General features: G+C 73.4%; 17 protein-coding genes and 2 pseudogenes (1 of these 19 running past the window's edge). 6 read left to right on the top strand and 13 right to left on the bottom strand.

Translation table 11 applies throughout. The features are described 5' to 3' along the window. The 7 genes from EST54_RS12640 to EST54_RS12605 form a co-directional block, all read right to left on the bottom strand. Positions 1 to 2,203, bottom strand: partial view of a non-ribosomal peptide synthetase gene (locus EST54_RS12640; RefSeq protein WP_129247690.1) — the 5' portion only. Its footprint begins 854 nt before the window's first position; 2,203 of the gene's 3,057 nt are visible here — the first part of the coding sequence; its start codon is at positions 2,201 to 2,203; the stop codon falls past the left edge of the window. Positions 2,204 to 2,304: 101 nt separating this feature from the next. Beyond that, the gene (locus EST54_RS12635; RefSeq protein ID WP_129247689.1) at positions 2,305 to 3,348 is read right to left on the bottom strand and encodes an NAD-dependent epimerase/dehydratase family protein; all 1,044 of its coding nucleotides are present in this window, start codon (positions 3,346 to 3,348) and stop codon (positions 2,305 to 2,307) included. After that, the gene (locus tag EST54_RS12630) at positions 3,345 to 5,387 is read right to left on the bottom strand and encodes a fatty acid CoA ligase family protein (RefSeq protein ID WP_129247688.1); all 2,043 of its coding nucleotides are present in this window, start codon (positions 5,385 to 5,387) and stop codon (positions 3,345 to 3,347) included. Before EST54_RS12630 ends, EST54_RS12635 begins: the two co-directional genes overlap by 4 nt. A 10-nt stretch (positions 5,388 to 5,397) precedes the next feature. Beyond that, the gene (locus EST54_RS12625) at positions 5,398 to 6,327 is read right to left on the bottom strand and encodes a beta-ketoacyl-[acyl-carrier-protein] synthase family protein (RefSeq protein ID WP_129247687.1); all 930 of its coding nucleotides are present in this window, start codon (positions 6,325 to 6,327) and stop codon (positions 5,398 to 5,400) included. Between the two features lie 3 nt (positions 6,328 to 6,330). Beyond that, the gene (locus tag EST54_RS12620; RefSeq protein ID WP_239013627.1) at positions 6,331 to 7,386 is read right to left on the bottom strand and encodes a 3-oxoacyl-ACP synthase III family protein; all 1,056 of its coding nucleotides are present in this window, start codon (positions 7,384 to 7,386) and stop codon (positions 6,331 to 6,333) included. 470 nt (positions 7,387 to 7,856) lie between these two features. Beyond that, complete coding sequence (locus EST54_RS12615; RefSeq protein ID WP_161989279.1) at positions 7,857 to 8,618, bottom strand: thioesterase II family protein; 762 nt, start codon at positions 8,616 to 8,618, stop codon at positions 7,857 to 7,859. 304 nt (positions 8,619 to 8,922) lie between these two features. Further along, positions 8,923 to 9,483, bottom strand: a complete 561-nt coding sequence (locus tag EST54_RS12605; RefSeq protein ID WP_129247685.1) for a putative immunity protein — start codon at positions 9,481 to 9,483, stop codon at positions 8,923 to 8,925. A gap of 22 nt (positions 9,484 to 9,505) precedes the next feature. Here EST54_RS12605 and EST54_RS34845 point away from each other — a divergent pair. From EST54_RS34845 to EST54_RS12585, 5 genes and pseudogenes are all read left to right on the top strand, one after another. Next, a pseudogene (locus tag EST54_RS34845) lies at positions 9,506 to 9,640 on the top strand (IS5/IS1182 family transposase); the annotation flags it as partial. A gap of 344 nt (positions 9,641 to 9,984) precedes the next feature. Then, complete coding sequence (locus tag EST54_RS12595) at positions 9,985 to 11,226, top strand: hemopexin repeat-containing protein (RefSeq protein ID WP_174857433.1); 1,242 nt, start codon at positions 9,985 to 9,987, stop codon at positions 11,224 to 11,226. A gap of 177 nt (positions 11,227 to 11,403) precedes the next feature. Beyond that, a pseudogene (locus EST54_RS35370) lies at positions 11,404 to 11,505 on the top strand (IS5/IS1182 family transposase); the annotation flags it as partial. Continuing rightward, positions 11,486 to 12,718 (top strand): FAD-dependent oxidoreductase, encoded by a 1,233-nt coding sequence (locus tag EST54_RS12590; protein ID WP_244942505.1) that lies wholly within the window; start codon positions 11,486 to 11,488, stop codon positions 12,716 to 12,718. The pseudogene EST54_RS35370 and the gene EST54_RS12590, both read left to right, overlap by 20 nt. Positions 12,719 to 13,093: 375 nt before the next feature. After that, on the top strand, positions 13,094 to 13,564 hold the full coding sequence (locus EST54_RS12585; RefSeq protein ID WP_129247683.1) for a pyridoxamine 5'-phosphate oxidase family protein: 471 nt from the start codon (positions 13,094 to 13,096) through the stop codon (positions 13,562 to 13,564). Positions 13,565 to 13,722: 158 nt separating this feature from the next. Here the strand turns inward: EST54_RS12585 and EST54_RS12580 are convergent, their stop codons facing one another. Together EST54_RS12580 and EST54_RS12575 are read right to left on the bottom strand one after the other, a co-directional pair. Then, positions 13,723 to 14,661 carry an amidohydrolase family protein gene (locus tag EST54_RS12580; protein WP_129247708.1) on the bottom strand — a complete coding sequence of 313 codons (939 nt, stop codon included), beginning with the start codon at positions 14,659 to 14,661 and terminating at the stop codon, positions 13,723 to 13,725. A gap of 235 nt (positions 14,662 to 14,896) precedes the next feature. Further along, positions 14,897 to 16,531 (bottom strand): FAD-dependent oxidoreductase, encoded by a 1,635-nt coding sequence (locus EST54_RS12575; protein ID WP_129247682.1) that lies wholly within the window; start codon positions 16,529 to 16,531, stop codon positions 14,897 to 14,899. A 360-nt stretch (positions 16,532 to 16,891) separates the two neighbouring features. On the opposite strand from EST54_RS12575, the gene EST54_RS12570 reads away from it, so the two are divergent. Next, a complete protein-coding gene (locus EST54_RS12570; protein WP_129247681.1) occupies positions 16,892 to 18,145 on the top strand; it encodes a cytochrome P450 family protein in 1,254 nt (417 codons plus the stop codon). A gap of 116 nt (positions 18,146 to 18,261) precedes the next feature. Here EST54_RS12570 and EST54_RS12565 read toward each other — a convergent pair whose 3' ends face one another. The 4 genes from EST54_RS12565 to EST54_RS12550 all read right to left on the bottom strand — a co-directional run. Continuing rightward, the gene (locus EST54_RS12565) at positions 18,262 to 18,774 is read right to left on the bottom strand and encodes a GNAT family N-acetyltransferase (RefSeq protein WP_129247680.1); all 513 of its coding nucleotides are present in this window, start codon (positions 18,772 to 18,774) and stop codon (positions 18,262 to 18,264) included. Positions 18,775 to 19,549: 775 nt separating this feature from the next. Beyond that, a complete protein-coding gene (locus EST54_RS12560; protein ID WP_006606783.1) occupies positions 19,550 to 19,768 on the bottom strand; it encodes an MbtH family NRPS accessory protein in 219 nt (72 codons plus the stop codon). Between the two features lie 233 nt (positions 19,769 to 20,001). Then, positions 20,002 to 40,083 (bottom strand): non-ribosomal peptide synthase/polyketide synthase, encoded by a 20,082-nt coding sequence (locus EST54_RS12555; RefSeq protein WP_129247679.1) that lies wholly within the window; start codon positions 40,081 to 40,083, stop codon positions 20,002 to 20,004. Between the two features lie 11 nt (positions 40,084 to 40,094). Further along, a partial coding sequence (locus tag EST54_RS12550) for a non-ribosomal peptide synthetase (RefSeq protein ID WP_135796889.1) occupies positions 40,095 to 57,671 on the bottom strand: 17,577 nt, incomplete at its 5' end.

Raw genomic sequence — 57,671 nt, 5'->3', positions numbered from 1 at the left:
GGTACGCCTCGGTGTTGTCCACCGGGAGGCCGATCGGCACGGCCGGGAGGTCCCCGTCGCGCTCGGGGTCGAAGGTGTGCACGATGCAGCCGATGGTCGCCTCGGTGGGGCCGTACTCGTTGACGATCCGGCAGTCCGGGCCGAACATCCGCTGCGCCCGCGCGGCCACCGGGCCGCGCAGCTGCTCGCCGCCCACCACGAGCACCCGGAAGGACCGCGGCTCGATGTCGAGTGTGGTGATCAAGTCGAGGTGGGCGGGGGTGAGTTTGAGGGCGTTGGCGCCCGAGCGGGTCAGCAGGTCGCGCAGCGTGCGGTGGTCCGGCTCGTCCGGGACCAGGGCGATGCTGCCCCCGGCGGCCAGCGGCGCGAAGAGCGTGGTGCCGGTGAGGTCGAAGGCCAAGGACGTGAACAACGCGAAGCGGGTGGCGGCATCGATCCGGTACCGGTCGGTGGCCCAGTGCGTGTAGTTGACCAGCGCCCGGTGCTCGACCACGACGCCTTTCGGGCGGCCCGTCGAGCCGGAGGTGTAGATGACGTACGCGGCGTCGTCCGGTCCCGCGGTCCCGGGGTGCGGCGGCGCACCGCTCACCGGCAGCTCGTCGAGGACGATCGCGGGGCAGTCCGGTCCCGGCAGCGCCCGGTACGCGCCGCCGGTCAGGCAGTGGGAGGCGCCGGAGTCGGCCAGGACCGCGGCGATCCGGGCCGGCGGATGCGCCGGGTCGAGCGGCAGGTACGCGGCGCCTGCCTTGAGTACGCCCCACAGGCCCGCCACGGCCTGTGCGCTGCGGTCGGCGAGCAGCCCCACGACCGCGCCGCGCCCCACGCCCCGGTCGCGTAACTCCGCGGCCACCACGTCGGAGTGGCGGTCCAACTCCCCGTACGTCACCGTGCCGTGCGGCCCGGTGAGCGCCACCGCGTCAGGGGCTCGGTCCACCTGCTGCCGCAGCAGCGCGGTCAGCGTCAGCGGAGGAACGGAACGCCGCGGGCCCACGGCCACCGGGCGGCGCCGTGCGCGGGGGGACAGTGCTTCGCACACCGCGTCCAGCAGCGCCGCCGCCCGGGCGTCCGCGCGGGGGCCGCCGGGGTGGGACATGGCCAGTTCGGTACGGCCCGCGCACTCCACGGCGGTGAACGACAGCGGGACGAACGGCGCCTGGACCGGCAGCGAGTACACGGTGCGGGCCGCGAAGCCCGGGGCGGACACCTCTTCCGGGCCGATGCGTCCGAGGGTGGTGACCAGGGCCGAGCAGGGGTAGCGGCCGGCCGCCGCGGTCGCCGTGTGCGCGGCCGCCAGCAGTGCGGCGAGCGGACCGAGCGGCAGCCGGGCCGCCGACTCCTCCTCACCGCCGGCCAGTTCGCGCCGCTCGGCCAGGGCCCGCAGCAGCTGCGCGTGCCACTGTTCCCAGGGGTCGCCCGCCCTGCCGTCGAGGAAGACGGGGAGGCTGAGATTGGCGGTGGAGCGCAACTGCGGGCGGTGCCGCCGGAGGTCCACCGGCACCATCACCCGGGTGGGACCCGGGGCGAGGTCCGCGAGGGCGGCGGCGGTCTTCGCGACCAGGCCGGGGTGGCTGCCGTGCAGGGTCCGCCGCTGCCAGCGCGGGGCCCGGCCGTGGCGGACGCCCGCGAGCGGGGACCGCCACCGCGGGGCGACCGGCTCACGGTGGGCGCCGCCGAGGGCGTCGAGCAGGGCGAGGTCGTACAGCGGGGACGGGGCCCCGACGGGTGCCTCGCCGCGCAGCGCCCGGAACACGTCCGCCGTCCAGGCGAGCGCGCCCCTCGCGTCCATGACCGCGTGGTGCACGCGGAAGACCAGCGTGGTGGTGGCGCCCTCGGTGCGGACGGCCACTTCACAGCCGCGGCCCTCGCCGGGGGCGAGCGGGGCCCGCAGCGCCGCACCGAGCCGGTCCACGGTCCGTACCGCGGGGGGCCGCCCGGTGTCCGTCCAGAGGCGGCCGCGGCGGCGCAGGCGTGCCCCGGGGCAGGCGTCGGACGCCACGTCGACCGCCCGGCGCAGCGCGTCGGGAGCGATCGTTCCGGTGCCCTCGACCACGATCTGGACGGCGAACGGCGGGGCGAGCCGGCCGCCGGCCAGGTAGAGCCATTCGGTGGGTGAGACGGGCCGCTCGAAGCGGCGGCTTTCGGGCCGGCGGCCCGGTGCGGGCACGGGCTGCCGGCCGGTGCGGGCCTGCTGGACGTGGGTCATGACGTTCCGTTTCGTTGTGCTCGGCTGCCGCGGACGGGCCGGGCGGCGGTCCGTACGCGGGAACCGGGAGCCGGGGAGCCGGGTACGGTGCCGCTCCCGGCTCACCGGACGGCGCGTACGAAGGCCTCGACGCCGCCGGCCGACTCGACCCAGGCGGTCAGCTGCCGCAGCCCCGTATCCTGGTCCGTGTCCGCGGTGTAGCCGAAGTCCCGTGCCGCGGCGCTCGTGTCATAGGTCGTGGAGCGGGTGAGCAGGGCGACGGTGTACCGGCTCAGCGGTGGGGCCACCCGTGCCCGCAGCGGGGGGAGTTGCCAGAGGCGGTCGACGGCCCCCGCCAGGGCGTCCCTGACCAGCGGTGGGAGCGGGCGGGTGGGCGGCGACGCGCCGAACAGCCCCGCCAGACGGGCCAGGAAGGCCCACAGGTCCGTCCGCTCCCGGTCCGCGATGAAGTAGGCCTTGCCGCCGACCCGTTCTGCCGGGGCGGCGGCCGCCCGCAGGCACGCGGTCACCGCGTTGTCGCAGTGGCACAGGGACACCTCGACGCGCTTGCCCGCGGCGAGGTCGGGCAGCCGGCCCGCCCGCATCGCGCCGACCAGGCGGGGCAGGAAGCCGGAGTGGTCGCGCGGCCCCCAGATGCCGCGCGGACGCAGCGCGACCGTGGAGAAGTCCGGCCCGTCCGCGGCCAGTACCCGCCGTTCCGCCGCGGCCTTGGTCTCGGAGTACAGATTGAGGAACCGGTCGGGGTACGGAACGCTCTCGTCGATGTCGAACCGGTCGCCGTCCCTGACCGGCATCAGCGCGCTGGGACTGCTGACGAACACGAAGCGGCGGGCACCGGCCCGGCGCGCGGCGTCCAGCAGCTGCTCGGTACCGGTCACATTGGCCTGCCAGAACTGGGCGCGGGTGCCGAAGTCCACCACCCGCGCCGCGCTGTGGTGCACGACGTCCACGCCCGCCACGGCGCGGCGCAGGGACTCGGCGTCCTCCAACGCGCCGTGGACCAGCTCGACGCCCTCCAGGGCCCGCAGCCGGGTGAGGTCGCTGGTGCCGCGGACGAGGGCCCGTACGTGATGGCCCTCGGCCAGGCAGCGGTCCACGAGGTGTCCGCCGAGGAATCCGGACGCACCGGTCACCAGGACCTTCATGCCGTCCCCTCCCCCGTGACCGTGCCCGTTTCCGTGTCCGTGCTCCGGTGTGCGGGGGCGCCCGGGGGCAGCGTCCGCCACCAGGTCGCCCCGTAGAGCATGGTGAGGCCCACCGTCGCCGCGGTGCCCCGGCCGGCGGCCCGTCCGCGCGGCAGCGCCGTCGGAATCTGGGCGGCGTGCACCACGACGCTCAGAAAGACATCGGTCCACCACAGGGCCGTCAACACCGGGGAGTGGAACGGCCGTACGGCGCCGAGCAGCAGGTACGCCCACCCCGCCAGCGGGATCGCACGCAGGGCCGTCCGCCGCCGCCGTGCCCCGCGGCCCAGCCGCCGGCCGGCCCAGCGGGCCAGCCGTTCGCGGCCGATCTTCGCGTTGTGCCGGGGGTCGACGGGGAAGGCCGGGTGCCGGAGGAAGTCCTGCACGTGCCGGGTCTGCGGGTGTCCGGCGGCCAGCTGCCGCAGTTCGGTGACGAGGGTGCGCCACTGCGCGCGGCCGGTCCCCGGCTCGGTCTCCACGCAGAGCACCGGCCGTTGTACGCCCGCCGCTCCGACGCCGACCAGCGCGGTGCGCCGGACGAGCGGGTGGGCGTTGAACACGCCCTCGCAGCGGACGGTGTGCAGGTCGCCCTCGGCGGTGGTGACCCGCTGGGTGCGACGCCCGGCGAACCACAGCCGGCCCGCGCCGTCCAGGCTGCCCAGGTCACCGGTGCGGTGCCAGAGCCGGTCCGGGCCGCCGTCCGCCGGGTGTTCCTGGATCTTGTGCTGGGCGTCCGCCGCCGGGGCCGCGTGGTAGCGGCGGCTGACCGTGTCCCCGGCCACGGCGATCTCGCCGACCTCGCCCGGCGGGACGGTGAGCGCGGGCTCCCAGTACGGCAACGGCCCGTCGGTGGTCCGCACGATCCGGACGTCGACCCCGGGCACCGGCCGGCCCACACAGGTGCCTTCGCCCCGTGCCGCGCGCGCCGCCGTTTCCCCCAGGACCTCGGCGGACTCCAGGGAGGAGATCGGCAGGGCCTCGGTGGCGCCGTACGTCGTATGGATCTCGGCCGCCTCGTCCAGCACGTCGCGCAGCACGGCGACGACGTCCGCCGGCACCGGAGCACCACCGGAGACGACGCAGCGCAGCGCCGGGAGTGCGGTGGGCTGCCGGCGGAGGTGCTCGCCGAGCACCCGCAGCAACGCCGGGGAGGCGAACATCGTGTTCACCTCGAACCGGGCCAACGCCGCCACCACCGGGCCGGGTTCGGCGCCGGCCACCCTGGCGGGGGCCACCGGGGCCACCACCAGGGTGGAGCCGAAGACCAGATCGAGGATGCCGTAGAGCGGCAGGGTGACCAGCGAGACCTCCTCGCGGCTGCGCCGGTGTGCGGATGCGATGCCGCGGGCCGTCGCGGCGGCCATCCGGTGTGTGTACTCCACGCCCTTGGCCGGACCGGTGCTGCCGGTGGTGAACCCGATCATCAGCAGGTCGTCGCCGCCGGCCGGCCGGCTCTCCGGGGCCCCCGCGGTGGCCGCGTCGTCCGCCGAAGGGGCCGGGCGGCGCAGCCCGTCGAGGGTGTGGCCGCCCCAGAACCACCGGCGGCCCACGGTCACCCGGATCCGGGCGCTCGCGAAGGTGCGGCGGCTGAGCACGCGGACGGCGTGCGCGGCCGGCGGCCCGATGAACGCCTCGGCGCCCACGGCGCGGTAGCAGTGCAGCATCCGCCGCACGCCCATGCCGGGGTCGACCACGACGGGCACGGCACCGACCCGGAACAGCGCGAACGCGAGCGCGAACAGGTCCGGCCCCGGAGGCGCCATCAGGACGGTTTTGGTGCCCCGCCCGATACCGCTGCGCAGGAAGCCGGCCGCCAGGGCCTCGACCTGCTCCTGGAGTGCGCCGTAGGTGAGCGTGCGGTACCGGATTCCGCCGCCGGCCTCCGTGCCGTCCGGGTGGATGATCGCGGGCTTGTCGGGAAAGGCCCGGGCGTGGTGTTCCAGGTGCCCGGCGAGGTTCGGCTGCACGCCTTCCTGACGCTCCGTCAGAGCAGTACGCATGGCGCCGCCCTCACCTTCCCGTCAGGCGGTAGCTCGCGCACGCGGCGCTCGGCCCGGCGCCCACGGTGACGAAGAGCAACTCTTCATAGGCGTGCGGCAGTCCGCCGTCGAGGGCCGTCAGATAGCCGAGGACCGGGGCGGCAGTGTGCGGTTCGCCGGACCGCTCCGGGTCGCTTCCCGGAAGGCCGGCGGCCAGGACGGAGGCGGGGTCGAGGCCCAGCCGCCCGGCGAGCAGCGTCGCGAAGTCGGGGGTGGGGCGGGAGCAGACGACCATCGTGCGCTCCGGGTCCAGGCCGTGCTCCTCGGTGTACTCCGCCACGGTGGCGGCGGCGAGGTCGAGCAGCTTCCCGGCCCGGTCCGCGTCCTGCTCGACGGTGATCAGCTGCCGGCCCCCGGCCCCCATCGCGGCCGTGTCCAGGTAGCCGGAGGTGCCGGTCGGCCCCGGGCCGCTCCGTAGGTGCACCGGCCCGAATCCGGCACCGGGGTCGGTGGAGCGCTCCAGCAACAGCGCCCCGCCCAGGTCCTCGTACGGGTACGCCGGGTCGTCGGCGGCCCGCCCGCCGGGGTGGACGTCCGCCGCGGTCACCAGCACCCGGTCGGTGCTGCCGGTGTCCAGCAGGGCCTGCGCCACCTGTACGGCGTTCAGCACGCCGCAGGCGCCGTTCATCAGGTCGAAGGAGAAGCCGGCGCTCGGCACGGCGTCGGCGAGATAGTCCAGGTTGATGCCCGCTTCCTTCTGCACCATGGCCGCGAGGGCGGGTTCGAAGGTGTTGGACTCGCGGTAGACGCCGACGTTGATGAGCACCCCGACGGAGTCCGGTGACAGCCCGGTCCCGGTCAGACAGTCATGGGCGGCCCGCCCGGCGAGCTGCACCGTGGTGGCAATGGCGTCGGCGGGACGCGGCAGGGCGAGGGAAGCAGCGGCGATCACGGCACCCATGGCTCACACCCCCATCGTGGAGATCGTTGCGGACAGGGCCCCGGCGACCACGCCCGAGGCGGCGGGCACCAGCAGGAATTTGCCGCCCGGCCGGGCCGTCCCGGCCTTCAAGTGCTCGCGCAACACCAGGAAGTGGGAGGTGGTGGCGGTATTGCCGAACCGCTCGACCACCGACAGCGACCGCGGCATCCCGGTACCGAACACCTCCTCCCCGGTCCGGTTCACGAACTCGACGAAGCGGGTGCCCACCTGGTGCTGCACGATGTAGTCGAACTCCTCGTCGGCGAAGGTGCGGCCCTGTTTCGCCAGTACATCCCCGTGAAAGGTGGGCCAGAGCCGGAGCCGGTCCCTCTTGTGCATCTGCTTGTTGTCCGTGTAGAGGGCGATGCCCTCGGTCCGGTCGCTGGGCATGCCCAGGCACAGGTGCGAGTACTCCGCGCAGGTCATCATCTCCACGTAGTGGATGCGGTCGGCCTCGTCCACGGACTCGTCGAGGATGACGGCCGCCGCCGAGTCGCCCACCGAGAGCGAGGCGAACTGCGGATCGTAGGAGTCGGTGATCTCGGCGGCCGCGGTCCGGGCCACCTTGGTGGCCTGCTCGCCGCTGACCACCAGGCCGTTCCTCGCCACGCCGGCCCGGATGAGCCGGTCCAGCAGATACACACCGGTGAGCATCCCGGCGCAGGCGTTGGACACATCGAAGTGGATCGCGCTCCGCGCACCCAGCTCGGCGGCCAGCTGCCGGGCGAAGGAGGGCTCGAAGGCGAAGCGGTCGCCGTCCTGGAAGCGGGTGATGGACGCGGAGATCACCACGTCCAGATCGGCCGCCTCGTAACGGGAATTGCCCAGGCAGTCCCGGGCCGCCCGCAGCGCCAGACCGTAGGAGTCCTCGCCCGCCTCCGGCCGGGGGTCATGGACCCTCCGCTCCGCCACCCCCGTGATCCGTTGCAGGTCGAATTCCTGCGTTCCGGACACCTGGGCCACCAACTCCGCAGTCGTCTGCACGGTGGGCGGCAGATAGGCGCCGAGCGCCTCTAAGCGACTGCTCCTGCTGGTCATCGTCCTCACTCCTTTTCCTTGCCCCGCTCGTGGGTACCGACGGCAGAGCCGGCACGCCCCACCCGAGGCCGCACGGCGGGATGTTCGTCCCGCGCCTCCACCGGGGCAGCGCGCAGCAGGGTGCGGACCGTCGAACGGCCCGCACCGGCCGGTGGCGCGGCGATTCCCCATGGAGGCCCCTGCCAGGGGTCATGACCCCGTTCACGGCAGGAAGACTGCTGATTTCCTACGGAGGCGGCGACAGCGGCGCACCCCGCGATGCCGCGTCCGGAGGCGGACCGTCCGGTCCTGCCTCTCTGGAGCGGCGTTGATACTTACCGTATCCCGTGATCTGACCGCATGACCTGACATGGCGCATGATGATGATCACTGAGGGCAGTGGGAGATCCTCCGGAACCAAAACCCCGCGGCGAACGACGTGCGTGCGTCGCCGCTCGCCGCGGGCCGTTTCACGGGCTCCGGGTACGTGGTCAGCGCGGTGGTGACAGGAAGGCCGAGACGAGCTCGGTCACGGCGGCGGCCTGGGCGTCCACGAAGAAGTGGCCGCCGTGGACCGGGTGAAGGGCGAACGACGCGGTCGTCCGGTCGGCCCAGCCTGCCATGTGGTCCGCGGAGGCGCGGTCGTCCTCGGTGCCCGCGAGCGCGAGGATCGGCACGTCGAGCGGCGGCTCACCGCGGTGGCGGTACGACTCCACGATCGCGAAGTCCGCACGGAGGGCCGGCATCAGCAGGCTCATCAGTTCCGGCTGGGCGAGCACCGCTTCGGGCGTACCGCCCAGGTCGCGCAGGGCCTCGGTGAACTCGTCCGCGGGCAGCTCGCTGACCTGCCGGAACCGCCACGGCAGGTCCGGTGCCTGGCGGCCGGACACCACGAGGCCCTGCGGCATGGGCAGTCCGCGTCGCCGGATCTCCAGACACAGTTCGTAGGCGACCGTCGCCCCGAGGCTGTGACCGAAGAGCACGTACGGCCGGTGAAGTAACCCGGGGAGCGCGTCCGTGAGCGGATGCAGCAGTGACGGCAGATCTCGGCAGGGTTCCTCGCCGTAGCGGCGGCCGCGGCCCGGCGGCGTCATGGCGAGCACCTCGACCGACGGTCCGAGCAACTCCCCCCAGCGACGGTAGGTCTGGGGTCCCCCGCCGGCATACGGGAGGCAGAGCAACGTCCGCTCGGCGAGCGGCGCGGGCTCCCCGGTCCACCAGGGAGCGGCCAGGGAACGGGTGATGCCGAACATCGCGTGTCCTCGTTTCCACGACGGCAGGCCGGTCAGCCGCACAGACTCAGCGGCCGCATGTCGGTCCATACCCTTCCACGTGCGCCACACAGTCGTCCTTGGCCCCCTGGAACCCGGGGTCGGTCCATCTTCCCCGGGGGGCCTCTCCGCCGACCTGACGAACCGTCAGCTGCACGTCGCAGGCCCACGGAGATCGGAGAGACACCCCGCAGGACTCCGGGAGCTGAGCCGCCCGAAGAGCGCTACCTTACGGGCCCTTGGCCAGTCCCAGCCCCACTCCAACGGCCGGCATCCAGCGGTCGGATCACGGAACATCCGGTGTCGACGTGTGGCTCTCACGAAGGCCGGCGTCCAGTATGCGGATCAACTCCCCCACACGTCCGCCGCCGGCCGGTGCCGGCGGGAAGCGTTCGAGCACGTCAATGACGATCGGTGTCGCACGATGCGCGGCCCGCTCAAGATGTTCGGCACCCACGTTCCGGTCGTCGCCCGCGACGAGTTCGGCCGCTCTGGCCGCGTACGCGCCTGCTCCGAGAATGTGCTTGACCTGGGTGGCCTTGGCCAGCGGATGCAGGTACGCGGCGCCTGCAGCGGACATCGCCGCCAAGGCTGCCTCGCGCGCAGCCGCGGTTTCCGGACCCTTGGCTGCCTTGAGTGCCGCCCACGCTGTGTCGCGCAGAGATTTGCCGCGCTCACCACCCCGGGCGAACTCCCACGCGGCACCGATAGCATCCCGAGGTCGCGAGTCGTCCGGCTGATCGGCCTCGAATACCGCGAGCACCACCTCCGCGCACGCCGCAGCGAACGCGGTGACCTCACGAAGGTCCTGCTTGCTCAGAACGATCTCGCGCGCTGTCTCTGTCATGGCTCCATCTTCGACCACCGCGCGGGACAGGTCCTGGCTTTCCGGCTACCGCAGACTCGGCCCCCGCTACGCACGCCGACCCAGCAACTACCTGGCACTTCTCGGCCACGCCGCCGCACTCTGCCGCTACCAGCGACTCGACCGCCTCACCACATAGGACACCGTCTCAGTGAGGCCGGCCGACCGGCCCTGTCCGGCTCGTGGTCCGCCCAGCCCAGTCTCGTGGTCAGCACGGTCCATATCGTGGAAATCCGTAGTGTTTACCGCTTTCCGTAGCGATGAGCGTCCTTGTATGGCATAAATTGCCGAACCCCGATGCGTTGACTCTTTCGGCGGGGTCATCAGTTCAGCAAGGAGTCCGAATAAGACTCCCCGCACGGGCTGATTCCACAGATCGGCATCAGGGGGGGGCGATGAGCGCGAAATCGCAGGGCCGCTGCGACTCCATGACATTCCCCAGGGTGCCAGGCAAAGGCATGAGGAATGACGAAAGGAACACGCATGCGCCCATTCAAGAGACGCATCAGGAGCATAATGCTCGTGCTTGCCGCTCTTCCGATCGCTGCCGGCTCAATAGTGGGAACAGCAGGCACTGCCGTTTCGGTCAATGGTTTCCAGCCTGCTCATACGCTCACAAGTGAGGAGGTAAGTGAGATGGCCGACCTGGCGGCCGGCCACTCATACCCCAAGCACGTCCACGATCAGAATGAGTGCCAGAACTTCCTCGGGCGCCAGTGCAACTTCGCCGAGTGGCGGGACATGATACGAGACACCATCACACATCCCACCGACTCCTACGCTCGCCGCTACGGCGGAGACGTCTACTGGCGCACCACCGGCGACAGCCAGCTCCAAGGCATGATCGTGATCCTCAACCCCGCCAATCCGGACAGATCCACCGCATTCCTGACGACGTATGCCTACTACCAAAACGACGCCACCCGAAGCGGATTGGCCACAGGCGCGGCGGCAGTATGCGGCATATCCGGCCCGGGAGGCAAAAAGCGCAGCACGGACCAGTCCCCGGCCAGTTCTGCCAGTTCCTGCCCGGGGATCGACGCCTCGTTCCGGTCGAGCCGAAAGGACGAGGTATACCTCTTCAGGGGTAACCAGTATGCCCTGGTGAAGTCCGCTCCGGGCACCACCGACGACAAAATCATCAACGGCCCCAAGGCCATCGCAGAAGGCTGGCCGTCCCTCAAGGGAACCGTATTCGAGAACGGAATCGACGCCGCGGTCCAGTCACCCGCCAACACGGAAGAGGTATATCTCTTCAAGGGCGACCAGTACGCCCTGGTGAACTATACTCCGGGTACCACTGGTGACAAGATCATCAACGGCCCCAAGGCGATCACAGAAGGCTGGCCCTCTCTTAAGGGGACTGTATTCGAGAAGGGCATCGACGCCGCGTTGCGGTCGAGTCGAAAGGACGAGGTATATCTCTTCAAGGGCGACCAGTACGCCCTGGTGAAGTCCGCCCCGGGCACCACCGACGACAAAATCATCAACGGCCCCAAGGCCATCACGGAAGGCTGGCCGTCCCTCAAGGGAACCGTATTCGAGAACGGAATCGACGCCGCAGTCCAGTCACCCGCCAACACGGAAGAGGTATACCTCTTCACGGAGGACCAGTATGTACTGGTGAACTATGCGCCCGGTACCACCGATGACAAGATCATCAACGGTCCGAAACTCATCGCGGAAGGCTGGCCATCCCTGAAGGGAACCGTATTCGCAAGCTAACCGGGAAACGATGACAAGAGCTCATGACGTGATCACGTGGTTGGGTTCTTCAGTCGTCGTCAGCAGATGAGTCCGCAGCGATTCGCCGGCCGGGCCCCCTTTTTGCGGGCCCCGGCCGGCGAATCCACTTCCTGGCCTGACCAGCATCATCTGCACCCTCACCTGCCACCGCGGGCCGGCCACGCGGACAAGGCTTGTGACATCCCCCTGCGGCGATGGCTCTGGGTCCGGCGCATCGGGGTCCGCCTCGCTCGCAAGGGTGTCGAGTCCAGCGAACGGCACCGCCTTAATTCATTGGTTTCTCTTCATGTGGCTGTGCTTTCTTGGCTGCGTGCCGGACCGGTTCGGCAACTCATCCATCCAGCTTCCGAGAGACAGCTTCATGCACTCCACTCACCACCCCCGCATCGCCGTCGTCGGCGCCGGCCTCGGGGGCCTTGTCTGCGCCCGCGTCCTGCAACTCCACGGCCGGCCGGTCACTGTCTTCGAACGTGAGGCGTCCACCGGTGCGCGCCCCCAGGGCGGCAGCCTCGACATCCACGCCGGCACCGGTCAGGTGGCGCTGCGTGCGGCGGAGTTACTCGACCGGTTCCGCGCCTTGGCCCGTCCTGAGGGCCAGGAGTGGCGCCTGCTCGACCCTGCCACCGCCGCCGTTCTGCCCTTCGAGGGACCCGGCCACGATACCGACAGCCCCGAAATCGACCGCGGTCAACTGCGTGGCCTGCTCCTGGATTCCCTTGCCGAGGGCACCGTCCGGTGGGACCACGCCGTGACCGGTGTCGAGCCGCTCGGCGACGGCACCTGGCGGCTCCTTTTCGACGACGGCAGCACCGAGGAGGCCGACCTCGTGGTCGGTGCCGACGGTGCCTGGTCGCGCCTCCGCTCAACCCTGTCGGACGCCAGGCCCGGCTACAACGGTGTCACCTTCGTCGAAGCCGGTTTCGACGACTGCGACGCCCGCCATCCAGCCCTTGCCGGCCTCGTCGGTCACGGCACCATGCTGGCGAGCGCCGGTAGCAGGGCACTGCTGGCCCAGCGCAACAGCAATGGCCACATCCGCGTCTACCTCGCCTTTCGCGCCCCGCAGGATTGGCACGTGGCCGCCGAGGTGGCGCTCGATGACACGGCGGCCGTCCGCGCACACCTGCTGACGATGTTCGAGGGATGGGACGAGCGGCTGCTCGCTCTCGTACGAGACCACGACGGCGGATTCGTCAACCGGCCCGTGTTCGTGCTGCCGGCCCCCCACGCCTGGGAACACGTCCCTGGCATCACGCTGCTGGGCGACGCCGCGCATCTGATGCCCCCCGTAGGGCTCGGTGCGAACCTCGCCATGCTCGATGGCGCGGACCTCGCCCACGCCCTCATCACCGAATCCACCCTCGACGACGCCGTACGCGCCTATGAAAGCCTCATGCTGCCCCGCTCCGCCCAGGCCGCCCGGGAATGCGCCGAAGCGCTCGACGGCCTCCTCCCCCCGGAAGGTTCCTGAGCAAGCGCCAAGGCCACTGCCACTGCCACTGCCAACGCCTGCGTCGGGTGGCTCAGCTCGTGTCGGACGCCGGCTCACAACTCACCGAACAGATTGGCTCTTAGAAGCCAACCACATTCCGGTCAGTGGAGTTGTCAGTCGAGCAGAGTATCTATTCGGGCAATCGCGAGGGCGGTGCATGATGGCAGGACCTCCTGGTAGCTCGGTGATGCGAGTGCGAGCAGGCGTCAGGCGTGTATCGAAAGTCCCGTCCGGCACGCCCGCCGCTGCGTGTCGGGTTGAGTGAGACGCCCCAGTACGAGGGCCGGTCCTCCGTCTTGCGACCTAGTTCCGCGGCGGGATGTGACTGAGTGACTCGCGCCGTAGCCTCCCCACATGACGGCAGTTGACTCTCAGCCCAGCGGACCCCGTAGCCCGGAGCAGCGCAAGCGCGAGGCGCTGGAACGGCTCGTGCGGGACAACGACGTATGGGTCGCCACGGCCGACGCCACCGGCGAGCCGTGCCTCGTTCCGCTGGCCTTCTGGTGGGATGGCGAGGCGGTGTGGCTCTCCACCCGCGACACCAACCCGACCGGGCGCAACCTGTGCGCCTCGGGTCGGGCCCGGCTCAGCTTCGGCCACACCCGGGACGTGGTCCTGGTCCACGGCACCGCACGCATGCTGACCCGCGAGGAGCTTCCGACCGAGGTGGGCGACGCCTTCGCCGCCAAGGACGGCTGGGACCCTCGCGAGGACCACCCCTCGTACGTCTTCTTCCATGTCACCCCGCAGATCCTGCAGGCGTGGGGAACGGTTCCCGAGATGCCCGGGCGGACCCTGATGCGCGATGGGAAGTGGCTGGTCTAACAAGGCTTCGCAGATCGGTCACCGGGGTTGTCAGTTCGAACGAGGTTCCTGACCGGGTGATCGCGGCAGCTTCGACGCGGTCCGCGACGTGGTCGACAACGGGGTGAAGTGGGCGAACCTGCCCAGGGACTTCCCACCGTTTCGGCGTGGAAGCCTTCTCAGAGTCGCGCCAGAGCCGGCATGAGGTGCAGCGCGTTGTCCCGGTTGATGCCGCGCCGCTGGCTGTCGGAGAGGGCCGGGTCCCGGTCGAGGGCCGGAGCCACGACATCGGTGATGATCTCGGCCGATGTGGGGGGCCAGTCGGTCCCGTAGAGGATCCGGCCGGGATCGACGGTGGAGATCAGCGTGGGGGTGGCGGAGGGGGACATCGGCGCCGCGGTGTCGTAGTAGAAGCGATGCAGGTAATCGCGGACGCGCGCGGGCTCGATTTTCGGGGTGAGCATGTGCGTGAAGAGTTCCAGGCGCGTGGCCATGTAGGGCAGGAATCCACCGCCGTGGGGGAGGATGAACGAGAGATTCGGGTACCGGTCCAGGGTCCCCTGGAGAATCAGGTTGATGGCAGCGCGCGTGGTGTCCAGCAGGAAGTCGCACATGAAGGGCGGCAGCCCCGGCATGACCGGGCCTGAGGGGATCTCCATGGGATGGGTGCTGACGACTGCTGATCGTTCGTTGAGTTCCGCGAGCAGCGATTCATGTGCCGCGTCACCGAGATATTCGCCGCCCATGCTGGTGCGGGTGCTCACGCCGACGGCACCGTAATCGTCAAGTCCCTTGCGCATGGACCAACGTGACGTCTCCAGGTCGTCAAGGAAGACCGGAGTGAAGAAGGCGAAGCGCCGGGGGTGGGCTTGTGCGAGATCGGACATCGCCTGCAGAGAGATGTGCAGGCCTTCCTTACGCTGCTGGGGGTCCTGAGCGGGGCTGCCCGGCATGGCAGCGGTCAGAATGCTGGTGCTGATCCCCGCCTTGCTCATGACGTCAAGCGTGGTGTCCTCGTCCCAACGAGTCCACCAGGGCAGCTTTTCACGCCGCGTCAGGCCTTTGCTTTCGGCCCAGTCGATCCAGGCCGGGGCGGTGAAGTGATGGTGTACGTCCACGCGACCGTTCTCGGTGGTCTGGTCCCCCCGGGCGGTCTTCGCTGCCCGTCGCTTGTCAGTGCCGGGAGACTTGCTGGGGTGCTGCTCGGGTGATGTCACGTGGATCTCCCTGCTTGCTCTGACGGCGGGCTGTCGGCGGAGGGGGCTATTTCTTGGGAAGAGGCCTTCTCTTGGGGAGGGGTCTTCTCTTGGGGCGGGGCTTTTTTCTCTGGGCGAGGCTTGCTGGAGCGATGGGTTACGGGCGGTGCAAGAGCTTTCTGAGCACGTCCGTCAAGACCTTGTGCGGGTCCCCGGCGTCTCCGTTGCCCGACTTCCATGCCACGAAGCCGTCGGGGCGTACCAATACCGCACCGTCGTCCTGCGTTCCGTGCAGTTGCGCCCAGTCCACTCCGGGTTCCGGGAGCAGGTCACACTCGGGCGTATTGCCGATGAGGTAGGCGGCGAGAGGTACGTCCAACTCTTCTGCTACGGCGCGAGCCGCCTCCCGCCAGGCTTTGCCCGCGGGACCGCTGAGGACGGTGCAGGACGTCTCGTACAGATCCAGGGTGGACATCCTCTTGCCGTCTCGCTCGACCCACAGGTGGGGAGCCCGGCTGCCGGGTGCGCCGCCCAATTCGAATTGGCGGGGAACGACGTCACCGTCCGGATCGCCGCCCAGGATTGCGTCCGAGGCATAGCGGTAGCACAACGCGACGGTGAGCAGGTCGGCCGGATCGTTGTTGCGGGAAGCGGCGGCGGTGTATCCGGGGTGCTGTTCCTCCACCGCCTGCTGTGAGGCGCGGAGGGTGGTTGCCAGGGCGACCGACCTCCGTTCCTCCTGATACGTGTCCAGCAGCGGGCGGCCGGCCCAGCCGCGCAGAACGGCGGTGATTTTCCAGGCCAGGTTGTGCGCGTCCTGGATCCCGGTGTTCGAGCCGAAGGCACCCGTCGGCGGCATTTCGTGTGCCGAGTCGCCGGCCAGGAAGACCCGGTCCCGGCCGTAACTGTCGGCGACTCTGTTGGCCGCGTGCCAAGGGGCCTTGCCCGTGATCTCCACATCGATGTCGGGGTCACCGGCTGCCGCGCGGATGTGCGCGGTGAGGCGCATGTCGGTGAAGGCGTCCAGCGTCTCGCCGCGGTCGTATGCCCAGGGGACGTGGAAGACCCACTGCTCATCGTTGTCCACCGGCAGCAAGGCTCCCTCGCCGTCGGGATTGGTGATGTAGCAGACGACGAACCGGCGGTCACCCACGACGTTCTTGAGGTTTTTGCTGCGGAACGTGACGCTGACGTTGTGGAACAGGGTTCCCGGGCCGGAGTGCCCGATGTCCATGCTCTTGCGGACCGGGCTCCTGGGGCCGTCGGCGGCGATGAGGTATTCCGCATGCACCGCTCGTGATTCGCCGGTTTCCCGGTTGCGCAATTCGGCATGGACGCCACGGTCATCCTGTGTGTACGAGATGAGTTCCGTACCGAAACGCACATCGCCGCCCAGCTCGCGGGCGTACTTCAACAGCACCGGCTCCAGGTCGTTCTGGCTGCACAAACACCAACCGGACGGGGTGATGCTGGACAGTGAGGAATCCGGATCGATACGCGGGATGATCCATCGCTGCTCGTCGCTGGAGAGCCTTTCCGTCTGCAGCACCCCGTCGTTCCCCGAGAGCGCGGAGGCCGCCTCGCGAATGGCCGGCTCGACACCTGCGGTGCGGAACAGCTCCATGGTGCGGATATTGTTTCCGCGGCCCCGCGGGTGCATGGACGTCTCGGCGTGCCGCTCCACCAGGAGGTGTTTCACCCCCAGGCGACCGAGGAACACCGAGGCGGATAGACCGACCAAGGATCCACCTGCAATGAGTACCGGCACGGATTCTGCAGCGCTGTCACTCATGTCTGTTCCTCTTGTCGGCGTCCTGAAGGCCAGGGCTGATGGGTGCGGAAAGGCAGGGCTGATGGGTGCGGATCCTGGGAACAACTCTCGACCGTGAGCCTTCCGATGCGCGAGTCCTGTTGCTCCGATCGGGAGGCGGGAGTGGCGGGGCCGGTTTCTTCCCGCGCGAGGCCGGATATGACGCCCTTCCGGAGGCAATAGCGGCCCCCGAATGGGCTAGTGCGGAAGTTTCGCGCTTACCGGCCCCGGGAAGTTTTCGATCGGCCCTCCGCATTCATTTCAGCCCCGAAGGCAGGGCTCCCCCTTGCAGCATTCATCTCGGCTGCACTTCCAGCGGCAGCCCTCACTTCAGGATGTGCCGTGACAGACGTATATGAGTCTTCAGACCCCGCAGCTGCCGCCTCCGCATGCACCCCGGAATTCCGCACGAACCCGCACCCCGTCTATGCCCAGTTGCGGAAAGACTCTCCGGTCTGCCCCCTGCTCCCGCCGCACGGCGTGGAGACGTACCTGATCACCCGGTACGACGACGCGCGGACCGCGCTGGCCGATCCCCGGTTCAGCAAGGACATGTACGGGGCCATGGACGCCTACCAGCGGATCTTCGGCGACTCCTCGGTGGCGCTGGACGACAACATGCTGTTCTCCGATCCGCCCAAGCACACGCGGCTCCGCCGGGTCGTCAACGGCGCTCTCACCCCGCGCCGTGTGGAGGCCCTTCGCCCGCGGGTCCAGGAGGTCGCGGACGGACTGCTCGACCGGTGCTCGACCCGCGAACCGGTGGACCTGCTGCCCTCCTTCGCCTTCCCGCTTCCGCTCAATGTGATCTGTGAGCTGCTCGGCGTCCCGGAGGACGAACGCGAGCAGGCCCACACGTGGTCCGTCACGGTGGCCAAAACGGGATTCGGGCCCGAGGCGAAAAAGGCGCTCGAAGAAGCCGAGGGGAATCTGCGCAACTATCTGGTGGATCTCATCGCGCGCAAGCGGCGCAACCCGGGCGAGGACCTGATGAGTGCGCTGATCACGGCTCAGGACCAGGACGGCGCGCTGACCGACAGCGAATTGGTCTCGACCGCCTGGGTCCTGCTCTTCGCCGGCCACAAGACCACGGCCTATCTGATCGGGAACGCCGTCTACCATCTGCTCACCCATCAAGACCAGCTCCGCACGGTGAAGCAGGATCCGGCCCTTTTCCCGCAGGCCATCGAGGAATTGCTGCGGTACGAAGGGTCCGTCGAGAACTCGACGTTCCGCTATGCCACCGAAGACGTCAAGATCCGCGACGTCCTCATCCCGAAGGGCGCGCTCGTACAGATCGCCATCGCGTCCGCGAACCGGGATCCGGAGGCATTCGATGATCCGGACCGGCTCAATCTGATGCGCGAAGGCGTCCAGAGCACCCACATCGCGTTCGGACACGGTCCGCACTATTGCGTCGGGGCCCCGTTGGCCCGGCTTGAGATGCAGATCGCTCTCACCACGCTGTTCCGCAGGTATCCCGACGTCGCCATGGCCGTACCGCCGGAGGACGTGCGTTGGCTCACCGTGCCCTTCCCGGCGTTCCGTGGCCTGGTCGAACTGCCGGTGTCCCTGGAGCCCGGCGGGACGCGCTGACGTCCGCGCGGCGCCGGGAGCTGGGTGGGCGGGCTGCTCGCAACGGCCGTGCAGCCCGCCGAAGCGGCCGGTGGGCGCTCGCAGCAGCCCGGCCGGGTGGTCCAGCGGACCGGGCGTCAGGCGCGGACCCCGATCGGTACCACGACCATCTTCGTCACCGTGCCGTCGTCCCCCACGACATCGCGGATGTGCTGGGAGCCCAATTTGCCGGCCATGCCCAGGCAGGGAGTGTTTTCGGCGCCCACCATGCCGTAGACCTCGGTGAGCTTCAACGTGTCGGCGGCGTAGTGCAGCAGTCCTTGCACGAGTTCGGTTCCCAGGCCCTTGCCCCAGTGTTCCCGGACGAGCGCGGCGACGACCTCGTAGCCGTCGACGTTGCCCGTCTTCTTGAGCTCCGCGTGGCCCACGTACGCGCCGCCTGACCACACGGCCCATATGTCGAACAGGTTCTTCGGGTAGACGTCGGTGAGGATGGACCGGAATATCGCTCGGATGTCTTTCTCCGGTGATCTTTCCTGGCCCATCCAGCGGCAGACGACTTCATCTCTGAGCAGGGCCACGAAGGCGTCCTCGTCCTCGGGACGGTAGGGCGAGAACACCAGTCGGTCGGTGTGCAGGGTAGGGGTCATTTCAGCGTCCTTCTCGTTCGTGAGAACCGGAGATCTCGGTGGCGTGAGAAACGATGCCGGGCCGAGGGAAGCCGGCAGAAGATCAGGGACGTGCACCGTTCCCGGGCGGCCACACGAGCCGTTCACCAGGGACGAACGTGGCTGTGCGAATCCTTCGCCGGCCGGCGGGAGAATTGCTCCGCGCGATCACCGCGGCCCCCTCACCCCGTCAACGTCCTGAATTCAGCACTCAGGCACGTGCCCTGCGCGTGATGCACCCCCTGGTATAGCGCAAGGAGCCATCTTTCGTCACTACTTGGCACCTAAGCGGAATGACCGTCAATTTGGACGTACGTCAGCATCAGTAGCGGATGCCTGAAGGGGGAGGTATTCCGCGGAACGTGCCGCTCATTTTTTGGCAACGAGAAGTGTGTGGGAGGGGAGATGTGATACGGGGAACGGGGCGCCGCGCTGCGTCCTCGTGCGGGGGGGGAGGGGACGCGGCGAGCGGGAAGTGAAGTCCGCGGCGGTTGTGGGGACTTCGGGAGGGGCGCTGCCGGGCGAGCGGCGGTCGCCGGTGGGTCGGCGTGCGGCCGCGGGCGCGATGCGGTGCTCGGCGCGTACTCGACGAGGCACGCGGCGCGTACTCGACGAGGCTCTCGACGCGGACTCGATGCGCCGCGCGGCGCGGGGCCCGGCGCGGCAGCGGTCGGCGTCGCGGGGCAGGGGCGCGGGGCGCATGGAGGGCCAAGGGAACGCGCGGGGCGCGGCGGGCTGCCGCGCCCCGCGGGGCGGTTCAGGAGCCGGCGTTCTCCATGCGCTCGCGCAGGCTGCGCGGCCGCATGTCGGTCCAGACCTCGTCGACGTACGCGGCGCACTCGTCCTGCGTGCCCTCCTTGCCCACGGCCTGCCATCCGGCGGGGATCTCCAGGTCGGCCAGCCACAGCGAGTACTGGTCCTCGTCGTTGCGCAGCACCTGGTAGCGGGCGTTCTCGTCCATGTCGTGCTCTCCCATTGTTGGTTGCTTCACTGAATCGTTGGTTGCATCACTGGGCGGTGCATCGTGCGGCTGCGCGGGCCGGGGCGGCCGGGAGGTCCGGTCCGGTTCGCCGGGCGGGCAGTCGACGACGTTCAGGGGGTCTCCGGCAGCCGGTGCGCGGAGGTGGGGGCGGTGGACCGCCGTGGTGGGCGTGGTGCGTACCGTCGAGGCCCGCCGCGCGAGGGGTGACCCGGCCGGTCTCCCCCGGCTCACACGCTGTCCCGGGCGTGCTGGGCGATCCGGCGCAGCGCTTCGACGAAGTCCTCGGCGACCGCCCGTACCGTCGCTTCCTCGTGTACGTCGGGGCGGTAGTGCCAGGTGAAGGCGAGCCGGCCGGCCTGCACCGCGCCGACCGCCTCCAGCAGATGGGAGCCGCCGTCGCGCGGGTCGTGGTCCTGACCGAAGGAGCCGTGCTCGGCGCGGACGAGTCCACCGCCGGATCCGCCCGGCCGGGCGTCCCACTGGCCCAGGTAGTTGAACACGACCTGCCCGCGGCCGGTGCGCTCCAGACGCGCGCGCACCTCGGCGGGGCCGTGGGTGCGCAGGGCGCCGAAGCCGAGGCCGTTGCCGGGCACGGCGCGCAGCTGCCGCCGGACGGATTTGACCAGGGCGCGCCAGTCCCGCGACGGGCCGAGGTCCGCGGGGTCGGGCACCTGGAGGCCGACCGGGTAGACGGTGGTGAACCAGCCGACCGTACGGGAGAGGTCGACGCCGTCCAGGATGTCCTCGCGGCCGTGTCCTTCCAGGTCCACGCAGACCCGGTCGCGGCCGGTCCAGCGCGCCAGCGCCAGGGCGAGCGCGGCCAGCAGGACGTCGTTGATGCGGGTGCGGTAGGCGGTGGGGGCCGCGCGCAGCAGCGCCGTGGTGTCCGTCTCGTCCAGCGTCACGGTCACCGTGCGGGCCGGCCGGGCGGACGCGGCACCGTCGTGGTCGACCGGTAGCGGGGCGGGGGCCACGGCGTCCTCCCAGTAGGGGAGTTCGTGGTCCAGCCCCCCTTCGGCGACGTGCGCGGCCAGTCCGCGTGCCCAGTCCCGGAAGGCGGTGGTCCGCTCGCTCAGGGTCACCGGCCCTCCCTGTGCGGCCTGCTGGTAGGCGGTCTCCAGGTCGTCCAGGATGATGCGCCAGGACACGCCGTCGATGACCAGGTGGTGGGCCACCAGGAAGAGGAAGGCGGGGCGGTCCGTGCCACCGGTGAACAGCGCGGCCTTCAGCAGCGGGCCCTGGCCGATGTCGAAGCCCGAGTGGAGGTCGTCGGCGGCCTTCTCCATGGCCGCGTCGGCCTCGTCGGGCGGCAGACCGGTCAGGTCGTGCCGGGTCAGCACGTGCGGGTCGGGGGACGGCGGCGGGTTGTGCTGGCGCCGGCGGCCGCCGTCCTCGGTGAACCGCATGCGCAGCGCGTCGTGGTGGGTCAGGAGCGCGGCCAGGGCGGTCTCCAGAGCCGTGGGGTCGGGCTCGCCGGCCAGTTCGAGCAGCGCCGACTGGTTGAAGTGGTGCGGGTTGGCCCGGGGGGTGGCGAAGAACCAGTCCTGGATGGGGGTGAGCGGCAGGTCGCCGGTCACCGGGCCGCTGTCGGACCGGTCCGGTCCGGTGGTGACGACGCCGGCCAGTGCGGCCACCGTCTGGTGGGTGAACAGGTCCTTGGTGGCGAGGTGCAGTCCGGCCTGGCGCAGGCGGGAGACCACCTGCATGCTGAGGATCGAATCGCCGCCGAGGTCGAAGAAGTTGTCCTCGGCCCCCACCGTGTCGAGCCCGAGGACGTCGGCCCAGATCCGGGCGATCCGGCGTTCGGTGTCGGTGCGCGGCGCGACATGGATGGCGGGGGCGGCGGACGCCGGTTCGGGGTCGGGGAGGGCGCGACGGTCGGTCTTGCCGTTGGGGGTCAGCGGCAGTTCGGCCAGCGGGACGAACACCGACGGCACCATGTGCGGCGGGAGGCTGGCGGCCAGGAAGTCGCGCAGTGCCGGGACGGGCAGCGGCTCCGCGGCCCCGCCGGCCGGGACGACGTAGGCGACCAGGCGGCCGGGGCCGGCGTCCGCGCGGCCGGCCGGGCCGGTGGCGCGGACGGCGACCACGGCGTCGCGTACCTGCGGGCTGCGCCGCAGCGCGCTCTCGATCTCGCCGGGCTCGATGCGGAAGCCGCGCACCTTGACCTGGTCGTCGGCGCGTCCGGCGTAGTGCAGTTCGCCGTCGGCGCCCCACCGCACCAGGTCGCCGGTGCGGTACATCCGGCTGCCCGGGGCGGCGAACGGGTCGGCGACGAAGCGGGCCGCGGTCAGTCCCGGGCGGGCCAGGTAGCCGCGGGCGAGCCCGGCACCGGCCACGTACAGCTCGCCGGTGACACCGACCGGTACGGGTCGCAGGGCGGCATCCAGGACGTAGGCCCGGGTGTTGTCGACGGGGCGGCCGATGGGCGGCGCGCCCGCCTCCGGGACCAGCGGATCGGTCCAGGTGGCGACCACGGTGGCCTCGGTGGGGCCATAGGAGTTGATCATGCGGCGGCCCGGCGCCCAGCGCGCCACAAGATCGGCGGGGCACGCCTCGGCGCCGACGATCAGGGTGCGCAGGTCCGGCAGGGCGTCCGCCGCCTCGGGCGGCACGGTGGCCAGCGCCGCGGGCGGGATCAGGGTGTGGGTGATCCGCCGCTCGGCGAGCACCTGGGCGAGGCGTTCGCCGAGCAGCGGCCCCTCCTCCCCCGCGATCAGTGTCGCCCCCGCGAGCAGGGAGATGCTCAGCTCCAGGAAGGAGGCGTCGAAGCTGGGCGAGGCGAACTGGAGGACCCGGTCGCCGGGTTGGACGCCGTAGCGGGCCGCGGCGGCCGCGGCGAAACCGGCCAGTCCGGCGTGCGTGACGACCACCGCCTTGGGGGTGCCGGTCGAGCCGGAGGTGTAGATGACGTAGGCGGGGTGGCCGGTCCGCAACGGGGCGAGGCGGTCCTGGTCGGTGGGTGCGGAGGCCGGACCGTCCGCGCACCAGATGGCCTCCGGGTCGTCGAGGATCACGGTTGCCGCGGAGTCGCGCACCATGAACTCCCGCCGCTCGGCCGGGTAAGCCGGGTCGACGGGCAGGAACGCGCCGCCGGCCTTCGCCACGGCCAGTTGTGCCACGGCCATCTCCGCCGAGCGGGGCAGTGCCAGGGCCACCAGGCGCTCGGGGCCGACGCCTTGGGCAATGAGCTGGTGTGCCAGCCGGTTGGCCGCGCTCTCCAGCCCGGCGAAGGTCAGCACGCGTGCGCCCTGCACGAGCGCCACCGCGCCGGGTGTCCGGTCCGCCTGCCGCTGGAAGAGCTCGGGCAGGGTGGCCGGGGGTACCGGGCGGACGGCGCCCTGCCGGTCGGTGAGCATCCGTCGCAGTGCGTCGGCGGGTGCCAGGGGCAGGGCGCCGAGCGGGCGGTGCGGGTCGTCGGCGATGCCGGTCAGCAGGGTGGTGAGCTGGTCGGCCATCCTGCGGGCGGTGGCGGTGTCGAAGAGGTCGGTGTTGTAGGTCAGCAGGCCGTGCAGGGCGCCGGAGTCCGTCTCGGCGAACTCCAGGGTGAGGTCGAAGGCGGCGTCGTCGCGGTCCGCTTCGATGTCGCTCACCTGGAGGCCGGGCAGGTCCATCGCCTCGCCGGGCGCGTTCTGGAGCACCACCATGGCCTGGAAGAGCGGGGTGCGGCTGGTGTCCCGGGCCGGCTGGACCTCGTCCACCACCTGCTCGAACGGCACGTCCTGGTGCGCGAAGGCGTCCAGCACGGTGTCGCGGACGCCCGCCAGGAACGCGGGGAAGTCCTGTGCCGGGTCGACCGTCGACCGCAGGACCAGGGTGTTGACGAAGAAGCCGATCAGCCGCTGGGTCTCGGCGCGGTCGCGGCCCGAGGTCACGGTGCCGACCGCGATGTCCTGCTGGCCGGACAGCCGCGCGAAGAGGGCCTGGGCCGCGGCGACCAGCGTCATGAACAGGGTGGTCCGCCGGGTCCGGCCGAACTCCTTCAGGCGGTGGGCCGTCTCCGGCGGCAGGACGATCCCCTCGGTCGCGCCGCTCCTGGTCTGCACGGGCGGGCGCGGCCGGTCGGCGGGCAGCTGGAGCGGCTCGACTCCGGTCAACCGCTCCTTCCAGTAACGGAGTTGGTCTTCGGCGGCCCGGCCGGTGCGTGCCGTCCGCTGCCGGTGCGCGACATCGGCGTACTGCACCGGCAGCGGAGGCAGCTCGGGCGTCGTGTCGTGCAGCGCGGCCCGGTAGAGGTGCGAGAGGTCGCCGGTGAGCACCCCCGTGGACCAGCCGTCCGTGATGATGTGATGGAGCGTCAGGGTCAGTACGTGGTGGTCGTCCGCGAGCCGGACCAGTCCGGCGCGCAGCAAGGGGCCGCTGCGCAGGTCGAAGGGGCGGGTGCGCTCCTCGGCCAGCAGCCGGTCCAGCGCGGCCGTGCGGTCGGCGGCGGGCAGGGACGACAGGTCGCGCAGCGGCAGCAGGACCTCCCGGGGCTCGTGGACGATCTGGACGCCCTGGCCGTCCACGCTGTCGAAGGTGGTCCGCAGCGTCTCGTGCCGGGCCGCCAGCGCCGTCAGGGCCGCGGCGAGCGCGGCGGTGTCGAGCCGGCCGCGCAGCCGCAGGGCGAGCGGGGTGATGTACTCGGTGCTCTCCGGCGTGAACGCGTCGAGGAACCAGAGGCGTTGCTGGGCGAAGGACAGTGGCAGCGGGGCGTCCCGGTCCACCGGGGTACGGGCGCCGTCCTCCTCGGCGGGCTCCTCCCCCGCCGTGAGCAGCGCGGCGAGGGCGGCCGGGGTCGGGTGGGTGAACACGGCCCGCGGGGTCAGCTCGGTGCCGAACGCCTCGGCCAGCCGGGAGGCGAGCCGGATGCTGAGGATCGAGTCGCCGCCCAGCGCGAAGAAGTCGTCCGCGACCCCGACCCGTGCCACGCCGAGCACCTCGGCCCAGACCTGAACCGTGCGGTGTTCGGCCTCGGTGCGCGGGGCGACCGGCTCCGGCCGGTCCGTCCCGGCGGCCGGCTCGGGCAGCGCCGCGCGGTCCACCTTGCCGTTGCCGCTCAGCGGCAGCGCGGCCAGCGGCACGAACGCCGCCGGGACGAGGTAGTCGGGCAGGGTGCCGCGGGCGTACCCGCGCAGCTCCTCGGTGTCGAGCCCGTCGTGGCCGACCACATAGGCGACCAGGTGCTTGGTTCCGGGCCGGTGCTCGCGGGCCACGACGGCCACGTCCACGACGCCCGGGTGGGCGGCCAGTGCCGCCTCCACCTCGCCGGGCTCGACGCGGAAGCCCCGGATCTTGACCTGGTCGTCGGCGCGGCCGAGGAACTCCACGGTGCCGTCGGGCCGCCGGCGGGCGAGGTCCCCGGTGCGGTACATCCGTGCGCCGGGCGGCCCGGACGGATCCGCGACGAAGCGCTCCGCGGTGGCTCCGGGGCGGCCGAGGTAGCCGCGGGCCACCCCCTCGCCGGCCAGGCAGAGTTCACCCGCGGTGCCCGGCGGCACCGGGCGCATCCGGGCGTCGAGGACGTGGACGCGCATGTCGTCCAGCGGGTGGCCGATCGGCACCGTGGCGGGGACCGCGGCGGCGTCGGTCATCGCGAAGGACGTCGCGAAGGTCGTGGTCTCGGTCGGGCCGTAGCCGTCCACGACGGTCAGGTCCGGGCAGGCGGACAGCGCACGGCGCACGGCGGCGGCCGGCACCACGTCGCCGCCGGTCCACACCTGGCGCAGCCCCGCGAAGCAGTCCGGCGCGTCCTGGGACAGCAGCCGGAACAGCCCGGCCGTCAGCCACAGCGCCGTCAGCTCTCCTCCGGCGGCCAGTCGCCGCAGCAGGGCCACGTCCACCGGGCCGGGCGGTGCGACCACGATCCGGCCGCCGTTCAGCAGCGGCGCCCAGACCTCGAAGGTGGCGGCGTCGAACGCCACCGGCGAGTGCAGCAGCACCCGGGCGACGTCGGGGCCGGCGAACCGGCTGTCGGTGGCGAGCGCCGCCACGTCCCGGTGGCGCACCCCGACGGCCTTCGGGATGCCGGTCGACCCGGAGGTGAACATCACGTACGCCAGCCGGTCCGGGTCGGCGGGCGGCAGCGTCCGCTCCCCGGCCGGGGTGGCGGTCCGCGCGGCGGTGACCTCCCCGGCGGTCAGCCGGGTTGTCACTCCCGCCTGGTCGAGCAGCATCCGGCGGCGTTCCTCGGGGGCCCGGCCGTCCACGGGCAGATAGGCGCCGCCCGCCTTGAGCACCGCCAGCTGGGCGACCACGAGCGCGGCCGAGCGTTCCATGAGCAGGGCGACCCGGTCCTCGGGGGCCAGGCCGTCGGCCAGCAGCCGGTGGGCCACCCGGTTCGACCAGTCGGCAAGTTGACGGTAGGTCAGCTCGGTGCCGTCGGCGTCGGTGAGCGCGGGCGCGTCCGGGGTGCGGCGCACCTGTGCGGCGAACCGGTCCACCGGCGAGCCGGCCGGGACGTGCCGCGCGGGGGTGTTCCACCGGCGCAGTACCGCGCGGTCGGCGTCGGTGAGCAGGCCGAGGTCGTCCAGGCGCCGGTCGGCGCCGTCGGCGACCGCGGTCAGCAGGGTCTCCAGGCGGTCCGCGGCCCGCTCCACCGTCTCCCGGTCGAACAGCGTCCCGTCGTAGGCGAGGTCGAAGCCGAGACGGTCGTCGAGGTAGGCGCGCAGGCACAGCGGGAAGGTGGTGGCGTCCTCGGCGCGCACGTCCTGGATGCGGATGCCCGCACCGGTGGCGGCGGCCTCGTCGAACGGGTAGTTCTCGAAGACCACCATGCTGTCGAACAGCGCCTCGCCCGCGGGGAGTTCGCTGAGGGACTGGATGCGGGCGAGCGAGACGAAGTCGAAGCGCCGGGAGTCGCTCTGCTGCTCCTGGAGGCCGCGCAGCCAGGGCAGCACGCCCTGGGTCCCGTCGACCACGGCACGCGTCGGGACGGTGTTGATGAACATGCCGACCATGGCCTCCACCCCCGGCAGTTCGGCCGGGCGGCCGGAGACCGTGGTGCCGAACACCACGTCCTGGCGGCCGCTGTAGCGGGCCAGCAGCAGCGCCCAGGCGCCCTGGACCACGGTGTTGACGGTCAGTCCGCTCCGCCGGGCCGTGCTGCGCAGCCGCTCGGAGACCTCGGGGGTGAGGTCCAGGTGCACCAGGGCGCCCGAGCGGGCACGGTGCGCCTCGACGGGCTGCCGGTCGTAGGGCAGCGGGGTGCGGGCGGTGAACCCGGCGAGGGTGTCCGTCCAGTGCCGCTCGGCCTCCTCCTCGTCCTGCTCGGCCAGCCAGTGCAGGAAGTCCCGGAACGGGCGGCGGGCCGGGGGCCGGACGGTACGGCCCTCGACGGTCGCCGCGTACTGCGCGCACACGTCGGCGAAGAGCGCGCCGGTGCTCCAGCCGTCGAGCATCAGGTGGTGCGAGGACCACACCAGCACGATCTCGTCGCCGGGCAGCGCCGCCACCGCGATCCGGCTCAGCGGTGCCCGGGTCACGTCCAGGCCGGCCGCCCGGTCCGCGGCGAGCAGCTCCGTCAGCGCGCGCTCGCGTGCGTCGGGAGCCAGGGTCCGCCAGTCGTGGTGGACGACGGGCAGGACGGCGTGGCGGTGCACGACCTGCACCGGGTGGGGCAGGCCCTGCCAGTGGACGCTGCTGCGCAGCGCCGGGGTGCGGTCGGCGACGGTCTGCCAGGCCGCGGCGAACGCCTGCGGGTCGGCGACCCCGGCGATCCGCAGGGTCATCTGGTCGAAGTAGGCGCCCGCCTCGTCGACCAGCCCGTGGAAGAGCATGCCGGCCTGCAGCGGGGTGAGCCGGTGGATGTCGGCGACATGGTGTCCGTCGCCCGCGACCAGGTCCACCTGGTGCTGGTCGAGCCCGGCGAGCGGGAAGTCGGACGGCGTGCGGCCGCCGGTGTCCGGCCGGGCGCAGTGCGCGACGATCTCGCCCAGCGCCGCGGCGGTGTCCTCGGCGAGGCGGCGCACGGTGGACTCGTCGTAGCGCGCGGGCGAGTAGGTCCAGCCGAGTTCGAGCCTGCCGTCCTGGACGACGCCCGTCACGTCGAGCAGGTAGGTGCGCTCCTCGTCGGGGTCGGTGTCCGCGCCGGCCGGCGGCAGGGCGGCGCGGTAGAGTCCGCCGCCGCCGTCCGGCTCGGTACCGGACGCAACGTCCCACTGGCCGTGGTAGTTGAAGCCGATCCGCGGCGCCGGCGCGTCGTGCAGCGGGCCCGGCCCGGCGAGGTGGCGCAGCGCGCAGTAGCTCAGACCGCGCAGCGGGACGGCGCGCAGCTGCTCCTTGACGGACCGTACGGTCTCGCGCCAGTCCGCGTCGGGGGCGACGGTCAGGGCGAGCGGGAATTCGGCGGTGAACCAGCCGACGGTGCGCGACAGGTCCAGGTCGTCGAAGAGGTCCTCGCGGCCGTGTCCCTCGACGCCGAGGAGCACGGTGTCCTGTCCGCTCCAGCGGGCCAGGGTACGGCCGAGGGCGCTGAGCAGGACGTCGTTGACCTGGGTGCGGTAGACGTCGGGGACCTGGCGCAGCAGGGCCTCGGTCTCGGCGCGGCCCAGGCGGACGGTGAGGGTGGCGGCCTCGCCGTGGGTGTTGCTGCCCTCCCGGTCGGTGGGGAGGCCGGCGGGGGCCGCACAGGTGCGGGTCCAGTACGCCAGGTCGCCGTCGAGGGCGCCGGAGCGGGTGTGCTGCTCCAGGCGGGCCGCCCAGTGACCGTAGCCGCTGCTCGCCGGGGGCAGACCGGCCGGCCGGCCGGCGGCGGCGTTGCGGCAGGCGGTCTCCAGGTCGCCGAGCAGGATGCGCCAGGACACCCCGTCGATCACCAAGTGGTGGACGGTGAGCAGGAGTTGGGCGGGGCGGTCGGGTCCGCGGTCGAAGTACAGGACCCGTACGACCCGGCCCTCGGTGGGGTCGAGGGCGGTCTGCGCGGCGGTGGCCGCGCGCTGGACGGCTGCCTCCTGGGCCGGCTCGTCGAGTCCGGTCAGGTCGTGGCGGGTGAAGACCTCGCCGGGGGCGGTGGGCAGCACGTCCTGGTGCCAGGCGCCGTCGGTGCGGCGGAAGCGGGTGCGCAGCGCCTCGTGGTGGGCGACCAGGGCATCGGCCGCCTGCCGCAGCGCCTCTTCCGTGCCGTCCGGGGCCAGTTCCAGCCGGTGGGTCATGGAAAAGCGCAGCGCGTCGCCGGGCCGTCGCCCGTCGAGGTACCAGTGCTGGATGGGGGTGAGCGGGGCCGGTCCGGCCGGGGCCGGGCCGGCGTCGGCGGGCGGCGGGGTCACGGCGTCGGTGCACAGGGCGAGTTCCGCGATCGTCTGGTGGCGGAAGACGTCCTTGGAGGTGAGGGCGAGCCCGGCGCGGCGGGCCCGGGAGACGATCTGGATGCTGAGGATCGAGTCGCCGCCGAGGGCGAAGAAGTTGTCCTCGACGCCGACGCGGGGGACGCCGAGCACCTCCGCCCAGATGCCCGCGAGGCAGGTCTCGGTGTCGTTGCGCGGGGCCACGTGGCGCGTCGCGGTGTCCGGCTGGGCCGGGGGCGCGGGCAGGGCGCGCCGGTCGGTCTTGCCGCTGCTGGTCCGCGGCACCCGCTCCAGCGCGACGAACGCCGCGGGGACCATGTAGTCCGGCAGCGTGCGGCGCAGTCGGACCCGCAGTTCCTCGGCCGGGGGTGTCCGCTCCCCGGCGGGGACCACGTAGGCCACCAGCCGCGCCCGGCCGTCGTGTTCCCGCGCCACCACCACGGTGTCCGCGACCTCGGGGTGGTCCAGGAGGGCCGCCTCGATCTCACCGGGCTCGATGCGGTGGCCGCGGATCTTGACCTGTTCGTCGGTGCGCCCCAGGAACTCCAGCAACCCCTGCGCGTCGTGGCGGGCGCGGTCGCCGGTGCGGTACATGCGGGTGCCGGGCGGGCCGAACGGGTCGGCGACGAAGCGCCCGGCGGTGAGCCCGGGCCGCCCCCGGTAGCCGCGGGCGACCTGGGCACCGGCCAGATACAGCTCGCCCGGTACCCCGGCCGGCACCGGCTGCAGCCGCCCGTCGAGCACATAGGCGCGCAGGTTGCGGCCCGGCCGGCCGATGACGGGCCGCTCGGCGTGGTCGGTGAAGCGGCCGTAGACGGCGTCGACGGTGCACTCGGTGGGGCCGTAGACGTTGTACGCGGTGAGGCCGTCGGTCTCCCGCAGCTCCCGCCACAGCGGCGTGCCGATGGCCTCGCCGCCCACCATGACGAGGCGCGGACGGTGGCCCTCGCCGGTGAACAGTCCGGCGGCCATCAGCTCGTGCAGGAAGGTCGGTGTCACATCGATGCCGTCCAGGCGGTGTGCGGCGATCTGCGCGACGAACGCGGCCGGGTCCAGGCGTACCTCGTCGTCGACGAGGTGGACCTGCTGGCCCAGCGCCAGCAGCAGCGGGCCTTCCCACGAGGTGTCGAAGGAGAAGGCGGCGCTGAGCGCGAAGCGCAGCTGGCTTCCTTCGGTGGCGTGCGGTGCGACGAGCCCGGCCAGATGGTCGTGGCAGAGGTTGACCAGCTGGCGGTGTTCGACGGCGACGCCCTTGGGCCTGCCGGTGGAGCCGGAGGTGTAGTTGACGTAGGCGGTGTGGGCGCCGCACAGCGGCGCGATCCGGTCGGCGTCGGTGGGGTTGTGGGTGGGCAGCCCGTCCAGCGGGGCGTCGCGCAGCGTGCCGGGGGTCACGACGGTCTGCGGCGCGGCGTCCGCGAGCAGGAACGCGAGGCGGTCCTCGGGCAGTTCGGGGTCGAGGGAGAGCTGGGTGCCGCCCGCCTTGAGGACGGCGAGGAGCGCCACCACCATGTCCGAGGTGCGCGGCAGCCGGACGGCGATCACACGCTCCGGGCCGGCGCCGAGGCCGATGAGGTGGTGGGCCAGCCGGTTGGCTCGGGTGTTCAGGGTGGCGAAGTCGAGGGTGGCGTCCCGGGCCACCAGGGCGGTGGCGTGCGGGGTGCGGGCGGCCTGGGCCTCGAACAGCTCGGTGAAGGTGGTGTCCGGTACGGGCAGCACCTCGCCCTGCCACTCCTCCAGTACCTGCCGGCGCTCCGGGGCGGACAGCAGCGGCAGTTCGCCCACCGTCCGTCCGGGGTCGTCCGCGACCGCCTCCAGCAGCAGCCGCAGCCGGCCGGTCATCCGCTGGACGGTGTCCGCGTCGAAGAGGTCGGTGTCGTACTCCACGAACGCGGTGAGGCCGCCGTCCCGCTCGACGAAGTCGAAGCCGAGGTCGAAGGAGGCGTGGCGGACCGGCGGCTGGACGGCCTCGACGTCGAGGCCGTCCAGCCGCGGGGCCTCGCCGCCCAGGTTGTGCAGCGCGACCATGACCTGGAACAGGGGGGTGCGGCTGGTGTCCCGCTCCGGCTGGAGGACGTCCACGAGCCGTTCGAAGGGCACGTCCTGGTGGGCGAAGGCGTCCAGCACGGTGCTGCGCACGTCCTTCAGCAGGGCGCTGAACGGGCGGTCCGCGGGTACCCGGCCGCGCAGCACCAGGGTGTTCACGAACATCCCGACCAGGTGCTCCAGTTCGGGGCGTTCGCGTCCGGAGGCCACGGTGCCGACCGCGATGTCCTCCTGGCCGGCCCAGCGGGCGAGGAGGACCTGGCAGGCCGCGAGCAGCGTCATGTAGAGGGTGGCGTCGGCGCGGCGGCCGGTCTCCCGCAGCCGCTCGGTCAACTCGGCGGGCAGCGCGAACTCCAGCAGCGCGCCGTTCTTGGTGCGGACGGCGGGCCGCGGCCGGTCGGTCGGCAGCTCCAGCGGGGCAACACCGTCCAACTGGGTTTTCCAGTAGGCGAGTTGCTCCTCCGCTTGGTCGGTCCGGGCGCGCTGCCAGACCGCGTAGTCGGCGTACTGGACGGGCAGCGGGGGCAGGTCCGGGCGGCGGTCGTGCCGGGCCGCCGCGTACAGCTCGCCCAGGTCCCGGCCGAGCACCGCGGTGGACCAGCCGTCGGTGACGATGTGGTGCATGGCCAGGGTCAGTACGTGCTCGTCGGCGGCGAGGCGGATCAGCCGGGTGCGCAGCAGCGGCCCGGTGGCCAGGTCGAAGGGGGTGCTGCCGTCGCGTGCCAGCAGGTCGTCGAGCGCGCGGTCGCGAGCCTGCGGCGGGAGGGCCGACAGGTCGTGCAGCGGCAGGTCCACCGGAGCGGGGGCGTGTACCTGCTGGTGGGCGTGGCCGTCCTGTTCGGCGAAGGTGGTGCGCAGCGATTCGTGCCGGGCCACCAGGGCGTCCAGGGCGGTGCGCAGCGCGGCCTCGTCGAGGTGGCCGCCCAGGCGCAGTACGAAGAAGGTCAGGTACTCGGTGCTGTCCGGCTCGAAGCGGTCCAGGAACCACAGGCGCTGCTGGGCGAAGGACAGCGGCACCGCGGCGGCGCGGTCGGCCGCCGGTATCGCGTCGGCCGGCACCGGGCGGTCCGCGGTACTCGCGGACGCCGCCGGGCCGGGCAGGGCGGCGGCCAGCGCGGACACCGTCGGCCGGGTGAACAGCAGCCGGGGCGAGACCTCGGCGCCGAGGGCGGCGCGCAGCCGGGAGGTGACGCGGATGGCGAGGATCGAGTCGCCGCCCAGCGCGAAGAAGTTGTCCTCCGCGCCCACGTCCCCGGCGTCCAGCACCTCGGCCCACACCCGGGCGACGAGGCGCTCGGCCTCGGTGCGCGGGGCGGTGCGGTCCGCGCCGGCGGCGTAGCCGTCCGGGCCGGGGGCGGGCAGCGCCCGGCGGTCGAGCTTGCCGTTGACGGTCAGCGGCAGCGCGTCCAGGGCGACATAGGCGGCGGGCACCATGTGCGCGGGCAGGGTGTGCGCCAGGTGGGCACGGAGTGCGGCCGCGGGCGGCGGGGCGTCCTGGCCCGCGCCCACGACGTGGGCGACCAGCCGCCGCACGCCGGGAGTGTCCTCGCGGACGTCCACCACGGCCGCACCGATGCCGGGGTGGGAGTGCAACGCGGCCTCGATCTCGCCGAGTTCGATGCGGAACCCGCGGATCTTGACCTGCTGGTCGGCGCGGCCGAGGTACTCCAGGGTGCCGTCGGGCCGCCACCGGGCCCGGTCGCCGGTGCGGTACATCCGGGTGCCGGGCGGGCCGAAGGGGTTGGCGACGAACCGCGCGGCGGTCAGGCCGGGGCGGTGCAGATAGCCGCGGGCCAGGCCCTCCCCCGCGACGTACAGCTCGCCGACGGCGCCGTGCGGCACCGGGGCGAGGTCGCCGTCGAGGACATGGACGCGCAGGTCGGGCAGGCCGGAGCCGATGGCGCTGGCGGTGGCGCCGGTCACGGTGGCGCGGTCGAGCGGGGCGTAGGAGACGTGCACGGTGGTCTCGGTGATCCCGTACATGTTGACCAGGGCGGGTGCGGTGTCGGGGTGCCGCTCGTACCAGTCGGTCAGCCGTGCCAGGTCCAGTGCCTCGCCGCCGAAGATCACCTTTCGCAGGCGCAGGCGGGCGCCGAGGTCGGGGTGTTCGGCGTCCGCGCGCATCAGGGGGTAGAACGCGGACGGCGTCTGATTGAGCACCGTGACCCGTTCGTCCGCCAGCAGGCGCAGGAACTCCTCGGGGGCCCGGGCGGTGTCGTGCGGGACGACGACGAGGCGGCCGCCGTGCAGCAGCGCGCCCCAGATCTCCCAGACGGAGAAGTCGAAGGCGTAGGAGTGGAAGAGCGTCCACACGTCGTGCTCGTCGAAGCCGAACCAGTGGCGGGTGCGGGAGAACAGCCGCACCACGTTGGCGTGCGGGACGACCACGCCCTTGGGCAGGCCGGTGGAGCCCGAGGTGTAGATGACGTAGGCGGGCGACTCCGGGAGCGGGCGGCGGGTCTTTTCCGGGCCGGTGGCGGGGCGTGCGGCCAGGTCGTCGCGGACCGCGGGCTCGTCGAGCAGCAGCCGGGGGACGTCCGTACCGGGGAGCCGACCGGCGACGGCGGCGGTGGTCACCAGCAGGGCCGGGGTGGCGTCGGTGAGCAGCCGGTCGACGCGGCCGCCGGGCAGCTCGGGGTCGACGGGGAGGTAGGCGGCGCCGGTCTTCAGCACCGCCACGATCGCCACGATCAGATCCGCCGAGCGGGGCAGGGCGAGCGCCACGAAGCGCTCGGGGCCAGCACCGTACTCGGCCAGCCGGTGGGCCAGCCGGCCCGCCCGCGCGTCGAGTTCGGCGTACGAGAGAGTGACGCCGGCGCAGGTCACGGCGGCGGCGTCGGGGGTACGGGCGGCCTGCGACGCGAAGAGGTCCACCAGGGTCGCCTCGGGGCGGCCGTGCTCGGTGCCGTTCCAGTCGACCAGCATCCGGCGGCGTTCCTCGGCCGTCGTCCACGCCAGCTCGCGCAGCGGGCGGTCCACGTCGGTGGCGATCTCCGCGAGCAGCAGGCACAGCCGGTCGGCGAGCGCGCGGACGGTGGCGGGGTCGAAGAGGTCGGGGTCGTAGGCGAGGTCGAAGCCGAGGCGGTCGCTGTGGTGGGCGCGCAGCACCAGGGGGAAGTTGGTCGCGTCCCGGGAGGTGACCTGCGCGAGGCGCACCCCGGCGCCGGAGGTCCGGGCCTCGTCGAAGGGGTAGTTCTCGAAGGCGACCATGCTGTCGAACAGCGCGGTGCCGGCCGGTACGTCGCTGAACGAGGCGAGCTGCGCCAGCGAGACGGCCTCGAAGCGGCGGGACTCGGACTGGGCGTCCTGGAGCTCTTGCAGCCAGCCGGCGGCGGTGCGGTGCCCGTCGACCCGTACCCGGGTGGGCAGCGTGTTGATGAACATCCCCACCATCGACTCGACGCCGTGCAGGGTGTCCGGCCGGCCGGACACGGTGGTGCCGAACACCACGTCCGGCTCGCCGCTGTAGCGGGCCAGCAGCAGTGCCCAGGCGCCCTGCACCACGGTGTTGAGGGTCAGTCCGCCGCGCCGGGCGGTGCGCAGCAGTTCCGCGGAGCGCTCGACGGGCAGGCTCACCGTCAGCACCTCGGCGGAGCGGGCCCGGTGGGCCTCGCGGGGCGGGCGGTCGCAGGGCAGCGGGGTCGGGGTGGCGAAGCCGGCGAGGACGGCGCGCCAGTGTTCCTCGGCCGCGCGGTCGTCCCGGCCGGACAGCCAGCGGACGTAGTCGCCGAAGGGACGGCGGGCGGGCGGCGCCGGTTCGCGGCCGGCGACGAGCCCGGCGTACTCCTCGCAGACCTCGGTCAGCACCTGGGCCAGGCTCCAGCCGTCCAGGATCAGGTGGTGCGAGGTCCACAGCAGCCGCAGCGCTCCGCCGGGCAGCTGGATCAGGGTGAGCCGCATCAGCGGTGGGGTGCCGAGGTCCAGGCCGCGCGCCAGGTCCTCGGCCTGGAGCCGGGCGAGTCGGTCCGTGCGCCACTCCTCGTCCCGTGCGCGCCAGTCGAGGTGTGCGACGGGCACGGTCGCCCGGCGGTGCACGAGTTGGAGCGGTACGGGCACGCCCTCCCAGACGACCGAGGTGCGCAGCACCGGCGTCCGGTCGGTCACCCGCTGCCAGGCCCGGGCGAACGCCCGCGGGTCGGCCACCCCGTCCAGCAGCAGGGTGGCCTGGTCGAGGTACACGTCGTCCGCGCCGCCCACCAGGCGGTGGAAGAGCATGCCTTCCTGGAGCGGGGTCAGCGGATAGATGTCCTCGACGGCGCGCCCGTCCCCGGCCAGCCGGTCCACGCCGGCCTGATCGAGGCGGGCCAGCGGGAAGTCGGAGGGGGTGCGGCCGCCGGCGTCCGGCCGGGCGCAGTGGGCGACGAGGGCGGTCAGCGCCTGGACCGTGCCGTCCGCCAGGTTCCGGACGGTGCGCTCGTCGTGCACCTGGTCGCTGTAGTGCCAGGTGATCTCCAGGACGCCGTCGGCCACCACGGCCGAGATGTCCAGCAGGTGGTCGAGGACCTCCCCGGCGGCCAGGTCGCGGCCGGGAGCCTCGCCGGCGGGGGTGAAGTCGCCGTCGTGCGCGCTCTCCCACTGGCCGTGGTAGTTGAAGCAGACCTGGGGCAGCGGCAGTGCGCGCAGGGCGCCGGCGGCCGGGTCGGGTGAGCCCAGGCGGGCGAGCGCCTCGTAGCCGAGGCCGCGCCTTGGGACGGCACGCAGCCGTTCCTTGACCGCCTTGAGCGTGGCGCCCCAGTCCGGCGCGTGCGGCGAACCGGCCAGGGTGAGCGTCACGGGGTACTGGGTGGTGAACCAGCCGACCGTACGGGACAGGTCGGCACCGTCGCCGGCCACCTCGGCAGGGTCGCCGACGGCCGCACCGCTGTCGTGGAGGTCCTCGCGGCCGTGCCCCTCCAGGGCCACCGTCACCCGGTCCGTGCCCGCCCAGTCGGCGAGCACCCGGCCGACCGCGCTGAGCAGCACGTCGTTGACCTGGGTCCGGTACACGCCGGGCACCCGGCGCAGCAGGGCCTCGGTGGTGTCGCGGTCGAGGCGCGCGCGGACGGTGCGGGCGGACCCGGCGAGCGGGGTGCCGGGGCGGTCGACCGGCAGCGGGGTGCGCGCCGCACCGCTCTCGGTGCGCCAGTACGCCAGGTCCTCGTCCAGGCCGCCGTCCCGTACGTGGCGGGACAGTGCGGTGGCCCAGGTGGTGAACGGCGTGGTGGCGGGCTCCAGTTGGACCGGCTCGCCGGCGGCGGCCTGGTGGTAGGCGCGCTCCAGGTCGGCGAGGAGGATGCGCCAGGAGACGCTGTCCACGGCGAGGTGATGGGCCGTCAGGAAGAGTTGTGACCGGTCGCCGGGGTCCGGCGGGAACAGGACGGCGCGCAGCAGCGTCCCGGTGGCCGGGTCGAGGGCCGCGCGGGCGGCGTCGGCCGCCTCGGTCCGCGCGGCCTCCCGTGCGGTGGCGGTGGTCCCGGACGGGGTGTGCCGGGTCAGCAGGCCGGGGGCGACAGGGGCCCCGGGGTGCTGGCGCCAGGTGTCGCCGGTGCGGACGAAGCGGGTGCGCAGCGCCGGATGGTGGGCGGCCACGGCGTGCAGGGCCCGCTCCAGGGCGTCCTGGTCGAGGTCGCGGGGCAGGTCCAGCAGCATCGACATGGTGAAGTGCCGCAGCGGTCCGTGGGTCGCGAAGAACCACTCCTGGATGGGGGTGAGCGGGGCCGGGCCGGCCTCGTCCGGCTGCCGGGGCGCGGGGGCCGGGGCGCCGCGCAGGTCCACGGCGGCGGCCAGTTCGGCGACGGTCTGGTGCTGGAAGACGTCCCGGGAGGTGAGGTGCAGGCCGGCGGCGCGGGCCCGGGAGACCGCCTGGATGCTGAGGATCGAGTCGCCGCCCAGCTCGAAGAAGTTGTCGTCGGCGCCCACCTGCGCGACGCCGAGCACCGCGGACCAGATCCCGGCCAGCGTCCGCTCGGCAGGGGTGCGCGGCGCCACGAACTCCCGCTCGCGCGCGGCCGCGTCGAGGTCGGGGGCGGGCAGCGCGCGGCGGTCCAGCTTGCCGCTGCTGTTCAGCGGCAGGACGTCGAGGACGACGAAGGCGGCGGGCACCAGGGGGCCGGGCAGGGTGCGCTGGAGAGCGGCTCGCAGCTCGGCGGCGGCGGGCGGCCCGGCCTCGGCGGCGGGGGTCACGTAGGCGGCGATCCGGGCGTGGCCGCGCACGTCGTCGACGGCGACGACGGCCGCCTCGGCGACTGCCGGCAGCGCCCGCAGGGCCGCCTCGATCTCGCCGGGTTCGATGCGGTGGCCGCGGATCTTGACCTGGTCGTCGGCGCGGCCGAGGTAGTCGAGCCGTCCGTCGGCCGTCCAGCGGGCGAGGTCGCCGGTGCGGTACATCCGGCTGCCGGGGGGACCGAACGGGTCCGCCACGAACCGGGCGGCGGTCAGTCCGGGGCGGTGCAGATAGCCGCGCGCGACCTGGTCCCCCGCCAGGTAGAGCTCGCCGCCGACGCCGGGCGGCACCGGCTGGAGCCGGTGGTCGAGGACATGGGCGCGGACGTTGGCCAGCGGCCGCCCCACCACGGGCCGCCCGGTGCCGTCGATGCGGCAGGCCAGCGCGTCGACGGTGCACTCGGTGGGGCCGTAGAAGTTGTACGCGGCGACGTCGGGCAGCGCGGACAGCTCCCGCCACAGGTCCGGGCCGACCGCCTCGCCGCCCAGCATCAGCAGCCGGGGGTGGTGGCGGGGGTCGGTGAGCAGTCCGGCGGGCAGCAGCTGGCGCAGGTAGGAGGGGGTCAGGTCGAGGAAGTCGATGCGGTGGGCGACGGCGTACTCGACCAGCGCGGCCGGGTCGAGCCGGGTCGCCTCGTCGACCAGGTGCAGCGGGTGGCCGTCGGCCATCAGCAGCACGCCCTCCAGCGAGGTGTCGAAGGAGAACGACGCGGTCAGGGCCACCCGCAGCGGGCCGGCGCCGGCCGCGGCGACGAAGCCGTCGCGGTGGCCGGCGAGCAGGTTCATCAGGGACCGGTGGGCCACGGCCACCCCCTTGGGGCGGCCGGTGGAGCCGGAGGTGTAGATCACGTAGGCGGTGTGGCCGGGCAGCAGCGGGGCGCGGCGGTCGGCGTCGGTGGGGTCGGTCGCGGGCGCCGACGCGGGCACCTCGCCCAGCGCCGCCTCGTCGAGCACCAGCATCGGCCGCGCGTCCGCCAGCAGGAAGCGCAACCGCTCCGCGGGCAGTTCGGGGTCGACCGGCAGGTATCCGGCGCCGGACTTGAGGACGGCGAGGATCGCCACGACCATGTCGGCGGTGCGCGGCAGCCGCAGCGCGACGAGCTGTTCGGGGCCCGCACCGCGGTCGATGAGGTGGTGGGCCAGCCGGTTGGCGCGGGCGTTGAGCGCGGCGTAGTCGAGCGTGGTGTCCCCGGCGACCAGGGCCGTGGCGTGCGGGGTGCGGACCGTCTGCGCCTCGAACACCTCGGGGTAGGTGGCGGGGGTGACGGGCAGCGCGGTGTCGTTCCACTCGGTGGTCAGCCGCTTCCGCTCGCGCGCCGAGAGCAGGGACAGCTCGCCCAGCGGGCGGTCCGGTTCGGTGGCCACGCCGTCGAGCAGGAGCAGCAGTTGCTCCGCCATCCGCGCCGCCGTCGAGGCGTCGAACAGATCGGTGCGGTACTCCAGCAGGCCGGTCAGCCCTTCGCCGTCGGGGACGAACTCGACGCTCAGGTCGAAGGTGGCGGCCCGGCGGGGCACGGTGACGTTCCGGGCGGTCAGCCCGCGCAGGCCGGGGGCCTCGGGCGGGGCGGGGTGCAGCAGCACCATGACGTCGAAGAGCGGGTTGCGGCCCGCCTGGCGTACCGCCCCCACGGCCTCCACCAGCCGTTCGAAGGGGGTGTCGTCGTGGGCGAAGGCGTCGAGGACGGTGCCGGCCGCGGTGTCCAGCAGGTCGCGGTAGGGGCGTGCGATGTCGACCGGGCAGCGCAGCACGACGGTGTTGACGAAGAAGCCGACCGCGCGCTCCAGTTCGGTGCGGCCGCGTCCGGGGGTCAGCGATCCGACGGTGATGTCGTCCTGCCCCGACCAGCGGGCGAAGAGCGCCTGGCAGGCCGCGATCAGCGCGGTGAACAGGGTGGTGTGCTGCTCGGCCGCCAGCTGGCGCAGCCGGGCCGTGGTCCGCGACGGGACGTGGAACTCGTGGACCGCGCCGCTTCCGGACTCCGCGCCGCTGCGTGGGCGGTCGAGCGGCAGCTCCGGCGGCGAGGCCCGGTCCAGCTGCTTGGTCCAGTAGGACAGTTGCTCCGCCAGCAGGGCGCCGGTCAGCCGGCCGCGCTGCCAGACGGCGTAGTCCGGGTACTGGGTCGCCACCGGTGCGAGCTCCGGCGTCTCGCCGTGGGCCAGGGCGTCGTAGAGCGTGCACAGTTCGTCCAGCAGGACGCCCATGGACCAGCCGTCGGTGACGATGTGGTGCGCGGTGAGCAGGAGGACGTGCTCGTCGGCGGCCAGGCGCACCAGCAGGGCCCGCAGCAGCGGTCCGGTGCGCAGGTCGAACGGGCGGGAGTACTCCGTCAGCAGCAGCTCGTCCAGCGCCGCGTGGCGCCGGGAGGGTTCGTCCGGGCCCACATCACCTTCGGGAGCATTCTCTTGATGTCCCGTCAGGTAGTGGACCGGCAGCGGCACCGGGGCGGCCGGGTGCACGGTCTGCACCGGCCGGCCGTCGATGTCGTCGAACGTGGTCCGCAGCGCCTCGTGGCGCTCCAGCGCGGCGTCCAGTGCTCCGGACAGCGCGACCCGGTCCAGGCTGCCGGTCAGCCGCAGCGCGACCGCGCTGTTGTAGCGGCAGTCGCCGGGGCGGAGCTGGTCGAGGAACCACAGGCGCTGCTGGGCGAAGGAGAGCGGCAGCGGCGCGGACCGGTCGGCCCGGGGGATGGTCTCCCGGGCCTTCGCGGCGGCTCCGCCGGTCTGCCCTGCCAGGCGGCGGCGCAGCGCTTCCTGGAGCTCCTGCGGCAGGGCCGCGGCGCGGCCCTTCTTCGAAGACGTCATGGGGTCGTTCCTCACCGTTCGTCGTGGTCGCTGTCGCCGCTTACGGCGTCTTCGAGTTCGCGCAGGATGTGCTCCTCCACCAGGTCCGCCAGGGCGGCGACGGTGCGGGAGACCAGCACGTCGCGGGGTGTGAGAGCCACCCCGAAGGTCTCGTTGGCCCGGGAGGCGATGAGCAGGCTGCGCAGCGAGTCGCCGCCCCGTGCGAAGAAGTCGTCCTCGACGCCCACGGTCGTCTCCAGGGCGGTGGACCAGATGTCCGCGAGGACTTCCTCGGTGGGGGTGCGCGGGGCGACGTGCCGGGCCGGCTCCCCCGCGTCCCGCCCGGGTGCGGGCAGGGCGGCGCGGTCGGTCTTGCCGTTCTCGGTGAGCGGGAAGCGCTCCAGGACGACGAAGGCCGAGGGCACCATGTGGCCGGGCAGGGTGCGGGCGGCGAAGGCGCGCAGCTCCGGGCCGGCCGGAGCGGCGGCGCCGGGTGCCGCGAGCAGATGGGCCACCAGCCGCGGCAGCCCGGGCTCGTCCTCCCGTACGGTCACCACCGCGTCCAGGACGGCCGGGTGCCCGGTCAGGACGGCCTCGACCTCGCCCGCCTCGATGCGGTGGCCGCGCAGCTTGATCTGGTGGTCGGTCCGGCCGAGGTGGTGGAGCTCGCCGCGGGCGTCGCGCCGGACCCGGTCGCCGGTGCGGTACATCCGGGTGCCCGGCGGGCCGTACGGGTCGGCGGTGAAGCGGGTGGCGGTCAGGCCCGGCCGGTTCAGATAGCCGCGGGCCAGCGAGGCGCCGCTGATCCACAGTTCACCCGGGACGCCGTCGGCGACCGGCCGCAGCCGCTCGTCGAGCACGTACACCCCGGTGGCGGGCAGCGGGCGGCCGATGGGGGGCGCGCTGCCGTCGGGGCGGAGCGGACCGGACCAGGTGGCGACCACCGTGGTCTCGGTGGGCCCGTAGGAGTTGATCATCCGGTGGTGCGGGGCCCAGCGGCCGACGAGTTCGGCGCCGCAGGAGTCCGCGCCGACGATCAGCGTGCGCAGGTCCGGCAGGGTGCCCGCGGTGTCGGGCGGCACCGTGCCGAGCGCGGCGGGCGGCAGCAGGGTGTGGGTGATGCGCTCCTCGCGCAGCACCGCGGCCAGCTGCGCACCGAGCAGCGGGCCGGGCGGGGGCACCACCAGGCAGGCGCCGGCCGGCAGGGACATGCACAGCTCCAGTACCGAGGCGTCGAAGCTGGGGGTGGCGAAGGCCAGGACCCGGTCTCCCGGGCGGACCTGGTAGTGGTCGGCCTCGGCGGCGGCGAAGCCCGCGAGGCCGCGGTGGGTGACGACCACGCCCTTGGGGGTGCCGGTGGAACCGGAGGTGTAGATCACGTACGCCGGGTCGTCGAGGTCGAGCGGGCGGCCGCGGTCCCGGTCGGTGGGCCGGTGGCCGGGCGTGGAGTCCTCCCCGGCGTCCAGGAGGTCCCTGATCTCCTCGGCGTCCAGGGTGACGGCCGGGTCCGCGTCGCGCAGCATCAGCGCGATCCGCTCCGGCGGGTAGCCGGGGTCCACCGGCAGATACGCGGCGCCCGCCTTGGCGGTCGCGAGCTGGGCGACGACCATGTCGGACGATCTCGGCAGGACCAGGGCGACGAGGTCACCGGGGCCCGTCCCGCGGGCGAGGAGACGGTGCGCGAGGCGGTTGGCCCGCGCCTCCAACCGGGCGAAGGACAGCGTCCCTTCCGGCCCGCACACGGCGGGCTCCTCGGGCCACCGGTCCACCGCCGCCTCGACGAGTGCGGCGAGGGTGGCCGGCGCGGCCGTGTCGGCGTCCACCGGCGCCGGGCGGCCGGTGAGCCGTGCGCGCTCGTCCGGCGGCAGCACGTCGATCCCGTCCACGGACGCGGCCGCACCGGGCGCCGCCAGGGCGGCGAGGGTGTGCAGCAGCTGACCGGCCAGGGACCGCGCGGTGGACTCCTCGAAGTACCGCGGGTCGTAGCCGAGTTCGACGCACAGTTCGCTGCCGGGCGAGATCACCACGGTGAGCGGGTAGTTGGTGGCCTCCAGCGCGTGCAGATCGCGTACCTGCAGGCCGTGCGCGGTCGCCGCCGTGTTGTTGATCGGGTAGTTCTCGAAGACCACCAGGCTCTCGAACAGCGGCTCCCCGGCGTCGAGTTCGGTCCAGTCGCGCAGGTCCGACAGCGGGACGTGGGCGAACCCACGGGCGTCGGCCTGCGCGGACTGCAGCCCCCGCAGCCAGTCCGCCGGGGCGGCGGTGCCGTCCACGTCGACCCGCACCGGCAGCGTGCTGATGAACAGGCCGGTGATGGAGTCGGCGCCGGGCAGGTCCGCGGGGCGCCCGGAGACCGTCGTGCCGAAGCACACCTCGCGCTCCCCGCTCCAGCGCGACAGCAGCAGGCCCCAGACCCCCTGGACGACGGTGTTGAGGGTGAGGTGGTGGCGCCGGGCGAAGTCCGTCAGCGCGGTGGTCCGTTCCGCGTCGAGCCGCTGCTGGTGCCAGGTGCCGGCGCGGGTGGCGGCACCCTGGGCGGGGCGCCGGTCGTAGGGCAGCGGGGTGGCGGCGGACAGCCCCGCCAGCTCCCGGCGCCAGTGCGCTTCGGCCGGGGCGTTGTCGTGGGCGGCGAGCCAGGCGGCGTAGTCCGCGAACGGCCGGCGGTCCGGCAGGTGGGGCTCGGTGCCCGCGGCGAGCGCCGCGTTGCAGGCGAAGACGTCCGAGAGGACCTGGAAGACGCTCCACCCGTCCAGCAGCACATGGTGGAAGGTCCATACGACCCGCACCTCGGTCGGGGAGAGCCGGATGAGGGCGACCCGCAGCAACGGCGCCCGGTCCAGGGCGATGCCGCGGGCCCGGTCCTCGGCGAGCAGCCGCTCCAGGGCGGCGTCCCGCTCGTCCGGCGTCAGGTCGCTCCAGTCGCACTCGGTCACGGGCAGGGTGACGGAGTGGTGCACGGTCTGGAGCGGCACCGGCACCTCACGCAGCACCACCGCGCTGCGCAGCACGGGGGTGCGGTCCACGACCTGCTGCCAGGCGTCGGCCAGCAGCCGCGGATCGCGCACGCCGTCCACGACGAAGGTGGCCTGCTCCACGTAGAGCCCCTGATCGGGCTCGTCCAGGCCGTGGAAGACCAGGCCCGTCTGGGTGGGGGTCAGCGGATAGATGTCCGTGACGTCCCGGCCGTTGCCGGCGAGCCGGTCGACGGCCTCCTGGTCCAGGCGAGCCAGCGGGAAGTCCGAGGGGGTGCGGCCGCCGGCGTCCGGCTGCGCGCAGTGCCGCACGATCTCGCGCAGTTCGGCGGCCATCTCCTCGGCCAGCCGGGCCACGGTGGCCCGCCGGTGCAGGTGCGTCGAGAACGACCAGGTGAACTCCAGCCGCTTGTCCGCGACCTGGCCGACCACATCGATCAGATGCGGCCGGTCGGCCGCCGGGTCCATGCCGCCCTCCAGTGCGCCGTACGGTGCGTGCAGCAGTCCGCCGCCGGCCGACGCGCTCCAGTCCTGCTGGCCGAGGTAGTTGAAGCCGATCTGCGGGGCGGGCGGGAGCCCGTCGGCCGCCGGGGTACGCAGCCGGCGCAGCGCGCCGTGTCCCAGGCCGTGCCGGGGCAGTGTCCGCAGCCCCTCCTTCGCGGACTTCAGCGCCGCCGCGAGGTCCGCCCGCGGCGGCAGGTCCAGGGCGAGGGGGAACATGGTGGTGAACCAGCCGACGGTACGGGAGAGATCGACGTCGTCGAAGATCTCCTCGCGGCCGTGGCCCTCCAGCCCGATCAGCACCCGGTCGTGCCCGGTCCAGCGGGCCAGCACCCGGCCCAGAGCACACAGCAGGACGTCGTTGATGCGGGTGCGGTAGGTGTCCGGCACGTCCTGGAGCAGCCGGCGGGTCTCCTCCGCCTCCAGGCGGACGGTCACGGTGTCCTCGGAGTCCGCGGTGTTGCGGCCCGCGCCGTCGGTGGGCAGCTCGGCGTGGCCCTGCGGCCCGCTCCAGTAGGGGAGTTCGTCGTCGAAGCCGCCGGCGGCGGCGTGCGCGGACAGCCGCTGCGCCCAGGTGCGGAAGGAGGTGGTCTTGGGCCCGAGCTCGGCCCGGTCCCCGGCGCGCACCGCGCGGTAGGCCGTGTCCAGATCCTCCAGGAGGATGCGCCAGGACACCGCGTCCACGACCAGGTGGTGGGCCGCCAGCAGCAGGACCGGACGCTCCTCGGCACCGAGCCGGCACAGCACGGACCGCAGCAGCGGCCCGCCGGCCAGGTCGAAGCCGGCGCTCAGATCGTTGGCCAGCGCGCGCAGCGCCGCGGGGCGGTCGCCCGATGCCCAGTGGGACAGGTCGCGCACCTCCAGTGCCGGCGCCGCGCCGGGTGCCACGCCGAACTGGCGCCACCGGCCGTCGCCGGTGCGCTCGTACCGCATCCGCAGGGCGTCGTGGTGCTCCAGCACCGCGGCCAGGGCGGCGCGCAGCGCGTCCTCGTCGGTCTCGGCGGCCAGCTGGAAGGACACCGACTGGGTGAAGTGCCAGGGGCTGTCGGGGACGGTGTCGAACAGCCAGTGCTGGACGGGGGTGAGCGGGACCTCGCCCACGACCGGGCCCTGTTCGGCGCGGGTGACCGCGGCGGGCAGTCCTTCGGCGGCCGCGGCCAGGGCGGCGACGGTCTGGTGGACGAACAGCTGCCGCGGCGTCAGCTCGATGCCGGCGCGGCGGGCCGCGGAGACGATCTGGATGCTGAGGATCGAATCGCCGCCCAGGGCGAAGTAGTTGTCCTCGGCTCCCACCCGCTGCACGCCCAGCACCTGGGCCCAGATGGCGGCGAGCGTCTTCTCGGTGTCCGTGCGGGGCGGGCGGTGGCCGCCGGCCGGCGCCGCCCAGTCGGGCGCCGGCAGGGCGCGCCGGTCGAGTTTCCCGGTCGCTCCCAGCGGCAGCCGCGCCAGCGGGACGACGACCGCGGGCACCAGATGGTCGGGCAGGCTCTGCGCGAGGAAGGCACGCAGCGCGGCGGGGTCGGGGCTCGCCGCGCCCCGCCCGACCGCATAGCCCACCAGACGCTTGTGGCCGTCGGTCTCGACCACCCGGGCGGCGGCCTCGGCCACCTCCGGGTGGCGGGCCAGCGCGGCCTCCACCTCACCCAGTTCGATCCGGAAGCCACGCACCTTGACCTGGTCGTCGGTGCGGCCGAGGTACTCCAGCCGGCCCTCGGCGTCCCAGCGCACGAGGTCGCCGGTGCGGTACATCCGCTCTCCCTCGGGGCCGAACGGGTCGGCGAGGAAGCGCCGGGCGGTCAGTCCGGGCCGGGCGAAGTACCCGCGCGCCACGCCCGTACCGGCGAGGTAGAGCTCGCCGGGCACTCCGACGGGCACCGGCTTCAGCCGCGGATCGAGGACGTAGGCGCGGGCGCCGGTGACGGGGCTGCCGATCGGCGGGGTGCGGTCGGGGTCGTCGGGGTCGCAGTGCCAGGCGGTGGCGTACACGGTGGCCTCGGTGGGGCCGTAGATGTTCACGACCCGGCAGCCGGGGACGGCGGCGCGGACCTCCGCCACGGTGCGGGCGGCGAGCCCCTCACCGGCCAGCACCACGGTGTCGGCGGTGACCTGGACGGTGTCCTCGGCGAGGAGCCGGCCCAGGGCGGAGGGGACGGCGCTGAGCAGGCCCGCGGTCCAGGGGCCGCGGCGTTCGGCCAGCGCGAGCAGGTCACCGACCAGCTCCACGCAACCGCCGGACAGCAGCGGGCAGATCATCTCGAAGACCGAGACGTCGAAGTTGAGCGAGGTGGACGCCACGACGTGGGACAGGCCGCGGTCACCGAACTCGGCGGCCGCCCAGTCGGCCAGTGCCACCACCGAATCGTGGGTGACCACCACGCCCTTGGGCAGGCCGGTCGACCCCGAGGTGTGGATGACGTACGCGGGGTGGGCGGGCAGCAGCGCGCCGGCCCGCTCGGCGTCGCCGAGGTCGGCCGCGGACCGCTCCGCGAGCCGCCGCGCGGTCCCGGCGTCGTCCAGCACGAACCGGGTGGCGGGCCCCTCGGGCAGCCGGCCGGCCAGGTCGGTGGTGGTGAGCACGATGTCCGGCCCGACGTCGGCGAAGAGGAAGGCGATCCGCTCGGCGGGGTACGTGGGGTCGATCGGCAGGTAGGCGGCGCCGCTCTTGAGCACTGCCAGCAGCGCCACCATCAGGTCGGCGGTGCGCGGCAGCGCGAGCGCCACGAACCGCTCCGGGCCGGCGCCGGCGGCGATCAGCAGCCGGGCCAGCCGGTTGGCGCGCTCGTTCAGCTCCCGGTAGGTCAGCCGGTCGGCGCCGGCCACGACGGCCGGGGCGCCGGGGGTGCGGGCCGCCTGCTCCTCGAAGACCGCGGGCAGCACCCGCCGCGGCCGGCGGACGGCCGGTCCACCGAACTGTTCCAGGAGGCGCCCGCGTTCCGCCCCGGTGAACAGGGGCAGATCGGCCAGCCGGCGGTCCGGGTCCGCCGCCATCTCCGTCAGCAGGACGCGCAGGCACTCCCCCAGCCGCTCGACGGTGGCGGCGTCGAAGGCCGCCGGGTCGTAGTCCAGGGTGATGGTGAGGCGCTCGCCGGGGGCGACGACCACGCTGAGCGCGTAGTTGGTCGGCTCCAGGTCGCGTTCGTGCTGGATGCCCAGGCCGTGCCGGGCGAGGGCCGCGCTGTCGAAGGGGTAGTTCTCGAAGACCACGATGCTGTCGAACAGGCCCGTCCCACCCGGGAGTTCACTCCAGCTCTGGAGCTGGGCCAGGGAGACGAAGTCGAACCGGCGGGACTCCGACTGGGACGTCTGGAGTTCGCGCAGCCAGTCCAGCAGCGCACGCTGCCCGTCGACCCGCACCCGGGTGGGCAGGGTGTTGATGAACACGCCGACCATGGACTCGACGCCCGGCAGTGCGGCGGGCCGGCCCGAGACGGTGGTGCCGAAGACCACGTCGTCGCTGTGGCCGTAGCGCGAGAGCAGCAGGCCCCAGGCGCCCTGGAGGACGGTGTTCATGGTCAGACCGGCCCGCTGCGCCGTCTCCCGCAGCCGGGCGGACTCCTCGGCGCCGAGCGTGACGCCGACCGAGCCCGACGAGGCGGTGCGGTGGGCCTCCAGGGGCCGCCGGTCCCGCGGCAGTTCGGTCGGGGAGGTGAATCCGGCCAGGGCGGTGCGCCAGTGCCGCTCGGCCTGCGTGCTGTCCTGCTCCGCCAGCCAGCGCAGATAGCTGCCGAACGGGGCACGCGAGGGGACCTCGGGGCGGCGGCCCGCGGTGAGCGCCGCGTACCGCTCGCAGATCTCGTCGAAGACCTGCGCCGCGCTCCAGCCGTCGAGCAGGACGTGGTGGAAGGTCCAGACGAGCCGGACCCGGTCGGCGGAGAGTCTGATCAGGGCGAGCCGCATCAGCGGGGCACAGGTCAGGTCGAGACCGGCCGCCCGGTCCTCGGCGAGCAGGGCCTCCAGGGCGCGCTCGCACCGCTCGGGCTCCCATCCCGACCAGTCGTGGTGGGTGATCGGAACGGTGGCGCGGGTCCGGACGATCTGCAGCGGCTCGGCGGTCTCCTCCCACACCAGTCGGGTGCGGAGCATCGGGTTGGCGTCGGACGCCTGCTGCCAGGCCTCGGCGAGGGCGGCGGGGTCGGTGACGCCGGAGAGCACCAGCTGGACCTGGTTGAAGTAGGCGCCGGACGACGGATCCATCAGGCCGTGGAACAGCATGCCGGCCTGCATCGGGGTCAGCGGGTAGATGTCCTCGACCGCGTGCCCGTCCGGCGCGATCCGGTCCACGGCCGCCTGGTCGAGGCGGGCCAGCGGGAAGTCGGAGGGGGTGCGGCCGCCGGCGTCCGGGCCGGCGCAGTGGGCGACGATGTCCTCCAGCGCCGTGCGCATGCCCGTGGCCAGCGCGGTGACCGTCTCCTCGCGGTGCACCCCGCCGCTGTAGTACCAGGTGAGTTCCAGCCGGCGGTCCTCGACCCGGCCCACCACGTCCAGCAGGTGCGGGCGGACCGACTCGGGCGCCGCGGCGCCGTCCAGTCCGCCGCGCACGCCACGGATCAGGCCGCCGCCCTCGGCGGACCAGTCGAAGCGGCCCAGGTAGTTGAAGCTGATCCGGGGCTGTGGTGCGCCGGCCAGCTCCGGGGCTCCGGCGAGGTGGCGCAGTGCCCCGTGTCCGAGCCCCCGGCCGGGCACCGCGCGCAGCTGCTCCTTGACGGAGGTGAGCGCCGTGGCCCAGTCGCCGGCCGGCACGTCGAGGGCGACGGGGAACAGCGTGGTGAACCAGCCGACCGTGCGGGACAGGTCGACGTCGTCGAAGAGGTGGTCCTCGCGGCCGTGTCCCTCCAGGCCGACGGCGACGGTGCGCTGCCCGGTCCAGTCGGCCAGCACCCGGCCGAGCGCCGTGAGCAGTACGTCGTTGATCTGCGTGCGGTAGACGCCGGGCACCTTCTGCAGGAGGTCGTCGGTGCGTCGCCGGTCCAGGCGGACGGTGACCGAGCGGAGGTCGGCGATCGTGTTGGTCCCGGCGGAGTCGACGGGCAGCGCGGCATCGCAGCGCGCGGCCGTCTCGCGCCAGTGGGCGAGCTCCCCGTCGAAGCCGCCGGCCTCGGTGTGGGCGCGCAGCCGCCGGGCCCATTCCTGGACGGAGGTGGTCCGGGCGGGCGGGCGCACCCGCTCCCCGGCGCGTGCCTGCCGGTAGGCGCTCTCCAGGTCCTCCAGCAGCACCCGCCAGGAGACGCCGTCGACGACCAGGTGATGCACCGTCAGGAACAGCCGTGGCGGCCGGTCCTGGGCGCCGGTGAAGAGCCGGGCGGCGAGCAGCGGGCCGGACTCCAGCCGGAAGCCGGCGTGCGCCTCGGCGACGGCGGCGTCCAACGCGGCGTCGCACTCCTTGCCGGTCAGCCCGGTCAGGTCGTGCGCCCGCAGCAGCCGCGGGTCCGTCGCGTCCGGGGCCGGGCAGTGCTGGTGCCAGGTCCCGTCGGCCCGCTCGGTGAAGCGGGCGCGCAGGGCGTCGTGGTGGGACCACAGGGCGCGCAGGGCCGCCTCCAGGGCCCGCGGGTCGGGGTCCTCGGCCAGCTCGATGACGACGGACTGGTTGAAGTAGCCGGGGCGCTCGGGCCGGGCGTCGAGGAACCAGTGCTGGATCGGGGTGAGGGCGACGTCCCCGGTCACCGGGCCGGTGCCGGTGACCTGTGCGGTGGCGCCGGTGGCGGCGGCCAGCGCGGCGATGGTGGGGTGGCGGAACAGGTCCCTGGGAGTGAGGGACAGGCCCGCCCGGCGGGCGCGCGAGACGACCTGGATGCTGAGGATCGAATCGCCGCCCAGCATGAAGAAGTTGTCGTCCACGCCCACCCGGTCGATGCCCAGCAGGGCACACCAGATCTCCGCGAGGATCCGCTCGGCCTCGGTGCCCGGGGCTCGGTGCTCACCCGCGGTGGCGGCCGACCGGTCGGGGGCGGGCAGCCGTCGCCGGTCGACCTTTCCGTTGCCGGTCAGCGGCAGCGCCTCCAGGGTGACGAACGCGGCCGGGAGCATGTAGTCGGGCAGCACCTCGGCCAGGAAGGCGCGCAGCTCGGCCGCCGGCGGCACGGTCGCTCCCGGGGCGGCCACGAGGTGGGCGACCAGGCGCTTGCGGCCGCCGTCGGCGAAGACGGTCACCACCGCTTCGGCGACGGTGCCGTGGCGGGTGAGCGCGGCCTCGATCTCGGCCGGTTCGACGCGGAAGCCCCGGATCTTGATCTGGTCGTCGGCGCGCCCCACGAAGTGGAGTTCCCCGTCCGCGCTCCAGCGCACGATGTCGCCGGTGCGGTACATCCGGGTGCCGGCCGGGCCGAACGGGTCGGCGAGGTAGCGTTCGGCGGTCGCGCCGGGGCGGCCGCCGTAGCCGCGGGCCAGTCCGGCCCCGGCGAGGTAGAGCTCTCCCGGGATGCCCGGCGGCTGCGGCTGGAGCGCGTCGTCCAGTACGTAGACCCGGGTGTTGTCCAGGGGACGCCCGATGGGCAGGGCGGCGGGCAGCGGGTCGCCGGCGCGGAATACCCGCCGGGTCGCGAAGGTGGTCGTCTCGGTGGGGCCGTACCCGTCGACCACGATGAGGTCCGGGCAGGCGTCGAGCAGACGGCGGACCGCGGCACCCGGTACGGCCTCGCCGCCGGTCCACACTTCCCGGGCACCGCGCAGGCACCCGGGGTCCTCCTGGGCCAGCAGGCGGAACAGTCCGGCGGTCAGCCACAGGCAGCTGACGCCCTGTTCGGTGATCGCCCGGCGCACCGTGGCGGCGTCGACGTCCGCCGGCGGGGCCAGCACCGCGGTACCGCCGCGCAGCAGCGGTACCCACAGTTCGTAGGTGGCGGCGTCGAAGGCCTGCGGGGAGTGCACCAGGACCCGGTCGTGTGCGGCGAAGGCGCGGTCGAAGGCGAGCGCGACGACGTCCCGGTGGCGCACCGCGACGCCCTTGGGACGCCCGGTGGAGCCGGAGGTGAACATCAAGTACAGCACGTTGTCGGGGTGGACGGCGGGCAGCGCAGCGCCGGCCGGGGCGGGGGTGTCCGCGGCCCCGGGCGGCACCGCGGCCGCGCCGTCACCGGTGAGCGGCAGGGTGCGCCCGCCGGGTGCCGCCTCCCGGGCGGTCTCCTCCCAGGAGGCATCGGTGAGGACGAGCTCCGCCGCGCTCTCCGCCAGCACCTGCCGCAGCCGCTCCCGCGGGGCGCGGCCGTCCAGCGGGACGTACACGCCGCCCGCCTTGGCGAGCGCCAGCTGGGCGACGACCAGCGCGGCCGAGCGGTCCATGAGGGCCCCGACCGGACGCTCCGGCCCGACCCCGAGCCCGGTCAGCCGATGGGCCAATTGCTCGGCTCTCAGATCGAGTTGACGGTACGTCAATCTCAGTTCCCCGGCGTCCAGGGCGATGGCGTCGGGCGTGCGCCGGGCCTGGGCGGCGAACAGCTCGGCCACCGTGCCCTCGGGCAGTGCGGTGGCGGTGTCGTTCCACTCCTCGACGACCTGGCGGCGATGTGCGGCATCCAGCACCGGCAGCCGCGCGGGCGGGCCCCCGGCGTCGGCGGCCATGCCCGCCAGCAGCACCGTGAGGTACTCCCCCATCCGCTCGACGGTCGCGGCGTCGAACAGCTGCGGGTCGTAGCCGAGCCGCAGCGCCAGTTCCGCGCCCGGGTAGGCGACCAGGCTCAGGGGGTAGTTGGTGGTCTCGATGCCGTCGAGGCCGCTCAGCCGGAGGCCGTGCGCGGCGGCGAGGTCGTCACCGACCGGGTAGTTCTCGAAGACCACGATGCTGTCGAACAGCGCGACCCGCTCGGGCAGGTCGCTGAAGGCCGTCAGCCGGGTGAGCGGGACGAAGTCGAAGCGCCGGTCGTCGGTCTGGATCTCCTGCACCCGGCGCAGCCAGTCCCGCAGGGTGCCGTCGGCGGGGACGGTCAGCCGGGTCGGCACGGTGGCGATGAACAGCCCGTTCATCGCCTCGACGCCGGGCAGCTCGGGCGGCCGTCCGGAGACGGTGGTGCCGAAGACGACCTCGCGGCGGCCGGTCTGGCGGGCCAGCAGCAGCGCCCACGCACTCTGCACCAGGGTGTTCACGGTCACCCCGGTGCGCTTCGCCAGCTCGTCCAGGGCGCGGGTGGTGTCGGCGGTCAGGGTGCGGCGCACCGCTTCGGTGGACTCGGCGCGATGGCTCTCCCGGGGCTCGCGGTCGTAGGGCAGTGCGGTGGGCTCGGCCAGGCCGTCGAGGCGGGCCCGCCAGTGCCGTTCGGCCTGTGCCCAGTCGCGGTCGCGCAGCCAGGCCACGTAGTCGCGGAAGGGCCGGCGGACCGGCAGGCCGCTCTCCGCCGGCGCGCTCGCCCCGCCGGACAGCAGCGCATGGCACCGGAAGACGTCGGACAGCACCTGGAACAGGCTCCAGCCGTCGAGCACCAGATGGTGGAAGGACCACACCACCTGTACCTCGGTGTCCGACAGCCGGGCGAGGATCAGCCGCTGGAGCGGGGCACATTCGAGGTCGATGCCGCGCCGCCGGTCGTCGTCGAGCAGCTCCCGCAACCGCGCCCGGCGCTCCTCGGCCGACAGAGCGCGCCAGTCGAGCCGGGTCACCGGCACCGCGGCGTCGCGCTCGACCACGAGCAGCGGATCGGGTACGTCCTGCCACACCACCCGGCCCCGCAGCACCGGCGTGCGGTCGCTCACCCGCTGCCAGGCCGCGGCGAGGGCCCCGGAGTCGGGCACACCGTCCAGCACGAAGGTGAGCTGCTGGAAGTAGACGCTCTGGTCGTCCTGGGACAGCCGGTGGAAGAGCATGCCGGCCTGGGTGGGGGTGAGCGGGTGGATGTCCTCGACGGCGGCGGCGTCCGCGCCCACCAGCCGGTCCACGGCCGCCTGGTCGAGCGCGGCCAGCGGGAAGTCGGACGGGGTGCGCCCGCCCGCGCCGGGCCGGGCGCCGTGCCGGGCGATCTCGCCCAGCGCCCGGGCGAAGGCCCCGGCCAGCGCGGTGACGGTCTCCTCGTGGTGGAGGTTGGCCGAGTAGAACCAGGTGAATTCCAGGGCGTCGCCGTCGAGCCGGCCGACGACCTCCAGCGCGTGCGGCCGCGCCGCGGCCGGGTCGGCATCCAGCGACAGCGCGCGGTGCGGGCCGCGGTAGAGACAGCCGTCGCCGCCGGGCAGGCCGAACTGGCCGAGGTAGTTGAAGCTGATGCCGGCGGTCGGCGTGGTGGGCAGGCCCTCCGGCCGGAGCAGATGGCGCTGGACGCCGTAGCCCAGACCGCGCCCGGGCACGGCGCGCAGCTGCTCCTTGACCGACTTCAGCACGGTGCCCCAGTCCGCGTCCGGTGCCACGGTGAGGGCGACCGGGTAGCGGGTGGTGAACCAGCCGACCGTGCGGCTCAGGTCCAGGTCACCGAAGAGCTCCTCCCGGCCGTGGCCTTCCAGGTCCACCGGGACCCGGTCCCGGCCGGTCCAGTCGTGCAGCGCCCGGCCCAGCGCGCTCAGCAGCACGTCGTTGACCTGGGTGCGGTAGGCGCCGGGCAGGGTGTGCAGCAGGACGGAGGTGTCCTGCGGGGTGAGGCGCACGGTCACCGAGCGGGCCGACGCATAGGTGTTGGCGCCGTCGAGGTCGGTCGGCAGCTCCGGGTCGCAGGAGCGGGCCAGTGCGGTCCAGTACGCCGTCTCGTCCTGGAAGCCGCCGTCGCCGGCGTGTTCGGTGAGCCGGCGTGCCCAGTGGCGCAGCGGGGTGGACTTCGCCGGCAGAGAGGCGGCCGCCTGCTCGCCGCGCTGCCGTGCGCGGTAGGCCCGGTCCAGGTCCTCCAGCAGGATGCGCCAGGAGACGCCGTCGACCACCAGGTGGTGGACGGTCAGATGCAGCACGCGGGGCAGCCCGGCACCCCGGTCGTGGAGTACGGCGCGCAGCAGGGGGCCACGGCGCAGGTCGAACGGGCCGAGGTGCGGCGCGTCGTCGTCGGGGCCCGAGTGGTGGTGCAGCACGGCCGCGGGCGCGTCACCGTCGATGTGCTGGAGCCGGTCGCCGTCGCCGTCGCGCGTGAAGCGTGAGCGCAGCGCGTCGTGGTGGGCGACCACCTCGGTCAGGGCGGCGTCCAGCGCCGCGGTGTCCAGGTCGTCGGACAGCTCGACGGACAGGGTCTGGCCGAAGTGGCCGGCCCGGTCGGCGTCGCTCTCGAACAGCCAGTGCTGAATGGGCGTCAGGGGCGCGGTGCCGGTGGCCGCCGCCTCGGGCGCCGGGCCGGCGGCCGACCGCTCGGCGGCGTCCACGCACTGGGCGAGGGCGCCGACCGTCTGGTGCCGGTAGACGTCGCGCGAGGTGACGGCCAGGCCCGCCTGCCGTGCCTGGGCGACCACCTGGATGCTGAGGATCGAGTCGCCGCCCAGCGTGAAGAAGTTGTCCTCCACGCCGACCCGTTCCACCCGCAGGACGTCGGCCCACACGGCGGCCAGCGCCCGTTCGGTGGCGGTGCGCGGCGCCACGTACTCCGCCGTCCCCGCGGCCGTCCGGTCGGGGGCGGGCAGCCGGTCCCGGTCGAGTTTGCCGTTGGGGTTGAGCGGCAGCGCCGGCAGGACGACGACCGAGGCGGGCACCATGTAGTCGGGCACGCCGCGGCCGAGCTCGCGGCGCAGCGCCTCCGGGTCGAGCTCCGCCCCGGGAGCCGGCACGACATAGCCGATCAGGCGCTTGTGGCCGTCGCTCTCCCGGGTGGCGGCGGCCGCCTGGGCCACCCCCGCACAGCGCAGCAGCGCCGCCTCGACCTCTCCCAGCTCGATGCGGAAGCCCCGCACCTTGACCTGCTGGTCGGCTCGGCCGACGTACTCCAGCTCACCCTCGGCGGTCCACCGCACCAGGTCGCCGGTGCGGTACATCCGGCTGCCCGGTCCGGCGAAGGGGTCGGCCACGAACCGGGTGGCGGTCAGACCGGACCGCCTGAGGTACCCGCGGGCCAGGCCCCCGCCGCCGAGGTACAACTCCCCCGTCACGCCCGGCGGTTGGGGCCGCAGCATGCCGTCCAGGACGTAGGCGCGGGTCCGTGCGACGGGCCGGCCGATCGGCGGGGCCTGCTCGGGGGTGTCGTCGCCGCCGAACCACGCGGTGGCGTACACGGTGGCCTCGGTCGGCCCGTAGATGTTGGCGACCTGGGCGGACGGCATGGTCCGGCGGATGTCGCGCACGGTCTGCGCGGGCAGGGCCTCGCCCGCCAGCACCACCGTGTCGGCCTGGACGGTAGCGGCGTCCCGGGTGAGCATCCGGGAGACCACCGACGGCACCCCGCTGATCAGACCGGCCTGCCAACCGGCTTCGCCCGCCCGGTCGGCGAGGGCCGGCAGGTCGGCCACCACCTCGATGCTGCCGCCGGACAGCAGGGGGCACAGCAGCTCGAAGACGGACACGTCGAAGTTGAGCGAGGTGGCGGCCACGACATGGGCCAGCCGCCGCGGCCCGAACGTCTCCCCCGCCCAGCGGGCCAGGTCGGCCACGCTGCGGTGGGAGACCACCACCCCCTTGGGCCGTCCCGTCGAGCCGGAGGTGTAGATGACGTAGGCGGGGTGGCGGGGGTCCAGCGGCCGGGCACGGTCGGCGTCGGTGAGGTCGTCCTCCGGGTACCCGGCCAGCGCGGCCAGGGTCGCAGGGTCGTCCAGCACCAGCGGCTCGGTGCCCTCGGGCAGGCAGCCGGCCGTGTCCCGCGTGGTCAGGACGGTGGCCGGGGCGGCGTCGGCGAGCATGAACCGGATGCGCTCGGCCGGATAGCCGGGGTCCACCGGCAGGTATCCGGCGCCCGCCTTGAGCACCGCCCACAGGACGACGACCAGGTCGGCCGAGCGCGGCAGCGCCAGCGCCACCAGGGACTCCGGGCCCGCCCCCCGGCCGACCAGCAGCCGGGCGAGGCGGTTGGCGCGCCGGTTCACCTCGTCGTAGGTGAGCCGCGTGCCGTCGCAGACCACGGCCGTGCGGTCGGGCGTACGGGCGGTCTGCGCCTCGAAGAGTGCGGGCAGCGGCGTCTCCGGGCCCTCCTCCTGCGGCGCGTTCCAGGCGTCGAGCATGGTGCGCCGCTCGTCGTCCGTGAGCAGCGGGAGTTCGGCCACGGTCCGGTGCGGGCCGTCCGCCATGCCCTCCAGCAGGAGGTGCAGATGACGGCTCATCCGGGCCACGGTCCGGGCGTCGAACAGGTCGGTGTTGTACTCGACGGTCAGCCCGAAGGACCCGTCGGCGCGCGGCAGGAACTCCAGCACCAGGTCGAACCGTGCGGCCGGGCGCGGCAGCGGATGCTCGTCGATCCGTACGCCGCCGGCCTCCTGGGGGTGCACCATGGCGGTCTGCTGGACGACCAGGACCTGCACCAGCGGCGTGCGGCTGGGGTCCCGCGGCGGGGCCAGCTCCTCGACGACCCGGTCGAACGGCACGCCGTCGTGGCTGAAGGCGTCCATCAGCGTGGCCCGCATCGTGTCCAGGAACCGGTCGACGGTGTCCGTGCCGTCGACGTCGCTCCGCAGGACCACGGTGTTGACGAAGAAGCCCGTCACGTCCTCCAGTTCGCGGCGGTGGCGTCCGTTGGTGACGGTGCCGAACGCGATGTCCCGCTGGCCGGTGTAGCGGGAGAACAGCACCGCGGCCGCGCCGGAGAACAGGGTGAAGGGGGTCGTGCCCTTGGCCCGGGCGAGTCTGCCGAGCCGGGCGACCAGGTCCGCGGGCAGCTCGTGGCGGTGTGCCGCGCCGGCCGTGGTGCGCACCGGCGGCCGGGGCCGGTCCGTGGGCAGGTCCAGCTGCGGCGTCCCGGACAGCTGCCGCTTCCAGTACGCGAGGTCGGCCGCGTCCCGGGAAGGCGCCGGGCGCCCGTGCTCCCACACGGCGAAGTCCGGGTACTGGAGGGCCGGTTGCAGCAGGTCGTCCGGTGTCCCATCGGCCTCGGCGGCGTACAGCGCGGCCAGTTCCCGGACCAGGATGCCGACCGACCAGCCGTCGGTGACGAGGTGGTGCTGGGCCAGCAGCAGCAGGTGTTCCTCGTCGGCGAGCCGGATCAGCAGCGCGCGGGTCAGCGGCCCCTCGCCCAGGTCGTAGCGGCGCTCCAGCTCCTCGGTCAGCAGCCGCTCGGCCTGCGCACCCTGCCGGCCGGCCGGCAGGGTGCGCAGGTCGGCGGTGCGCAGCGGCAGCCGGGCGGTGTCGTCGACCCGTTGCACACCGCGTCCGTCCACCGTGGTGAAGGTGGTGCGCAGCGACTCGTGGCGGGCGGCGAGCCGGTCCAGGGCGCGGCCGAGCGCGGCCTGGTCCAGCCGGCCGCGCAGCCGCACCCCGACCCCGGTGTTGTACTCGGTGCCGCCGGCGGTGAGGTCGTCGAGGAACCACAGTCGTTGCTGGGCGGCGGAGAGCAGCAGCGGGTGCGCGCGCGGGGCCGGCGGGATCGGTGTCGCGGGGTCCGTGCCGTCGGCCCCGTCGAGGAGGGCGGCCACGTCGGCGACCGTCCGGGCGGTGAACAGGTCCCGGACGGTCAGCCGGACCCCCCGCTCTTCCCTGATCCGGGACAGCACCCGCACGGCGAGCACGGAGTCGCCGCCGAGGGCGAAGAAGTCGTCGTCGGCGCCGACGGGGCGCACGTCCAGGACGTCCGACCAGATGCCGGCCACGGTCCGCTCGGCGGGTGTCCGGGGCGCGAGGTGGCGCGCGGTGTGGGCCGGGCCGGGCTCGGGCAGGGCCGCCCGGTCGATCTTGTGGTGTGCGGTGAGCGGGAACGCCTCCAGGACCACGACGGCGGACGGCACCATGTGCGCCGGCAGGCTGCGGGCGACCGCTGCCCGCAGCACCGCGGGCTGCGGCGGCCGGCCGGCCTCCCCCGGCGTCACATAGGCGACCAGCCGCTGCCGTCCGGGCTCGTCCTCGCGCACCAGGACCACCGCTTCACCGACGTCGGCGTGGCCCGCCAACACCGCCTCGATCTCGCCGGGTTCGACCCGGAAGCCGCGTATCTTGACCTGCCGGTCGAGCCGCCCGAGGTACTCCAGCGCGCCGTCCGCGTTCCAGCGCGCCCGGTCCCCGGTGCGGTAGAGCCTGGTGCCGGGCGGTCCGTACGGGTCGGCCACGAAGCGCGCCGCGGTCAGGCCCGGACGGTTGAGGTACCCGCGGGCCACCCCCTCGCCCCCCACGTACAGCTC

This window comes from Streptomyces sioyaensis, from assembly GCF_004122735.1.
In the GTDB taxonomy this organism is placed as follows: Bacteria; Actinomycetota; Actinomycetes; order Streptomycetales; family Streptomycetaceae; genus Streptomyces; species Streptomyces sioyaensis.
The sequence above is the reverse complement of the archived record's forward strand: the minus strand, read 5'-3'. Positions and strand labels throughout refer to the sequence as shown.

Bases quoted from the DNA above. Each gene is read 5' to 3' on its own strand.
- EST54_RS12635 (WP_129247689.1), bottom strand. From the start codon at position 3,348: ATGAAGGTCCTGGTGACCGGTGCGTCCGGATTCCTCGGCGGACACCTC.
- EST54_RS12630 (WP_129247688.1), bottom strand. From the start codon at position 5,387: ATGCGTACTGCTCTGACGGAGCGTCAGGAAGGCGTGCAGCCGAACCTC.
- EST54_RS12625 (WP_129247687.1), bottom strand. From the start codon at position 6,327: ATGGGTGCCGTGATCGCCGCTGCTTCCCTCGCCCTGCCGCGTCCCGCC.
- EST54_RS12620 (WP_239013627.1), bottom strand. From the start codon at position 7,386: ATGACCAGCAGGAGCAGTCGCTTAGAGGCGCTCGGCGCCTATCTGCCG.
- EST54_RS12615 (WP_161989279.1), bottom strand. From the start codon at position 8,618: ATGTTCGGCATCACCCGTTCCCTGGCCGCTCCCTGGTGGACCGGGGAG.
- EST54_RS12605 (WP_129247685.1), bottom strand. From the start codon at position 9,483: ATGACAGAGACAGCGCGCGAGATCGTTCTGAGCAAGCAGGACCTTCGT.
- EST54_RS12595 (WP_174857433.1), top strand. From the start codon at position 9,985: ATGCGCCCATTCAAGAGACGCATCAGGAGCATAATGCTCGTGCTTGCC.
- EST54_RS12585 (WP_129247683.1), top strand. From the start codon at position 13,094: ATGACGGCAGTTGACTCTCAGCCCAGCGGACCCCGTAGCCCGGAGCAG.
- EST54_RS12575 (WP_129247682.1), bottom strand. From the start codon at position 16,531: ATGAGTGACAGCGCTGCAGAATCCGTGCCGGTACTCATTGCAGGTGGA.
- EST54_RS12565 (WP_129247680.1), bottom strand. From the start codon at position 18,774: ATGACCCCTACCCTGCACACCGACCGACTGGTGTTCTCGCCCTACCGT.
- EST54_RS12560 (WP_006606783.1), bottom strand. From the start codon at position 19,768: ATGGGAGAGCACGACATGGACGAGAACGCCCGCTACCAGGTGCTGCGC.
- EST54_RS12555 (WP_129247679.1), bottom strand. From the start codon at position 40,083: ATGACGTCTTCGAAGAAGGGCCGCGCCGCGGCCCTGCCGCAGGAGCTC.